Origin of the sequence: Sphingomonas sediminicola, assembly GCF_014489515.1 — a bacterium.
Lineage (GTDB): Bacteria > Pseudomonadota > Alphaproteobacteria > Sphingomonadales > Sphingomonadaceae > Sphingomicrobium > Sphingomicrobium sediminicola.
Genome location: NZ_CP060782.1, coordinates 2,175,755 through 2,230,916, shown reverse-complemented (window position 1 = coordinate 2,230,916; position 55,162 = coordinate 2,175,755). Strand labels below are relative to the sequence as shown.

Below are 55,162 nucleotides of genomic sequence, written 5' to 3'. Positions count from 1 at the left end.
GTACGGCGAGTGCCGCTTGAGCTCTTCCATATTGGCCGGATCCTCGATCATCCGATAGTTGAACGGCGTTTCGTCGGCCCATAGGGCGATCAGCACCTTTTGAGTGTAGCTGCTGAACGGGTGCCCGAAGAACTCCAGGCTCATGCGTCCTCCCGGGCCCATTTCTCGCGGCGCTCAAGCTCGGCCTCGCTCGGCTCCTTGGTCTCGAACGTGCCGGTCTTCACGTCGCCCGCCGGCTCGTAGATCGCCGTGACGACTCCCGTTCCGGAGACGAAGCTGTCGACAAGCTTCAGGCCACGCGGCTCCAGCGACCCGTCGAAGATGCTCTTTCCTTCCCCGAGTACGACGGGGAACGTCATCAGCACCAATCGGTCGATCAACCCCGCCGAGATGAGAGGCGTGTATAGCGTGCTGCTTCCCTGGATCAGAAGGTCCCGGCTTCCGCTGCGCTTGAGCTCTTCGACGGCCGCGGCCGTATCGCCGGATAGCTTGTGGCTATTCTCCCAGCTCAGCGGCTCTTCCGAATGGGTCAGCACATATTTGTTGATGCGCTGAAACCTGGCGCCGATCGGATTGTCCTGGTTGTACGGCCAGTAGGCCGAGAAGATGTCGTAAGTCCGCTTTGCCAGGAGCAGGTCGTACTCGGACCCAAGTATCTTCTCGAACGGACCCATGTCCTCGTCCCAGAAAGGCGCCGTCCAGCCTCCGAACCGGAAGCCTCCGGTCGGATCCTCTTCGGGTCCGCCCGGCGCCTGCATGATGCCGTCGAGCGAAAGGAAAACGGCGCCAGTCAGCTTACGCATCGACCTTGTCCCCGCGCAGGGCCGCCTCGATCTTTGCGACGTCGATCTTCTGCATCGTCATCATCGCCTCGAATGCGCGCTTGGCGGCCGCTCGATCGGGATTGTCCATCGCTTCGAGCAGAACACGCGGCGTGATCTGCCATGAGAAGCCCCACCTGTCCTTGCACCAGCCGCACTCGCTTTCCTTTCCGCCATTCTGGGTGATGGCGTTCCAGTAGCGGTCGGTCTCTTCCTGGTCCTCGGTCACGACCATGAAGCTGACCGCTTCATTGGCCTTGAAGTTGGGACCGCCGTTGAGGCCAACGAAGCTCTGGCCGAGAACAGTGAAATCGACGGTCAGCTCCTCGCCCTGCTCGCCGCCAGGGAAATCCGAGCTTGCCGAATGGGCCTTGCCGACATGAGTATCGGGAAAGACCGAGGCATAGAATTCGGCCGCCTTGCGCGCTTCGCCCTTGTCGAACCACAGGCAGGTGGTCAGCTTGTTACTGGCCATTTTCTCTCTCCTCAGGCCTTGCCCACGAGTGCGAATTCCGCGCCCTGCGGGTCGTTTCCGATGATGATGTGATCGCCACCCGGGACTTCGTGCGGTCCCATGGAGACAGTTCCGCCGCCGGCTTTCACCGCCTCGACCGCAGTCGAGATGGACGGGACGCGGAAGTAGTAGCGCCAGCCGCTGCTTCCGCCGGGCATGACGCCGCAGACCGCGCCGATCGTCGTCCCGTTGTGAGCGAAGAAGCGATATTCGCCGAGCTCGCCCATCGGCATGAAGTCGTCGCTCGTCCAGCCGAACAGCTCGTCGTAGAATTGGCGCGCGGCGGCCGGATCGGCCGTCGTCAGCTCGTTCCATCCGACACGCTGCTCAGCCGTCGCCGAAAAGACGTCGCTTTCGGCGTCGGGCTTATCGGCCGGCGGAATGGGCTTCATGACGTAGAAGGGATTGCCCTGCGGGTCAGCGACCATCGCAATCCGGCCCTGCGGAATATCGAAGGCGGGCATCAGCGCCTTGCCGCCCTTCGCCTCGATCTTCGAGACCGTCGGGTCGACGTCGTCGACCCCGATGTAGCCCAGCCAAATCGGCCGGGCGCCGTGCTGTCGCATCTCGTCCGTGAGGCCGAGTACTCCGCCGGCAAAGCCGCCGTCGCTCCGTCCGATCATTCGATAGTCCTGGTTGCCCGGGATGCTCTCGCTGATCTTCCAGCCGACCACGTTTCCGTAGAACGCCGTCGCGCCATCGGGATCGGTCGTCATTAGCTCGTACCAGACATTGCTTCCCTGCAGCGGCCGGGCGTGGTTGCCGTTTCGGATCTGGTGGGCGCGTCAGTCACTTCGGACATTGTCCGTCCCTTTCTTTGCGCTTTGACGCCGTTCAGGCGTTCTCGATTGTCCTGGCGGGCGTGCTGTCGAGGATCGGCTCGAAGCCGCCCCAGAACATACGTTGTCCGGAGAATGGCATGTCACCATCCGGCTTCATGCTCTCGTCAGCCATGATCTTGGCCCAGGCGTCGTCGCGAGCCTGCTTGTCCGGCCATTCGATGAAGCTGAAGACGACCGTTTCGCCGTCCTCGGCCTTCACCGCGCGGTAGAAGTCGGTGACCTTGCCATGATTCACGTCGTCGGCGATTGCCTCGACGACCCGGTTTGCGCCGTGCTCGCGGAAGACCTTCGCCATCTTGGAAGCGAGTTCGCGGTATGCTTCCTTCTTGCTCTCCGGCACCGGCACGACGAAGCCGTCCGTATATCCGCCTGTCGAGCCGCCTTCCTCGACGATCGCGTCGAAGCCGCCCATGATCATCCGCTTGCCGTCGAAGGGCATGGTCTCACCCATTTCCTTCATTCGCGGATCGCTCATCATCTTCTCATTGGCCGCGTCGCGGGCCGCCCGGTCGGGATATTCAAACCAGGAGAAGACGACCTTCTCATCGGGCTTGGCGTCGACGGCTTTTCGGAAGTCGGTCACCTTGCCTTCCGGAACGTCGCTGTCCCAAGCCTCGAAGTGACGCTGGACGCCGATCTCGTGGAACAGAGGAGCCGCGCCTGCCGCGTGCTTCCGATACTCCTCCCGCCTGCTCTCCGGGACTGGCAGCACGAATCCTTCGAAATAGGTCATTGTCCTCTCCTTCGGGTTCGGGAATTCAGGATATCCTGGTTCAGGCCGGCTGCGGCTCCGGCTGGTTCTTCGCAAAGACTTCGAGCTGGTCGGCGAGCGCGCGCTGGAAGGCGGGCCTCGCCTCGCCGCGAGCAACTAGTGCGGCGAGATTGGGGAATTGGTCGACTGTCTTTCCACCGCGGAGCTGCCGGAGCACGGTGACGAGCATCAGGTCGGCGATGGTGAAACGCCCCTCAAGCCATTCCTTGTCGCCTAGCGCATCGGACATGCATTTCAGTCGGCTGTTGAGACGTTCGAGAAACTTCGGGCGCGCCTCCTCCGTCCACGGTTCGCCCTTGTTGAAGACATTGATCATGAGCAGCGGGAAAATGGCCGGCTCGACGCTATTCAGTGAGGCGATGAGCCAGGCGATCGCGCGCATCCTTTGCGCGTGATCCGCCGGCAAAAGGCGCTCATCCTGCAAACCCAGGTGGATCAGGATCGCGCCGCTCTCGAACAGCTGAACCTCGTCGTCGCGGTATGCCGGGACCTGCCCGAAGGGCTGCTCGCAGAAATATTCGTCCGGCCGGGGCTTGGTGACGTCGAGCAGGCGAACCCGGTAGGGCCGATCGATCTCCTCGAGCGCCCAGCGGACCCGAAGGTCTCTGACCAGCCCTTGGGCAAAATCCGGTACCCAGCGATAGGCCGTCACTTCGGAAGATGCAGTCGAATCGACCGGCATGGCGTGCGCTCCTTACTCCACTATCAGCTATCAGCAGTGACGGATTCGACAGGATGTGCGCCCTGTTCGGCCATCTGTGGGTCCATCCACATCGGCTCCCAGTGATGCCCGTCCGGATCCTCGAAGCTGCGGCCGTACATCATTCCTCCCATGTCCTGCTTCGGGCCGGGATCGGCCCTTCCGCCATTGGCGGCAGCGACCTCGACGAGCTGGTCCACTTCGGCCGCGCTAGCGCACGACACGCAGAGGATGACTTGGCTGCTGCTGTGAGCGTCAGCAATCGGCTTGCTGGTGAACGTCGAATAGAAGGGCTTGGTCAGCAGCATGATGTGGATGGTGTCCGACAGAACCATCATCGCCGCAGCTTCGTTGGAGAACTTCGGCTCGTTCCGGGCGCCGATCGCTTCGTAGAAAAGCTTGGACCGTTCGAGGTCATCAACCGGCAGGTTCACGAAGATCAACCGCGCCATCTTTCTCTCCCTTGCGACTCGATTTCCTTGCCTTCTGGCCCGTGAAGTCATAAATTGCAACTGACTCGTTAGAAAAAGTAACTAAGTTGGCGAATTCAGAGGCAAAGAGACGGTACGACGATGCCTGCGGGCTGGCCCATGCGCTGGAGCTGATCGGCGAGCGTTGGGCGATGCTGATCCTTCGCGAGCTAACGTACGGTTCGAAGCGCTTCTCGGAATTGAGAGCGGATCTACCGGGAATCAGCGCCAATGTGCTGACACAGCGCCTGACCGAACTTGAAGAGCGCGGGCTCGTACGGAAGATGCGCCTGCCGCCTCCTGCGTCCGTGCAGGTCTATGAAGCGACGCCATGGGCGCTCGAAGTGGCTCCGGTGATCGGAAAGCTCGGCAAATGGGCGGCGCGCAGTCCGCTTCACGACCCGACGCTTCCGCTCAGCCACGCGGCGATCATGATGTCGCTTGAAACCATGATCGATGCGGACCGGGCGCAAGGCATGGAGGGCCTTTTCGGCTTCCGCTTCGGGGAGACGAGCTACTCCGCGAAGCTCTGCGGCGGCGAGCTGCATGTGGAGCGGCGACTGGATGCGCGGTGTGACGTGGTCATGACGACCACTCCAGAGGGCCTCGCGGCGGTGATCTACGGCGGAGCGCCCCTAGAGACGATCGGCGTCGAAGGGGACGTCGAACTGGCGCGGCGATTCGTCACGCTCTTCCCGCTTCCCGAGAAGGTCGACTAGCACCATCCATCTTATTGAGGCGCCAGCGCCCTTCCCGTAAGGGACTCCACGATGACCGAACTATCCAACGTGAAGCCCGAGAGCCGCGGCGAGACCGTAATGGCCGCACCCGACAAGATGGCGAAGATCCGCGACCTTTTCGGGATCGACAGCGACATGGAAGTGCCCGCGTTCAGCGAGGCCGACGAGCGCGTCCCCGATCTCGACCCTGCTTACGTCTTCGACCCGGACACGACGCTGGCGATCTGCGCCGGCTTCGCGAAGAACCGCCGCGTGATGGTCCAAGGCTATCACGGGACCGGCAAGTCCACCCACATCGAGCAGGTTGCGGCGAGGCTGAACTGGCCCCTGATCCGCATCAATCTCGACGCGCACATCAGCCGCATCGATCTCGTCGGCCGCGACGCGATCGTGCTCAAGGAAGGTCAGCAGGTTACCGAGTTTCGCGAAGGCCTGCTTCCGTGGGCGCTCCAGCACCCGGTTGCGCTCGTGTTCGACGAATATGATGCCGGCCGTCCGGACGTGATGTTCGTTATTCAGCGCGTGCTGGAGACCGAAGGCAAGCTGACCTTGCTCGATCAGAACCGGGTGATCCGCCCGAACCCGTTCTTCCGGCTGTTCGCCACCACCAACACCATCGGGCTCGGCGATACGACCGGCCTCTATCATGGCACCCAGGCGATCAATCAGGGCCAGATGGACCGCTGGAACATTGTCGCGACTCTCAACTACCTGCCGGCCGCGGTCGAGGCGCAGATCGTGCTCGCCAAGTCGGGCGAGTATGACAATCCGGATGGCAAGACGACCGTCGAGAAGATGATCAAGGTGGCGGACCTGTCGAGGCAGGGCTTCATCAACGGCGATATTTCGACCGTGATGAGCCCGCGGACGGTGATCAGCTGGGCGCAGAACAGCCTGATCTTCGGCGACGTCGGTTTCGCGTTCAGGGTGACATTCCTCAACAAGTGCGACGAAGCCGAGCGACCGCTGATCGCCGAATATTATCAGCGGGTCTTCGGCACGGACCTTCCCGAGAGCGTGGCCTCCAAGGCCAGCTGAACCCGAATGGCAGAGGCGATCGACCTGTTCCGGCGTGCCCTTGCTGGGGCGGCGCGGGCGATCGCTCGCGATCCGGATGTGGAGGTTGCCTTCGCGTCCGAAGCTGCGCCGCCATCAGGAAAGACCGCCCGCGTCCCGTCGCCTGGCCCCTCGATGCAGCCCAAGCTTGTCGCCGAGGCGCGCGGGGCTGCCGATTCGCTGGCGTTGCGGCTCCGCCATCACAACGACCGGCTTCATGCGTCCGCAGCGCCCGTCGACCCGGATGCGCGGGCGGTTTTCGATGCGCTGGAGACGGCACGCTTCGAGGCGCTCGGTGCGCGGACCATGTCCGGCGTTCGGAACAACCTTTCTGAACTGACCGAGGCTCGTGTTCGTGGCGACGCGATCCTTCGCGCCCGGAGCGCGGAGGAAGTGCCGCTTGCAACGGCGATCGGCCTCCTCGCCCGCCAACGCCTGACCGGCGATGCACCGCCTGCTTCCGCCAGGTCTGGCCTCGATCTCGTCGCGCCGTGGATCGAGGAGAAGGCCGGCGTCGAGCTCGATGCGCTTGCACTGACGCTCGACGACCAGGCCGCCTTCGCGAAGGTTGCCCGACGGCTGCTAGAGGACCTCGACCTGGCGGCAGCATCCGAGGAAAGCGAGCAGCCTCCGGAAGAAGGCGGAGAAGGCGAAGAGGGAGAGGAAGGCGGGCCCGAGCAGGGCGAGGACGAGAATGAGACGGGTCCCAGTGCTGGCGAGGCCGAGATGCGTGCCGAGCAGGTCGACCAAGAGGGCGACGCGGACACCTCGCCGCAGGAGATGGAGCTCGGCGACGACGATCTGGCCGATGGTGACGACACCGCCGAAAGCGCATTGTCCGCTCCGGCCCGTCGCAACTGGGACCTTTCCCCGGAAACAGACTACAAGCCTTTCACGACGCGCTTCGATGAGATGGTCGAGGCGGACGAGCTTTGCGACGAAGAAGAGCTGACCCGGCTCCGCGCCTATCTCGACCAGCAAATGGGCGGACTTCACAATGTTGTGACAAAGCTCGCAAACCGGCTGCAGCGGCGCCTGATGGCACAGCAGGCCCGAAGCTGGGACTTCGACCAAGAGGAGGGGTTGCTCGACGCTGCGCGGCTGGCACGCGTCGTCGTGAACCCGATGCATTCGCTCAGCTACAAGATCGAGCGCGACACGGAATTTCGTGACACGGTCGTCGGCGTCCTGATCGACAATAGCGGATCGATGCGCGGGCGCCCGATCGCCATCGCCGCAATTTGCGCCGACATCCTCACTCGGACGCTGGAGCGGGTCGGAGTCGCCAGCGAAGTGCTCGGCTTCACGACACGTGCGTGGAAGGGCGGGCAGAGCCGCGAGCTATGGCTCTCGGACGGCCGTCCGGCGAACCCGGGCCGCCTCAATGACCTCCGCCACATCGTCTATAAAAGGGCTGACGAGCCTTACCGCCATGCCAAGCGCAACCTCGGCCTTATGATGCGCGAGGGCCTGCTCAAGGAAAACATCGACGGCGAGGCGCTGCTCTGGGCACACAATCGGCTGATCGCGCGGCCGGAGGAGCGCCGAATCCTAATGGTGATTTCCGATGGCGCTCCGGTCGATGATTCGACTGCGTCGGCCAACGGCGGCGCCTATCTCGAGCGTCACCTTCGGCAGGTCATCGAATGGGTGGAGCGCAGGTCTACGGTCGAGCTGGTCGCGATTGGAATCGGGCACGACGTCACGCGCTATTACAGCCGTGCAGTGACGATCATGGATGCGGAGCAGCTTGGAGGGGCGATGATCGAGCAGCTCGCCCGATTGTTCGAAACGCCCTGACCGGACGAAGTTGGGCCCGGCGCACTACGCACACCGGGCCCCCCTCGTTACGCGACGCGAGGGATACAGTCGGCCGTGGCCGGCCTCTTTGGGCAACGAGGAAAAGGGGGAAACCTCGTCACTTGAGAGACTTATGCCCGATTCGTCCTTCACTGAAACTGAACGGAACTCGCAACATTCGTTCAGGAAATAGGCTTCCTATTGCGAGCCATTCTCAAGAAGCTATGGGCTAAACATGAGTCCGAAAATGATTCGCCTCCGCGGCCTCTGGTTCCAGATTCACAAATGGCTCGGCATCTCACTTGCCATCCTGATCATTCCGATCTCGCTGACCGGTGCGGCGCTGGTCTGGCACGACTGGATCGACCGGCAGCTCTACCCCGAGCGATATCCAGTCGCGGGATCGGCAGACCTGCCGCCCTCGGCTTATGCCGTCGGCGCCTTGAAGCTCGCGCAGCCTGGCGAGCAAATTTCCATGCTCACGTTTCCCCAAGAGAATGGCGCGGTCCAAATAACTTTGACGAAGCAGCCGGCAGGCGGGGGGAGGCCTTCGCGGGCGATTGTTTGGCTGGATCCGAAGTCCGCGCAACCGATCGAACGCGGAGGTCCTCGGGACGGCGCGCTGGGCCTGCTGCATGTGATCCACGGCACCTTCATGCTGGGACCCATCGGAAGGCAGATTGTCGGCTGGATCGGGGTTGCGATGCTACTGTCTTCGCTCACCGGCATCTGGTTATGGTGGCCGCTGAAGGGCAGCTTCGCGCGCGGACTACGCTGGCGGCGCCGGCCGGATTTCAATTCGAACCTGCATCACACGGGAGGCTTCTGGATCGCGCTCCCGCTCGCCGTGCTGTCAGCGACCGGAGTGTGGATTTCCTTCCCGGCGGTGTTCAACCCTCCGAACGGACCTCAATCAGGGCCGTCGCAGCCGCTGGCGGCACCGGCACAAAGTCCTGATGAAGCCGTCGCGGCAGCCCAACTGGTAGTGCCGGGCGAGGTCGCGTCGATTGCCTGGCCGACGGACAAGAAGGCCGCTTGGATCATATCTGTCAGAAGCGAGGGCAAGCCGGTCGAAGTGAGTGTGAAGGATTCGGACGCAGACGCATCCGTTGCGAATGCCACGCCCGAGACATTCGCGCGGACGATGCGCCGAATTCACGACGGCACCGGAATGCCGCTGCTGTGGCAGGTGGTCATCTTCTTGGGAGGGATCCTGCCGGCGGCCCTGGCGGTCACGGGGATATTGATGTGGCTGCGCATGCGCCGGCGGCGCAGAAAGCATCGGCGCAGCGCTGCGGCGTTTGCAGAGGAAGAAGCTCTGGCGAACTAGCAGCCCTGCTCGGGCTGCCGCAGGGTTAGGCCGCGGCCTGACCCTTCTTGGCGATCTCGCGCTTCAGCTTGCGGACCTTTGGCGACAGTTTGTCGTCGCTGGTCTTCAGCAGCCAGTTGTCGAGGCCGCCGACATGCTCGACCGAACGCAGGCCGTGCGTCGAAACGCGCAGCTTCACGCTCTGGCCAAGAGCATCGGAGATCAAGGTCACGTTCTGCAGGTTCGGCAGGAACGTCCGCTTGGTCTTGTTATTGGCGTGGGAAACATTGTGTCCCACCTGCCGGCCCTTGCCGGTCAGCTCGCAAACGCGCGACATGATGTTCAATCCTGATTCTTTGGGACGGGCCACCCACAAGAGGGGCCCGGAAAGCCGTGGCCCGATACCCTTAAGGGGAGACACGTCAACTCTTGCGAGGAAACCCGGACGCCAACAACTGCGTTGTGTCGGCAACGTAACAGAGGGAGCAGGGGATGCGCGCAGTTCTTCTCGTCTTGATCCTGGCGGTCGTCGCCTTGATCGTGCTGGTGGCCACGGGCCTCCTGGATATCAATCAAATTCGGCCCGCGAAGGCGCCGGAAGTGTCGGTGACCCAAAACGGAATCACCGCTACCGGCGGGCAAACGCCCGCTTTCGACGTTGAAACCGGAACCGTCAGTGTCGGGACGGACCAGAAGGACGTCTCCGTCCCGGTTCCGACCGTCCGGGTAAACGCGGCACAGGGCAATCAGACGCAGCCGGTAACCAACACCGCGCAATAATCGACGAATCGACAGGGCGGGCGGCGTGGATTAGCCGCTTCACGGTGAGTTTTCCGCTGCCCTTGCCGATGCGCCGCGCGCTCGACCTCGCCCGCGAGGCAGCCGAGGAAGGGGAGGTGCCCGTCGGAGCGGTCGTCACCAAGGACGGCGAGGTCATCGCCGAGGCGCGCAATGCGATGCGCGGAAGTCTCGACCCGACTGCGCATGCAGAGATCGTCGCCATCCGTTCTGCCGCCGAGAAGCTCGGCCAGTCGCGCCTCGACGGTTGTACGATCTGGGTGACACTGGAGCCTTGCGCGATGTGCGCTGGCGCGATGGCGCTTGCTCGCGTGGAAGCCGTCCGCTTTGGCGCTGACGACCCAAAGGGCGGCGGTGTGGTCCACGGCGCGCGCATATTCAGCCAGCCCACCTGTCACCATCGACCCGACGTGCTCGGCGGGATTGGCGAAGCCGAATCGGCGGAGCTGTTAAAGGCCTTCTTCGAAGAGCGTCGCTAAAGCCGAGCCGTTTCGTATGTGAATCGATGTTCGCTTGTGAACAAAAGCGCTGCTAGGCATTTAACGCAACGCCCATGAGCGATCCTTCCCCACTTCCCTGGTTCGATATCGTCATCATCCTCGCGCTGGTGCTGCTCAACGGCGTCCTGTCGATGAGCGAGCTCGCGATTGTCTCGTCGCGAGAGGCGCGACTGAAGGCGATGGCAAAGAGCGGGAGCAGCGGCGCCCAATGCGCACTCGACCTCGCCGCCAATCCCGGGCGCTTCCTGTCGACCGTGCAGATCGGGATCACTTTGGTCGGCATCCTTGCGGGCGCCTATTCGGGAGCGACTCTCGGCAAGCCTGTTGGCGAGCGAGTTGCGTTATTGGGGCTGTCACCCGAGACGGCCCAGACAATCGGTTTTGCGGTTGTGATCATTCTGACGACATTCGCTTCGGTTGTGATCGGCGAACTCGTGCCAAAGCAATTCGCCCTTCGTTCGCCTGAGCCGATCGCGGCGATTGTTGCCCGTCCGATGCTGTGGCTTTCGTGGCTCACCCGCCCGATCGTCTGGCTTCTCGACCGCACAAGCGCTTTGATCTTCAAGATGCTGGGTCTCAATCGTGAGTCCGAGAACACGGTGACTGCGGAAGAGCTTCACCTTGTGGTCGCGGAGGCGCAGACGGCCGGCGTGCTCGAGGAAAGCGAGCGGGCGATCATTTCCGGCATTGTTCGCTTGGCCGACCGCCCGGTTCGCGAGGTCATGACCCCTCGCACCGATGTCGACTGGGTCGACGTAGGTACATCTTCTGAGGATCTCCGCGCCGCGCTGAAGGACACTCCGCACAGCCGCATCCCTGTCGCGGACGGTTCAGTCGACAATATCGTTGGGGTGATTCAGACTCGCGACCTGCTCGAGGCGCTTCTCGACGGGCGAGAACTCAATTTGCGCGAACTTACTCGCTCGGCTCCTGTGATTCCCGACCTGATGGATGCGATGGACGCGTTAGTCGTGCTCCGGTCGGCCGATGTACCGCTCGCCTTAGTTCATGACGAATATGGGCATTTCGACGGGATCGTGACTCCGGGGAGCATTCTTGCCGCGCTTGCGGGAACCTTCGCTCACGATGTCGAGGAGGGTGAGGAGCCGGATCTGTTCGAGCGCGAGGATGGAAGCTGGTTGGTGTCGGGGGCAGCAAGCGCGGACTTGCTGTCCGATCGTCTTGGAGTGCACATGCCCCACGACCGCGATTATTCGACCGTCGCCGGCTTTGCCTTGTCGGTCCTCAAGCGGCTCCCGCAGACCGGCGAGACCTTCGCCCACGACGGCTGGAAGTTCGAAGTTGTCGACATGGACGGGCGGAAGATCGACAAATTGCTCGTTTCGCGCCCCAAGCGGCGCTCGCGCGAGCATGAGCCCGCGCAGGTCGAGCAGGACTAGAGCTTGCCGAAGCGGCTTTCGAAGCCGTCAGTGTCTCCACGCGCAAGATAGTCGGCCTGCTCGATGACACGGTCGCGTTGCAGTCGGCCGCGGAACGGCCCGAGCTGCCCGTCGAGCCGATCGAGCTCCTCCGGGGTTAGGCGCGAGAGCTGCTCGAAACGATTGTAACCGAGCGCGTGGAGCGCATCCGCGAACTTCGGGCCGACGCCCTTGATCCTGGTGAATTCATCGCGCGCTTCTCCGCCGGCCAGCGCCTGGTGAACCGGCGCTTTGATGATCTCTCCGGCAACGTCGCTCGTCGCCGCCGCGGCTTCACCTGCGAGCCCACGCCCTTCGGCCTCCGGCCTCGGATTCGACATGTGCGGACGCAGCGGCGTGGAATCGCCCAGCTGAATGCGCTGGCGAGGCCGCAGGAGCAACCACGCGACAATAAGAACGACAATCGCCGCGATGACGATCAGCCAGAGATTCCCACCAAAATCCATCACCATCTCCACTGCGCATTCGAGCGGCGCCGAAGCTCGAGCAGATACGCCAGCACCAGCCCAACGCCAAAGCTGACAAGCGCCGCAAGTTCCACCTCCAGCAACAATGGCAGCGTGAAATTCGGCGGCCGGTCGGCCCACCAGACATTGGCCACGCCCGGAACATCGTTGAGAATTCGTACCAGTTCGCTGCGCTGGAAATCGTCGGCCGGCCCGGAAAGGACGAGCGCCCGTCTGATCGGATTGCGGGGGACGACGGCGGTGACCGGTGCCATTTCCCAGTCGACGAGGACCTTGCGAGTAAAGCGCTCGGTTTGAGATGCAAAGCGCTCGCCCTTACCGACCGGAGCGTGCCAGATGGCTCCGAACGCGAGGACGAGGGCGGCCCCGCCGGCAAGCACGAGCACTCGCCGGCGCCTCCAGTTTATCGTCCTGAACTGGTTTGGCGCCCGCTTGCGGAAGGCGATTGCGCCGACGTTGACCCCTGCGACGACTGCCAGGGTCAGGACCGGCCAATAGAGATCCCAGAGAAGGTTCATTCGCTCACCGCCGGCTCGGCGCGCTCGAGCTCGCGCCACCCGATATCGCGACGGTGGAAGCCGTCAGCGAAGTCGATCTGGTCAACGGCGCGATACGCGCGCGCCCGGGCATTGGCGAACGTGTCAGCCACGGCGGTCACGGCCAGAACCCGCCCCCCCTTAGCGACCAATGTCTCTCCAGAACGCGCGGTCCCCGCGTGAAAGACGGTCACGCCGGGCACCTGCTCGGCAGCCTCGATTTCCCGGATGAGCCCGCCGCCCTTTGGCGTGCCCGGATATCCATGGGCGGCGACGATGACCGTCATCGCGTGGTTGTCCGACAGCTCCGGCCTCTGCTCGCCCAGTCGCCCGGTCGCGACGGCGTAAAGCAGCTCGGCGAAGTCGCCCTCGATGCGCGGCATGATGGCTTCGCATTCCGGATCGCCGAAACGGACATTGTATTCGATGAGCTTCGGACCTTCGCTCGTAAGCATCAGGCCGGCGTAGAGCACGCCTGAGAAAGGCGTGCCCGCCTCGGCAAGTGCCCGAACGGTGGGGCGGACAATCTCATCCATCGCTTGCTGCTCAAGCTCGGTGGTGAGGACTGGCGCCGGGCTGTAGGCGCCCATTCCGCCGGTGTTCGGTCCGGTATCGCCTTCGCCAACGCGCTTGTGATCTTGTGCCGACGCGAGCGGGACGGCGGTCTCGCCGTCGACCAGCGCAAACAGGCTCGCTTCCTCGCCCTCGAGAAACTCCTCAATGACCATTGGGCCGTCACCGGCGGCATCAATCGCGGCCTCCGCTTCCTGGCGGCTCATGGCGACGGTCACGCCCTTCCCGGCGGCGAGGCCGTCGGCCTTGATGACGACCGGAATTCCGAACTGTTTCAGCGCGTCGTGCGCCGCCGCCGCAGTTTCGATCCGAACATAGCCCGCCGTTGGAATCGCGTTCGCCGCGCAAAGGTCCTTGGTAAAGCCCTTCGAGCCTTCGAGCTGAGCTGCTGCTGCATTGGGACCGAACACGGCAAATCCCGCTTCGCGCAATGCATCTCCGACGCCGGCCACGAGCGGTGCTTCCGGACCAATGACGACGAGACCGATCGAGCGCTCCTTCGCAAGCGACGTCACCGCCGTCGGATCGCATGGGTCGATTGCGACGCATTCCGCCCACCGGGCAATGCCTGGATTTCCGGGTGCCGCAATAAGCTCGACGCAGCTGGGCGATTGCCTCAGCCGCCACGCGAGCGCATCTTCGCGTCCACCCGAACCCAGCAGCAGGATGTTCATGGATCTCCCCGAAGACAGCGGCAGCGGCCTGTTAGCCGAGGCCAAGGCCGGCGACAACGCGCCTGCGCTGTCGGTCACCGAGCTGTCGATGTCGCTGAAGCGTACGATCGAGACGTCCTACGGGCGCGTGCGGGTTCGCGGCGAGATCTCCGGGTTCAAGCGCCATGCGTCCGGCCACTGCTATTTTTCGCTGAAAGACGAGGGCGCGTGCATGGACGCAGTCGTCTGGCGGGGGAGCGCACAGGCGCTCGCGTTCCGGCCCGAGGACGGGGCGGAGGTGATCGCCACCGGCAAGCTCACTACCTACCCGGGGCGTTCAAAATACCAGATCGTCGTCGAGCGGATGGAGCTGGCGGGGAGGGGGCGCTCATGGCGCTCCTCGACAAGCGCAGACGCGCGCTTGCGGCCGAAGGGCTGTTCGACGTGGAGCGCAGGCGCAAGCTGCCCTTCCTTCCGCGCGTGATCGGCGTCGTGACGTCACCGACGGGAGCAGTGATTCGTGACATCCTTCACCGACTGGAGGACCGCTGCCCCACGCATGTCATCGTCTGGCCGGTTCCGGTGCAGGGCGAGGGTGCATCGGCGAAGGTGGCGCAGGCCATTCGTGGTTTCGGCGCGATCGAGACAGGCGGGCCGGTGCCGCGGCCGGATCTCCTGATCGTCGCACGCGGTGGAGGCTCGATCGAAGACCTTTGGGCCTTCAACGAGGAGGAGGTCGTCCGTGCTGCAGCTGAATCGCCGATCCCGCTGATTTCGGCCGTCGGTCACGAGACGGACACGACCCTGATCGACTTGGCTTCAGACAGGCGTGCGCCCACTCCCACTGCCGCCGCGGAGATCGCGGTGCCCGTTCGATCGGACCTGATGGCGCTTGTCGACGATCTGGGGCGGCGCTCGGCGTCCTGCCTGACTGTCCATGCACGGCGCGCGCGGGAGCGGCTCGACCTGACGGTGCATCGCTGGCCTAAGCCCGAAGCCCTGTTTGCACCCGTTAACCAGCGGGTCGATGATCTCGTCGGAAGGCTGCCCAGGGCGCTTGCCGCACGGGCCGCGCATGCTCGCGCGGACCTCAGCGCGGTCGCTCCTCGGCTGCGCAGCGAATTGCTCTCCGACCGGGTCTTGCGGGCGAGAGACCAACTGGCTTCCCTCTGGCGACTGGCCGAGCTCGCTCATCCCGACAGACCGCTCAAACGTGGATTTGCGCGCGTCACAGACCGGGCAGGCAAGACGCTGACCCATGCCGCAGATGCCATCGCGGCGCGCGAGCTGAAGCTGCACTTCGGCGACGGGACGGTCGACGCGACCGCTGGGGCGGCGCCAAGCCAGCCTGCTCGGGTTGAGCGCCCGCGCCGGGCACCCTATGTCGCACCCCAGCGGGGCCTGTTCGATGAGCCTGAGGAATAAGACATGCTGATGAGTGGAGCCGGACGCGCAGCGCGCCTTCACTATCTCCCCGGGACGTTTAGGGTCCTTTCGAACGGCGACCACGTCATCTGCGCCGTCACGGGCACACGGATTCCCTTGCATGAGCTTCGGTACTGGAGCGTGGAGCGGCAGGAAGCCTATGTCGATGCGGATGCGAGCGTCGAGGCCGAGAAGAAGGCCGCCGACCGCTAAGCGTCTGTCGTTGGTCGAAAATTCGTTGGCCGCAGCAACAAGATGAGTTTACAACACGCGTAATCGAGCTGCCGACTGAGCGCGCTCGAATGAATTGCATTCGATGGAGGCGACTATGCTTGTTCGCCTGTTTGCGTTGGTGATTGTCGCGGCGACCCCTGCTGTGGCGGCAACGCCGTCGGCCGGTCAACAGCAATCCAGCATGGCCAGCGACGCCAACGAGAAGATTTGCGAGAGCATTCCGGTGATCGGCAGCCGCCTCGCGAAGAAGCGGGTGTGCGCGACGCGCGCGGAGTGGGAAGAGCAGAGGCGGCAGGATCGCCAGGCAGTGGATCAAATCCAGAAGCAGATCGCTGGCCCGTGCAGCGTGGTCGCCAACAAGAATATCGGAGCGCCGTCATGCTGAGCCGTCTGGCCGTTGCGTTAGTCCTCGTAGCGTCGATGGTTTCGACGCCCGCGTTTGCGGAGAAGGATCAGGCACCTAATACTTCGACCGGTAATCCCAATGAGCGGATCTGCGAGAATATCGTCCTCACCGGCAGCCGCCTAGCGACCAAGAGGTTCTGCGGAACTCGGGCTGAATGGGCCGACCGCAAACGGGAGGATCGGGAAGCCCTGGAAAGCGCACAGAAGAGTCCCTGCGTCGTGACTCACACAGGAGCTGGCGGAAGGGCGGCCTGCTGAGGCGCCCTTGACCCTGATCCCCGGCTCGGTTCCAAGTCGGGACATGACTTCGGGGAGCATTCAGCAACATCTCGCGGAAGCCCAGCGCGCAATGCACGCGGGGCAAGTCGATAAAGCACGCCATCATCTCGATGCAGTCATCGAACTCGACCCAACGGAGCCGAATGCCCGGAATGCACTGGGGCTGTTCGCTTTGGACCAGGGGGACGCGCGAGCGGCGGCCGCTCATTTCGAAATTGCATGCGACCGGGACCCGAAGGCACAGCCGCTCTGGATGAACTTGGCGCGAGCGCATCGTGAGCTTGGGGATTCCGAGGCCGAGCGGGCGGCGCTCGAAAAAGTGCTCACGATCGACCAGCGGGACCTCTTGGCGCTGATCCGGCTGGCCGAGCTCCATGAGCGTCTGGGTGAAGAGGCTTTGGGCGCGAAGAGGTGGGGAGCCGTGGTCGCGCTCTCGTCCGGCATTCCCGACCGGTTGCCCGAACTCGAGCAGATCGTCGACCACGCGAAAGCCTTCGTACAAAAGCACCGGCAGCATCTCGCAAACGCGATCGATGCGAAGCTGGCTGACGACCTTTCAGGGGCGAGCACTCGGGACCGTCGGAGGTTGCAGGCTGCGGCGGATCACTGGCTGGGGAGGCGGGGCATCTACGCCAACCATTGCGAGGGGCTGCACTACCCGTTCTTGCCTGCCGACGAGTTCTTCGATCGAGGGCATTTCCCGTGGCTCGAACAGCTCGAGGCGGCCACGCCCGAAATCATCAAGGAACTGCAGGCAATCCTGGCAGAGCGCGATTCCGGCGTGGCGCCTTATATCTCGATGCCTCCCGGCGTTCCGCCGAACAAATGGTCGAGGCTCGACAAGTCGCTGGACTGGGGAGCCTTCCATCTCTGGAAGGAAGGCGTGCGCATGGACGACGCCTGCGCCCGCGCTCCGCGGACGACTGAATTGGTCGAGTCGCTGCCTTTATGCCGCATCGAGGGCCGCGCTCCCGCGGTATTTTTTTCGATCCTAAAGGCCGGCAGCCACATCCCCCCGCACACCGGCGTAACCAACGTGCGCAGCATCGTTCACCTGCCGCTGATCGTGCCCGAGGGCTGCGGTTTCCGGGTCGGCGGCGAAACGCGGGAGTGGCGTGTCGGCGAGGCGTTCGTCTTCGACGACACCATCGAGCATGAGGCCTGGAACCGCAGCGGTCATGACCGCGCGATCCTGATTATCGACACATGGAACCCGCATCTCAGCGAGCACGAGCGGGAAATGATCGTCCGTTTCTACGCGGCCGCCGACGAGCAGCGAGGCGTGTTGCTCTAAGCTATTCCGCCGCTTCCCGCACCGATTGCTCGGCCTGAACGAACACCAGCCCGCCATCGCCCTCGTCGACGCGTACCAGCGACCCGTCCTTGACCTCGCCCGCTAGAATTTTGTCCGCGAGCGGGTCCTGGAGGTACTTCTGGATCGCCCGCTTGAGCGGCCTGGCGCCGTAGACCGGGTCGTAGCCGACGCGGCCCAGCCAGGCGCGGGCGGCATCGGTCAGGTCGAGGCGGATCTTGCGGTCCTCAAGCAGCTTCTGAAGCCGCGCGACCTGGATATCGACGATTGGGCCCATGTGTCCCGCCGACAGGCGGTGGAAGAGGATGATCTCGTCGAGGCGGTTGAGGAATTCGGGACGGAAATGGGCGCGGACGACCTCCATCACCTGCGGCTCGACCTTTTCGGCTGGCTCGTCCTCGCCGAGAGAAGCGAGATATTGTGAGCCAAGGTTGGACGTCAGGATGATGATGGTGTTCGAGAAGTCGACCGTGCGGCCCTGGCCATCGGTCAGGCGACCGTCGTCGAGGACCTGCAACAGTACGTTGAAGACGTCTCCGTGCGCCTTCTCCACCTCGTCGAACAGGACGACCTGATAGGGGCGGCGGCGAACGGCTTCGGTCAGAACTCCGCCTTCCTCATATCCGACATAGCCTGGAGGAGCGCCGATCAGCCGTGCAACCGCGTGCTTCTCCATGAACTCGGACATGTCGATGCGGACCATCGCGTGCGCGTCGTCGAACAGGAATTCGGCGAGCGCCTTGGTCAGCTCGGTCTTGCCGACGCCGGTGGGGCCGAGGAACAGGAACGAGCCGAGCGGGCGGTTAGGGTCCTGAAGGCCGGCGCGTGAACGGCGGACTGCCGCGGACACAGCCTTGACCGCATCTTCCTGGCCAATGACCCGGGCGCCGATCAGCTTTTCCATCTGGAGCAGCTTCTCGCGCTCGCCCTCCATCATCCGCTCGACCGGAACGCCGGTCCAGCGACTGACGACGGAGGCGATGTCTTCCGCCGTAACTTCCTCACGGAGCATTGCGCCCTTCACGGCCGCCTGCGCTTCGGAGAGCTGCTTCTCCAATTCGGGGATGCGCCCGTACTGAAGCTCGCCAGCCTTCGCCAGGTCACCGTTGCGCTGCGCCTGCTCCAGCTCGATGCGGGCGGCGTCGAGCTGCTCCTTGATCTTCGCCTCGGCGCTGATCTTGTCCTTCTCGGCCTGCCAGCGCTGCGTAAGTTCGGATGACTGCTGCTCGAGGTTCGCGAGTTCCTCTTCGAGCTTCTTCAGCCGGTCCTTCGAGGCCGCATCCTGCTCCTTCTTCAGCGCTTCTCGCTCGATCTTGAGCTGGATGATGCGCCGGTCGAGGTTCTCGATTTCCTCGGGCTTGGATTCGACCTCCATGCGGATGCGGCTCGCGGCTTCGTCCATCAGGTCGATCGCCTTGTCAGGCAGAAAGCGGTCAGTGATGTAGCGGTTAGAAAGCGTCGCCGCGGCAACCAGGGCGCCATCGGTGATCCGCACGCCGTGGTGAAGCTCGTACTTCTCCTTGAGCCCGCGAAGGATCGAGATAGTGTCGGGAACGCTCGGCTCGCCGACGAACACCGGCTGGAAGCGCCTCTCCAGAGCAGCGTCCTTCTCGATATATTTGCGATATTCGTCGAGCGTCGTCGCACCGATGCAGTGAAGCTCGCCGCGTGCGAGCGACGGCTTCAGCAAATTGCCGGCGTCCATCGCGCCCTCGGCTTTGCCGGCACCGACGAGCGTGTGCATCTCGTCGATGAAGAGGATAATCTCGCCAGCGGCTTGCTTCACCTCGTCGAGGACGCCTTTGAGGCGTTCCTCGAACTCGCCGCGATATTTCGCGCCGGCGACCATGGCGCCGAGGTCTAAGGCAAGCAGGCGCTTGTCCTTGATGCCGTCGGGAACATCGCCGTTGGTGATGCGGAGTGCGAGCCCTTCGGCAATCGCGGTCTTGCCGACGCCCGGCTCGCCGATCAGCACCGGATTGTTCTTGGTACGGCGGGCGAGAACCTGGATTGTCCGGCGGATTTCCTCGTCTCGGCCGATCACCGGGTCGAGCTTGCCCTCGCGCGCAGCCTCAGTGAGATCGCGGGCATATTTCTTGAGCGCGTCGTAGCGATCCTCGGACGACTGCGTGTCCGCGGTTCGGCCGCCACGAAGCTTGTCGATAGCAGCATTGAGGTTCTGAGGAGTGAGTCCCGATTTCTGAAGTGCGGTCCCGACGTCGGTGCCCTTCGCTAGCGCCATGGCGAGCAGGATCCGCTCGACCGTCACGTAGCTGTCGCCTGCCTTCTGGGCGATCTGCTCTGCCTGGTCGAGGACGCGGATGGTGTCGCCGTCGAGCGCAGGCGCTTGCGTCGCGCCGCTTCCGGTAACGGCCGGAATCTTCGCGACCAGCGCATCGACTTCGCGCTTCGCCGCTTTGGGGTCTCCGCCAGCCGTTTGTATTAGGCCGGCAGCCATTCCCTGCTCGTCGTCGAGCAGCGCCTTCAGCAAATGCGCTGGCGCGATCCGCTGATGATGCTCGCGGACGGCGATCGTCTGGGCCGCCTGAAGAAAACCGCGTGCTCGATCAGTGAGTTTTTCGAGATCCATTAAACACCCCTCTGCCTTGGGGCCGATATGGTGTGGCCGTTAAACCACTCAAGGGACAGGATGCTAGGGCTGGGTGTCCGTTGAAACGGGCGTTGGTGCCAAAGGGTCTGTTCCGTGAGGCGCATAGACGACCTTTGCGCCGATCGTCGTCGCCGGTTCGGCGGTTGGCTGAGTCTGCGGACCCATCGTTACCGACGCCAGATCGCTCGGCTTGATGATCGCCGGGCAACTGGCAACGTTGGGATCAGCACCCCAGCGCCGGTACTTGGTCGTATCCACATGGAAGCGCAGGAAGGCGTAGAAGCCGAGCCCGACCGAATAATCCGTGCCGCGCCGGGCATGGACCGCGCACAGCTTCCGCATCAGCTCCTCGCGCGTCGTCTGCCGGAGCGGGACCATGTCGATCGCCGAATAATGCTTGTGCGCGCTCTCGGGAGCTCCACCCGCGCAGACGTTTAGATTTGGGTTGCGGTAAGCGGACACGGCCTCGACCGGGCCCACGGTTGGGACGACGTAATCCTTTATGTAGCGAAGCGTCTGAACGATGTGCGGCCACTCGGTCGTCGGCGGGACCTCGAACGGCGCTCCACCGCACCGCTGCCAGGACGTCGCCGTGCGCAGAATCTGCCAGGTCGGAAGGATGCCGGAAACACCCCATTCGGTCAGGTAGGCATTGAAGGACTTTACCGCCCCCGCATGCCTTGGTCCCGCCGCGTACCAGCTGCGGTAGCCGGGCTCGTCTTGGCCGATCGAGATGTAGTCGGCGGCGGGGTTCCAGCCGGCATGCATCGGCACCGGCACGGCATTCGAAGACGGAGGATAGACCGTCATCTGGGCAGCGGCCGGGGCCGCGACGAATAGCAAAAGGCTCACGATCCAACGCATTGCGCCCATGATACTCCTACCCGGCGGCTTGCAAAGCGCTGAATGCCAGCCCATCGTCGCAGCAATGGAGCGCCCGGTCGAAGTCGAGCTGCCGCACAAGCTGGGCCGGGAGGAAGCGCGGCGGCGTATCGCCGGCAACGTACACAGGCTTGAGGATCATATCCCGGGCGGCGCTGCGCAGGTGAGTTCCAAATGGGTGGGCGACCAGCTCAATCTCGACATCACGGCAATGGGGCAGAAAGTCGCCGCCTTGATCGATGTCGAAGAGACGAAGGTTCGCTGCCGGGTGATGCTTCCGGGTATGCTGGCGTTCTTTGCCGCGCCGATCGAGGCGGCCCTGAATATGAAGGGCCGCGATCTTCTACTGGAAGACAAGAGCAAGAAGGACTGATTGCTGCATGCGCCATTTCGCGGTCGTCGGCTCCGGCCCAGCGGGCTTTTACACTGCGGAGGCTTTGAGCAAGACGTACGGGGACAAGGCAAGGATCAACATCCTCGACCGCTATCCCGTTCCGTACGGCCTGATCCGGTTCGGAGTTGCGCCTGATCACCAGTCGCTGAAGGCCGTGTCCAAGCGCTACGACAAGGTGGCGGACGAGCCCGGCGTCGACTTCATAGGTAATGTGACGGTCGGCCGCGATGTATCGGTCGAGGAACTGCTCGAACTCTACGACGCCGTGATCCTCGCGATCGGGGCGCCGCATGATCGCAAGCTCGGCATTCCCGGCGAAGATCTTGCTGGCGTCGTCGGCTCTGCCGAATTTGTCGGCTGGTACAACGGTCATCCCGAGTTTGCCGACCTCGATCCACCGCTGGGCGGCACGCATGCGGCGGTTATCGGCAACGGCAATGTCGCGCTCGATTGCGCGCGGATCCTGTCGAAGACCCCGCATGAGTTCGAAGGGTCGGACATCGTCGGCACGCGCTGGAGGCGCTCGACGGATCGGCGATCCGCACGGTTACAATCCTCGGCCGGCGCGGACCGCACCAGATCGCGATGACCCCGAAGGAACTCGGCGAGCTTGGCCACCTGGAAGAGGCGTCGCCGGTCGTGGACGCCGCCGACTTCCCGCCCATGGAGGCCGACGATGCGCTCGAGCCGGGGCACCGCAAGTCGATCACGATCCTGCGGGAGTTCGCGGGAACGCCGGCTGACCCGGCCAAGCCGAAGCGGATGGTCTTCGATTTCTTCGCCAAGCCGCTGCGGATCGAGGGTAACGGCAAGGCAGAGCGGATCATCGTCGAGCGCACCGAGCTCGACGAGAATGGCGCGGCGAGGGGCACTGGCGAGACCTATGAAGTGCCCGCGTCGTTGGTGATCACTGCGATCGGATATTCGACGCCGCAGATGGCAGGCGTCCCCTACGACGAGCGTGGCGGAAAATTTCGCAACGAAGGCGGGATCATTGGTGACCGGCTGTATGCGGTCGGCTGGGCTCGTCGGGGCCCGACCGGGACGATCGGGACCAACCGCCCCGACGGTTACGAAGTTGCGGAGCAGGTTGCGACGGCCATGCCGGCGGCCGCCAACAGCGACCGCGCGGGCGCGGAAGGCCTCAAGCGGCTGCTCAACGAACGCGGAATCATGCCGACCGACTATGACGATTGGCGGAAAATTGAGGAAACCGAGGTGGGACAGGCCCGGCCGGGAAGTCCGCGCGAGAAGTTCGTCCGGGTCGAAGATTGGCTGTCTGCCCTCGGCCGGTGATTGCCGGGTTGCGCTTGCCGATTCCCCCATCTATCTAGCCGCGGCCTTGGCTCCCGCCGCGACCGCCGGTCGCAACTCAAAGCGGGTTCCGGTCGGGGAGTAGCTCAGCCTGGTAGAGCACTGTCTTCGGGAGGCAGGGGCCGGAGGTTCGAATCCTCTCTCCCCGACCATTCACCGCTGACGCGGATCGATGATCTCCGCGTTGATCCCGGAGATCGTAGTGCACCCCGTTAGCGCCATTGCGACGCGCATTTCTGCTTCGATCAGCTTGAGCACGTGCGTTACGCCGGCTTCGCCACGGCTCGCCAGCGCGTAAGCCCACGCTCGTCCGATTAGGACGAAGTCGGCACCGAGCGCGATCATCCGGACGACATCGAGGCCTGAGCGAACGCCTCCGTCGACGAGGATCGGGAGTTTGCCGTCGACGGCCTCGGCGATCGAGGGCAGGGCGCGAGCGGTCGACGATGCTCCGTCGAGCTGACGGCCTCCGTGATTCGAGACGACGATGCCGTCGACACCGTTGGTCACGGCTGCCCGGGCTACGTCAGGCTCGAGTATGCCCTTGATGATCAAGGGTCCGTCCCAATTTGCGCGGACCCAGTCGACGTCGTCCCAGGTAATCGATGGGTCGAAATTAGCGCCGATCCAGCCGAAATAATCTTCGAGGCCGGTGTCCTTGCCGAGGACTGGTTCGAGATTGCCGAGGCTGTGCGGCCGCCCTTGCAACCCCACATCCCAAGCCCAGCGGGGACGAGTAAGCGCCTGAATGGCGCGCCGCATCCGCGTGCCTCCCGAAAGCCCCGACCGGTGATCCCGGTAGCGACTACCAGAGACAGGAAGGTCGACGGTCAGCAGCAGGGCGCCGCACTTCGCTTCACCAGCCTGCGCGAGCCGGTCGCGGACAAAGCCTCGATCCTTGATGATGTAGAGCTGGAGCCAGAAGGGCGATTGAAGCTCGCCGGCGATCTCCCGAACGGGGCAGACGCTCAGCGACGATAATGTGAATGGAACGCCAGCCGCGCGGGCTGCTCGCGCTGCCTGCACCTCTCCTCGGCGGGCATACATTCCGGCAAGCCCGATCGGGCAAAGGCCAACCGGCAAGGACCATTTCTGGCCGAATAGTTCGGTCGTCAGATCTATCTTCGAAACGTCACGTAGAACGCGTTGGCGGAGTGTAACGTCGCGCAGATCCCGCATGTTCGCGGCGAGAGTCACTTCGTCGTAAGAACCGCCGTCAAGATATTCGAACAGGAAGTGCGGAAGGCGAGCTCGCGCAAGCTCGCGATAGTCGTCGACGTTAGCCGCCTTCCGCATTCAGCCTTCAGGTCGCGAACTTGGGATCGAGGCGATACGCTTTCCGTTTGAGCGCCGGCCATGCCAACAAGTTCGCCGCAAGCGGTAGCCCGACCGCACCCTGCTGCGCCGTGATTTCCGGAGCACCCTGTGGCGGTCTGTTGATCTGGTCGCCGGCCGAGAGGGCCATGATCTGCGCCTGGCAGGCCCGCTCCAAATAGTAGAGGCGGATGAAGCACTCGCCGACGTTCTTGCCGACCGCGAGCGTGCCGTGGTTGCGCAGGATCATCGCATTCTTCGTGCCCAGGTCCGCGACCAGCCGGTCGCGCTCGTCGAGGTCGACTGCGACGCCTTCATAATCGTGGAACGACACTTCACCGCGGATCAGCATCGCCGTCTGTGTCAGCGGAAGGAGACCTTCCTGATGGGCGGATACCGCCTGCCCCGCAGGCGTGTGGAGGTGCATCACGGCGTGTGCATCTTCTCGCGCCATGTGGATCGCCGAGTGGATGGTGAAGCCTGCGGGATTGGTGATGAACGGCGTCGGCTCGACCGGATTGCCGTTGACGTCGACCTTCACGAGCGACGAGGCCGTCACTTCCTCGAACATCAGTTGGTAGGGATTGAGCAGGAAGTGATGTTCCGGCCCCGGGATGCGCGCCGAAAGGTGGGTGAAGATGAGGTCGTCCCAACCGTAGTGGGCTACCAAGCGATAGGCTGCGGCGAGGTCTTCGCGGATCGCCCATTCTTCGTCGCTGACTTTGCCCCGGAGCGACGGGATTTCGACCGACTCCATCGGCTTCGTGTCGTTCATTCCGCGATTGATCGAGTCCACGCGGTTCATTGTGGCACCTCCTGCCGGTCCGGATGGGCGGCCGCGAAAGCCTCCAGCCGGTTCGCGTTCTCATCGGCTCGCACCAGCGTCGGGTAGCCGTCAAGCGGAACGTTGAAGCGGCGAGCGTTGAAAAGCTGCGGAACCAGGCAGACGTCGGCCGCGGTCGGCGCATCGCCGAAGAGGAACGTCCCAGCTCTCGGCGCGGCGAAAGTTTCCAACGCCGGCAAGCCCTCGCTGATCCAGTGCGCGTACCACGCATCGACCTCTTCCTGGGAATGGCCGAGCTCGTTCTTCAGATATTTGAGAACCCGAAGGTTGTTCAATGGATGGATGTCGCAAGCGACCATCATCGCCATGGCCACCACATGCGCCCGCTCGGCGGCAGGCGTAGGGATCAGGGCGGAGTGGGAAACCGCAAGTCGAGGTAGTTGATGATCGCCAGGCTCTGGACCAGCCGGTGACCGTCGATCTCGAGCATCGGAACGAACCCCTGCGGGTTCAGTGCGCGATACTCATCGGACTGCTGTTGGCCCTCGAGCAGGTTCACCGGCCGGCGCTCGTATTCGACGCCTTTGATGTTCAGCGCGATCCTGACGCGATAGGAGGCGGAAGATCGGTAGTAATCGTGAAGGATGGCTTGCGGCATGGCTGCCGATTAGCCGTTCGCACCGACGCCGTCATGCGACAAGTTCCGCGCCCTGCGCGTTTATCGCTCCATGCCGTCGACCGTCATCCGCCGTTTTCTTTATGCTCCCGGGTCCCGCGAGCTCACGGTCGAGTTCGTGAGAGGCCGCCGGTACATTTACTCGGACGTTCCCCAGAGGACGTGCAGGCATTTCGTGGCGCCTTTTCAAAGGGCGCACACTTCAATCGCCACTTCCGCGAACGATTTCCCTGCCGGGAGCTTGCTCCCGCGGACGGGGACGAGCCTAGCTGTTCTCGCCGCCCTCTTCGGTCTGAAAGATGCTTTCGACCGCATCGATCCGCGCCGAGAGGCGAACGGTTTCGCCTTCGACGTCCGCGACCAGCCCCGCCGGGATGAAGTGGTGATGACCTTCATGCGAGCCGGCACCGCTGCTGTCACGGGTAAGCTTGATCCGGTCGCCCTCGATCTTGTCGACCTTTCCGAGCGGCGTGCCCTCGGCATCAATAACCTGCATATGCTCGCGGACTTGATCCAGGCTGCTCATCCCCGTCTCCTCTTTGCTTGTGCTCGAACTGCAGGACGTAAGGCGCTCATAGCGCAAAGGTTCCGTGCCGGACATCGGAACCGCAGTCCGCGAGCTTCGTTCGTTTCGCCATAACAACAGAGTAACAGGGAGTAATGCCATGGCCGACGATCGTGACGAAGTGGAACGCACGACCGTAATCGAGACTGACGGCGGTGGCGGCGGAGGAGGCGTCCTCGCCGTGGTCCTGCTGATAATCGTCGTATTGGTCCTGCTCTTCCTTTTCCGTGATCAGCTGGGCTTCGGGAGCAAGACCGAGGTAAAGGTCCCCGACCAGATCAACGTCAACGTCAACTAGGTCGACCAAAACGCGCGGTAGGCGAGTCCCGCGCGGCTCGGGCGCAGTTCCAACAGGGGCTGCGCCCGTTTGAACTTGTCGCTTCCAAGTTCTAACGCGGCCCGATGCAGGGTACGGATCTCCGCTACATGAGCGGCTTTGGCGGCCATTTCGAAAGCGAAGCTGTCGAGGGCGCACTCCCGAAGGGCCGGAACAGCCCGCAGCGGCCGGCCTTCGGCCTGTACGCCGAACAATTGTCCGGGAGCGCCTTCACGGCACCTCGTCACGAGAACCTGCGGAGTTGGCTCTACCGCCTGCGACCGACGGCGGACCATCGTCCGTTCGTGCGTTATGAAGGCGCGAAGCTGTTTGCGCCGGGACGGTGAAGCAGCCGCTCGCGCCCAATCGCTTGCGCTGGAACCCTCCCGGCGACCTTCCTTCCGGCGCCGATTTCGTCGACGGCATGGTGACCATGCTCGCAAACCGCGATCCGTCGGATCTCGAAGGCGTAGCGGTGCACCTCTACCGGGCCCAGCGGAACATGGAGAGCCGCGTCTTCATCAACGCGGACGGCGAGCTGCTGATCATCCCGCAGGAAGGCCCGATCGAGCTGCAGACCGAGCTCGGCCGAATCGAAGCGGGTCCGGGCGACATTGCGCTGATTCCGAGAGGCGTGAGGTTCCGCGTCAGGCTGCTGGACGGCGAGGCGCGCGGATATGTCGCCGAGAACCACGGCCTTCCTTTTCGCCTTCCTGACCTTGGCCCGATCGGCGCAAACGGCCTCGCCAATCCGCGCGATTTCGAGGTGCCGGTCGCATCCTACGAGGACCGCGACGAACCGACCGAGGTCATCCAGAAATATCTGGGCAGCCTGTGGACGACGACGCTCGATCATTCGCCGCTCGACGTGGTCGGCTGGCATGGGAATTACGTTCCGTGCCGCTACGACCTGAACCGCTTCAACACGATCGGTACCGTCAGCTACGACCACCCTGATCCGTCGATCTTCACGGTGCTGACCAGCCCGAGCAACGTGCCGGGCAGGGCGAACGCGGATTTCGTGATCTTTCCGCCGCGCTGGATGGTCGCCGAGGACACGTTCCGGCCGCCCTGGTTCCACCGCAACGTGATGAGCGAGGCAATGGGGCTGATCTACGGTGAATATGACGCGAAGGCAGAGGGCTTCGCACCCGGGGGTCTGTCGTTGCACAACCTGATGAGCGGGCACGGTCCCGATGTCGAAAGCTGGAAGAAAGCGAGCGAGGCCGAGCTGAAGCCGGCCAAGATCGAAAGCACGCTCGCCTTCATGGTCGAGACTTGCTGGCCGTACCGGCCGACACAGTTCGCGCTCGACCGAGCGCAGCCCGATTATGACGAAGCCTGGCGGGCTTCCCAAAGGCGAAGTTGCGGTAATGACATTGGACCAGACGCACGATCCGAAGCTCGCCAGCTGGGTTGAGGGCGCTGAGCCCGGCAGCGACTTTCCGATCCAGAGCCTACCGATCGGAATCTTCTCGGAGGCGAAGGGTCTTCGGCGGCCCGGGGTCGCGATCGGCGATTATATTCTCGACCTCACTGCATCAGCCGACCTTCTCGATGAGGAGTGGCGCGAGGATTTGTCGCAGCCGATCCTCAACGCCTGGTTGTCGCGCGGTCCGGAAGCGCATCGCGCGTTGCGCCAGCGCTTGTCCGAAATCCTGAGCGACGAACGCTATCGCGACGATGTCGAGATAAACCTGATCGGCCAGAGCGAAGTGCGGATGCACCTGCCCTGCCTGATCGGCGATTACACCGACTTCTACGTCGGGATTCACCACGCGACGAACGTCGGGAAGCAGTTCCGGCCGGACAATCCGCTGCTTCCGAACTACAAATATGTGCCGATCGGCTATCATGGCCGTGCAAGCTCGGTACGGGCATCGGGCGAGCCGGTGGTCCGGCCCAGAGGCCAACGCAAGCCTCCGGAGGCCGATGCTCCGGAATATGGGCCAAGCCGGCGTCTCGATTACGAGCTGGAGCTCGGCATCTGGATTGGGCGGGGAACGACCTCGGCCAGCCGATTCCGATCGGCGAAGCCGGTCAGCACATCGCGGGATATTGCCTGCTCAACGACTGGTCCGCGCGCGATCTGCAGGCGTGGGAATATCAGCCGCTCGGGCCCTTCCTCGCCAAGAACTTCCTGACCAGTATTTCGCCGTGGATCGTCAGTGCCGACGCGCTTGCGCCGTTCCGCACGCCGATGCCGCCGCGGCCGGAAGGCGATCCCGACCCGCTACCTTATTTGAGCAATGATGCCGACCGTCAGAGCGGGGGCTGAGCATTCAGCTCGAGGTTACGCTTTCCACCGAGAAGATGCGGCAGCAGCGCCAGGCGCCTCATGTGCTGTCGCGCGGCCGGGCGGATTCGGCGATGTACTGGAGCGCGGCGCAGATCGTGACCCACCATTCGTCGAACGGCTGCAACCTCCAGCCGGGTGACCTGATCGGCACAGGGACGCTGTCGAATGACAGCGATCAAGGTCTGGGCTCGCTGCTCGAGATCAGCCGCGGCGGGAAGCAGCCGATCGAGCTGCAATCCGGCGAGAAGCGTAGCTTCCTTGAAGATGGCGATGAGGTGACGCTACGCGCCTGGTGTGAGCGTGAGGGCGCAGTGCGGATCGGGCTCGGCGAGTGCGTAGGACGAGTGGTCTCCGCATATTAGCCTGTAACTTTTTTGGGTGATGGCGCGAATCTGAGTTCAGATGACTGAACTTACGAACATCAATAGGCGGGCCTTCATCGGCGTCGCCGGAGCCGCCGGAGCGGCGCTGACTTTCTTGTCCGTTGGACGAGCCAATGGCGCGAGCAGGAGCTTCGAATTCGCGCTAAGCGACAGTGACTGGCGAAAACGTCTCGGACCCGAGCGCTATCGCATCCTGCGCGAGGCTGGAACGGAGCGGCCCTATTCCAGCCCGCTCAACAAGGAGCATCGACGCGGGACCTTCGCTTGCGCCGGATGCGGCCTACCTTTGTTCAGTTCGGCGACGAAGTTCGACAGCGGCACTGGCTGGCCAAGTTTCTTCCGTCCCTTGCCGAATGCAATATTGACGAGAGCCGATCACAGCCTGTTCATGGAGCGAACCGAGGTGCTGTGCCGCCGTTGCGGCGGGCATTTGGGCCATGTGTTTGACGATGGCCCAAGGCCGACCGGTCTTCGCTATTGCATGAACGGGCTCGCCCTGAAGTTCGTCCCCGCTTAGCGCTCGTTGTCCCAGATCATCGAGATGATCTTCCAGCCTTCCTCGGGTGGCGGAAGAGCTGGATAGAGTTGATTCCGCGACGCTCGGGCTCGGCATCGTCGAGCGACGTCCGCGCCTCGTAATTGCTCCAGACGTGAGCCATGTTGCCGAACACATCGATCCGGCGAGCCGTCTCGATCTCGTAGAAGTTGTTGGTCGTGAAAAAGGGCGTCGTGTTCTCCGCATAGTCGTCGAGGCCCATCATCTTCATTTCCGGACGCCCCTGCTCGTCGACCCAGGTACGGACCTGCCTCGCTTCCGGCAGGAAGCTGTTCCGCTGTCGCGACCAGTCGCGAGGGCCCGCGGGACCGGAAATCATCGCGTACATTTCGTCGATAACTGCGCCGATTTGCTCTTCGTCGCTCATGCCTTCTCCTCACTCACGCGGGTCATCGCCAGCGCAGCCAGCGCCATGACAGCGGCTGCAAAGGCCATGGTGTAGATCGGCTCGTCCGGGAAGAACGCCTTCATGATCGAGCCCATCACTGTTGCGACCAGCAACTGGGGCACGACGATGAAGACGTTGAACAGCCCCATGTAGATGCCGAGCTTCTTCTGCGGCAGGTTCGAAGCCAAGATGGCGTAGGGCATTGCCAAGATCGACGCCCAGGCGATGCCGACACCGACTTCTGCGATCAACAGCTGGTTGGCATTCTTGAACAGGAAGAAGCTCGCGTAGCCGAGCGCGCCGCAAAGCAGCCCGATGATGTGCGTCTTGACCTTGCCAATTCGACGCGCGAGGAATGGCAGGATCGTCAGCGCTGCGATTGCGGCAACGCCGTTGTAGGTCGCAAAGAGTACGCCAACCCAATTGCCGCCTTCCTGGTAGGCGGCGCTATTCGCGTCGGCCGAGCTGAAGAAATATTGCGCGACTACCGGCGTGGTGTTGATCCACATGATGAACAGGGCCGACCAGCTGAAGAATTGCGCCAGCGCGAGCTTCTTCATCAGCGGCGGCATGCCCGAAAAGTCACCGACGATGCTTGACAGCATGTTCGAAGATCGGCCGCCCTCGCCATCTGGATTCCGACGATCGATGCCAAGCCATAGGCGATCAGCAGGCCGCCGAGCAGATAGACTTCTTTCTCAAGACCGAAGGCGTCGGTGCCGGCAACAATGGCGGCGCCAGCCGCGATCCAGACGATGCTGGTAGTGAGCGTTCGCGCAGCGAGTGCACGGATGGTTACGGTCCCGTCATGCGCGATTTCACCGTCATCGAACGCGCTCACCTCTTCAGGCGAATATTCGCGGGTGGTGACGATCGTCCACATCACCGCCGCGAACAGTGCGACGCCACCGGCCCAGAAGCTGTAGCGAACGGTATCGGGGATCTGGCCAGCCCCGGCCTCATTCGCGACGCCCCAATGTTCGAGCAGGTACGGGAAGATCGAGCCAACCACGGCGCCTGCGCCGATAAACGCGGTTTGGACCGCATAGCCCGCAGTGTGTTGGTCGCGCGGCAACATGTCGCCGACAAAAGCGCGAAATGGCTCCATCGAAATGTTGAGGCTGGCGTCCAGCACCCACAGCAGCAAGGCGGCCATCAGCAGCACTTGCGATAGCGGCATGAGCAGTAGCGAAAGAGCGGCGAGTATGGCGCCCGTCAGGAAGTAAGGACGCCGCCGCCCAAGCCGGCCTAGCCAGGTCTTGTCGGACATGTGCCCGATGATCGGCTGGACAAGCAGCCCGGTCAGCGGGGCGGCGACCCACAAGGCCGGAAGATCGTCCAGGCTCGACCCCAACGACTGAAATATCCGCGACATGTTCGCGTTCTGGAGCGCGAAGCCGATCTGGATGCCGAAGAAACCGAAGGAAATATTCCAGAGCCCGGCGAGACTCTGCCGGGGTTTTTCGCTCACAGGCATGCTCTCTCCCTCATGCGCTCGCGCACAAGCTGGCAGAACAATCGGCGTTGGACAATTCGCCCGGTCAGGCGGGCCGGCTCGAGTCCCGGATCACCAGCTTGACCGGCAGCAGTTGGTTGCGTGCGGTCCCGAACTCGACGGCCTCCACGGCTGCTTCCACCAGTCTCTCACCGGCTTTGCGGGAGTCCTGGCGCACGGTGCTCAAGGGCGGGCTCGAAAGGCTTGCAGCGGGAATATCGTCGAAGCCGACGATCGCGACCTCCTCCGGTATCGCCCGGCCGAGTTTCTGAAGCGCGTGCATCGCGCCGATCGCAGCGACATCGCTGGCGGCGAACACTGCATCAAATTCCACGTTGCGTCGGCGGAGCTCATCGACGGCATCGCGCCCCGCCTGTTCGCTCGGCTCGGCATCGACGCAGAGGCTGTCGTCCGGCTCGATGCCTGCAGCCTTTAGCGCCCGGCAATAGCCGCGCCAGCGGTCGTGGAATTCCTGGAAGCCGGGGCGGACAGTGCCGATGAAGGCGACCTTCCGGCGTCCGCTCTGCAAGAGATGCTCCGTCGCATCGAAGCCGCCCTGCTCGTTGTCCGAGCCGACCGTTGCTCCAAGCTGGGATCCGCCAGTGGATCCCCAGCGGACGAAATGCGTGCCGCGATCGACCAGCCGATGAAGTAGGGGCTCTGACTGGAAGTAGTCGCCATAGCCAAGGAGAATGAGCCCGTCCGCCTTGTGCGTGTCGGCATAATCGACGTGCCAGTCGGACGAGAGCTGCTGGAACGAAATGAGCAGGTCGTACCCCGTGTCCGCGCACTTGCGGACCATCGCGCCGAGCATCGACAGATAGAACGGGTTGATGAGGTTATCGTCGGCCGTCGCTTCCTCAAAGAGCAGAGCGAGGGTCCTTGAGCGGCTGCGCCGGAGTCCCGACGCATTCTTGTCGACCTTGTAATTGAGCTGTTCTGCGGCGGCGAGGACGCGTGCGCGGGTTTCGGCGCTGACCGACGGGCTATTGTTGAGGGCGCGCGAGACCGTCGGCTGCGACACGCCGGCAAGCGCTGCGATGTCGAATGAGGTCGGCCGCCTCTGCATCTTCTCCCTCGGAGCAGATTAGGCGGGCTGAATACGTATGTATAGGCGCGGACCCCGTTCCGCAGGCTGAAACCTCTGATATCCCTCATCTTCGGGAGAGGGCTTCATGCCCAACAGGAAGTCGTCGCGGCGAAACGCCGTGAATCAGGGGAACGAAATCGATGATCATCACGTCTTCGCGCCTGCGTCTGGCCGCCGCGGCGAGCCCGCTTGCGCTCGCATTGAGCTTCGTGGCCGCAACGCCCGCAAGCGCGCAAACCGAAACGACTGAGCCGGCAGACACAACGGCCGCAGCGGCGCAGGAAACGACCGATCAAGCGGCGGCTCAGGAGCCTGCCAGCGAGGACAAGGCGATTGTCGTCACGGGCTTCCGCGCCGCTCTCGCCAGCGCCACATCCACGAAGAAGCGGACCGACCAGGTCGTCGAAGCGGTCACCGCGGAAGATATCGGCAAGCTTCCGGACAATGGCATCGGCGAATCGATTGCTCGCCTTCCGGGCATTTCGGCGCAGCGTGCACAGGGCCGCGCCAACATCATCTCCATCCGTGGCTTTGGTCCGGACTTCTCCGTGACGACGCTGAATGGCCGTGAACAGACCACGACGAATGACTCGCGCGCGGTCGAGTTCGACCAGTTCCCGTCTGAAATCCTGAACCAGGTCGTCGTCTACAAGACCCCGGCGGCAAATCTGACCAGCCAGGGCCTCGTCGGCACGATCGACCTTCGCACGATCCGCCCGCTCGATGCCGGCAAGCGCATCATCGCGGTGGGAGCGCGCGGGAGCTACGTCGACCAGAAGCTGCAGCCTGATTCTCACGACCTGGGCTATCGCGTGTACGGCACCTACGTCGACCAGTTCGGCAACGGCGATGTCGGCATCGCCTTGTCGGCGTCCTACACGAACGAGCCCTATCAGACGAAGGACTGGAATTCCTGGGGCTATTCCAACCTGAGCTCGACCGATTCCAGCCAGATCTTCAACGGAACGAAGATGTGGGTCGAATCCAGCGACCTCAAGCGCCTCGGAATCAACGGTACCATCCAGGCTCGTCTGAGCGACAATATTTCCACGACCGTCGATGCCTTCTATTCGAACTTCAAGGATCACGTGAACCAGCGCGGGTTCGAGTTTCCGGCGTTCGGCAATTTCCCGCTGACCAACGTCACCACCGAGGACGGCCTCGTTACCGGCGGCACTTTCAACAACGTTTTCGGCATCGTCGAGAACTATGCGAACGATCGCGACGCCGACCTCTATTCCGTCGGCTGGAACCTCGCGTTCGACAGCCACAGCGGATGGAGAGGATTCGCCGACCTCAGCTGGTCGCGCACCGATCGCAGCGATCGGTTCCTCCAGACGACAGTCGGTACTGGCCGCGGGCGCAGCGGAGCCTCCGACAACATCGATTTCAGCTGGACTGACGAAGGTCCTGTCTTCAGCCCGAACCTCGATTATTCGGACCCGAACATGATTATGCTCACAGACGTCCAGGGTTGGGGCTGGTTCAACGGGCCGATCAATCAGGCAGGCTACGACAACCTTCGCAAGACCCGAGACGACCTCAAGCAGGCTCATTTCGAGATCGAACGCGAGCTCGACTCCTTCCTGAGTTCAGTGAAGCTCGGCGTGAGCTATACTGATCGCAGCAAGAAGCTTCGTGCGGTCGAGGCCTATCTGACCCCGGCGGGCGGCGTGGACGAGATCGCCGTTCCATCGGATCTAATCCTCGATCCCGTGGAACTGGATCGCGGCATCGGGCCGATCCTGACCTACGATCCGCGCGACCTGATCGACGCCGGAGTGCTCGACGTGGTGCCGGCTCCCTGGGGCGACCAGAAGGCCTACAAGGTCAGCGAAAAGCTGTGGACGCCGTACGTCATGGGCGTGATCAATGCGCAGCTCGGAAGCACGGAACTGACCGGCAACGTTGGTGTGCAGTTCGTTCACACGGACCAGAGCTCGACAGGCCTGGTCGGGGCGAGCGGCGTGTCAGGACTCATCTCGAGCACGAAGAGCCGAAAGTATTGGGAAGTCCTTCCCAGCCTGAACCTGTCGTTCCGGATGCCGAACGACTTCATCATCCGGTTCGCTGCATCCAAGCAGCACATCCGTCCTCGGATGCCGGACATGGCCAACAACTTCAATTATTTCACCGATCTATCCCTTGGCGGTATCATCCGGGGTGACGGCGGCAATCCCGACCTGAAGCCGTATGCGGCGACGGGCGTCGACCTGAACTTCGAGAAGTATTTCGGGTCGAAGGCTACATCGCGCTCCAGACTTTCTACAAGCACATGGACCGCTACATCGCGAGCGGGTTCACCGCGTTCGACTACAGCGGCTATCCGCCTCCAACCAACCTTCCGCCGGTCAGCACAGACGGCATTCTGTTCGGGCAGGTCAATACCAAGGGCGGTTACATCTACGGCGCCGAGTTGGCCGGCACCCTTCCTTTCGACGTGTTCTCCGACGCGCTAGCAGGTTTCGGCCTGACGGGCGGTATTGGATACACGAAGACCAAGGTGAAGGACTTCAACGGGAATTACAGTTCGATCCCGGGCTATTCGAAGTGGGTCGGCAACCTGACCGCCTTCTATGAGAATAGCGGATTCAATCTCCGCGGCAGCATGCGCTACCGGTCGGAATATCTGGGCGATTTCGCGCTCTACAGCGGGGGCCTCGACCGGCAGGTGGTGCAGTCGGAAACCATCTTCGACGCACAAGTCGGATATGATTTCCCGACGTCGTCGATGCTTCGCGGGCTGTCGCTCTACGTGCAGGGTCAGAACCTTACCGACGAGCCTTCGAAGACGCTTCCGCAAGGTGCGAGCAACGACCTCCAGTTCCTGAAGTACCAGACTTACGGACGCCGCTTCCTTGCGGGCTTCACGTACAAGTTCGGTGCAGAGGCTCCGCCGCCGCCGCCACCTCCGGCGCCTCCGCCACCACCGCCGCCGGCCCCGCCGCCGACGCAGACCTGCGCGGATGGATCGGTGATCCTGGCGACCGACGCTTGCCCGGTTCCGCCGCCTCCGCCTCCGCCGCCGCCACCGGCGCCCGAACGCGGCTGATCTTGAGCGAACCCGGTGGCGCTTGAAGCGTCGCCGGGTCCGCGCGATGAAAGAGTGACATGAGTGAAACGGGTCAGCGCCGGATCGTCGTCGTAGGCGGCGGCACAGCCGGATGGATGGCCGCGGCCACGCTGTCTCGTTTCCTCGGAAACACTTCGATCATTCTGGTTGAATCCGATGCGATCGGCATTGTCGGCGTCGGCGAAGCGACGATCCCGCAAATACACTTGTTCATAGGTGGACTGGGCCTCCACGAAGCGGACATCGTTCGCGAGACGAAGGCTACCTACAAGCTCGGGATCGAGTTCGACGGCTGGTTGGAGCCCGGCCATCGCTACATGCATGCGTTCGGAATCGTCGGCCGCGCGGTCGGCGTTATCCCGTTCCGCCAGCTTTGGCACAGCGCGCGTTCCCACGGCCTCGCCGAGGAATTTGGCCACTATTATTTCAACGAGGTCGCCGCTCGCATGGGCCGGATGGCCATCCCTGAGGGGCCGGCGAATTCAGCGCTCGGACTGGTTCACGCCTATCATTTCGATGCGTCGCTCTTCGCGGCCTTCCTCCGCCGGTACGCCGAGGAGCGCGGGGTCACTCGCATCGAGGGCAAGATCGACAGCGTCGAACGCGATGAGCAGGGCGGTGATGTTGCTGCCCTTTTGCTCGACGGCGGGCGCCGGATCGAAGGTGACTTCTTCCTGGATTGCACCGGGTTCCGTTCACTGCTGCTCGGACAGACGCTCGGCATTGGTTTCCGCGACTGGTCGAATTATCTTCCGTGCGACCGGGCGCTCGCCGTTCCGTGTGCGAGAAGCGAAAACTTCCGCCCGTTCACGCAGTCGATTGCGCGCAAGGCGGGCTGGCAATGGCGCATCCCTCTTCAGCACCGGACCGGCAACGGCCACGTCTATTGCAGCAGTCAGATTTCGGACGACGAAGCGGCGTCGATCCTTCTCGAGCATCTCGACGGGGATGCGCTCGACGATCCGCGGCCGCTTCGGTTTACCGCTGGCATGCGCGAGCAGGTCTGGTCGCACAATGTCGTCGCGCTAGGCCTTTCGGCGGGCTTCATGGAGCCACTGGAATCCACGAGCATTCACCTGATCCAGTCCTCGATCGCCCGATTGCTAACATTCCTTCCGAAGGCTTCCGCCGGTCCCGCGGTCCGCGAAAAGTTCAACCGCCAAACGGCGACCGAGTGGGAGCAGATCCGCGACTTCCTGATCCTCCACTACAAAGCCAACCGGCGTATTGGGGAGCCGTTCTGGGATCAGTGCCGCGACATGCCGATCCCTGCCACGCTGGCCGAGAAGATCGCGCTCTTCGAAGAGGCCGCAATCATCGTGCGCGAGGACAACGAGCTTTTCACTGAGGAAGGCTGGGGCAAGTCATGATCGGGCAGGGCCTGGAGCCGCGCTCGTTCTCGCCATTGGCCGCCGCTCTCCCACGTGACGAAATGGCGGCGTATCTCGCCAAGCTCGCGGCCACTTATCGCAGCGCTGCAGCTGCATTGCCGACGCACGCCGAATTCGTCGATTCAATGCTCGCGAAGTCCGCACGACGTAAAGAGGTACACGCCTGATGCCGCTAATGATTGCGCTTGCTGCGATGGCCGCTGCGGCGCCCGCAGCCGATTACCGTGCGCGTCTTCCCGAAGACGAGGTCATCTACTTCCTGCTGCCAGATCGCTTCGAGAACGGCGATGCGTCCAACGACAGGGGTGGATTGAAGGGTGACCGTCTCGCCACCGGTTTCGACCCGACGAGCAAGGGCTTTTTCCATGGCGGCGATCTTAGGGGGCTGACCAAACGGCTGGATTACATCCAGGGAATGGGCGCTACCGCAGTCTGGTTGTCGCCAATTTTCAAGAACAAGCCTGTGCAGGGCAACAAGGGGCAGGAAAGTGCCGGCTATCACGGCTATTGGGTGACGGACTTTACCCGCGTCGATCCCCATCTCGGCACCGACGCCGACTTCAAGGCTTTCGTCGATGCTGCGCACGCGCGCGGCATGAAGGTTTACATGGACATCATCGCCAATCACACGGCGGACGTCCTTTATCCGAGGGAGTGCGAAGGAAAGGGCGAGTGCCCGTACCGCAGCATCGCTGACTATCCGTACCAGCGGCGCGGCGGCGTCAGCGGCGCGGCGATCAACCCCGACTTCGACGGGCGCGATTTCTCGAAGCTGATCGACCCCAATTACGCCTACACCATCACGGTCAAGCCGGTGGAGAAGGCCATCAAGGTCCCGGCCTGGCTCAACGAACCGATCTACTATCACAATCGGGGCGACACGACGTTCAAGGGCGAGTCCAGCCAGATGGGCGACTTCGTCGGGCTGGACGATTTGTTCACCGAACATCCGCGCGTCGTGCAAGGGATGATCGACATCTACGGATCGTGGATTGATCGGTTCGGCGTCGACGGCTTCCGGATTGATACCGCGCAGCATGTGAACCCGGAATTCTGGGCGCAATTCGCACCGGCAATAATGGCGAGGGCTCGCTCCAAAGGCATTCCGAATTTCCATATCTTCGGCGAGGTCGCGACCAGCGAAATGGACCCGGCGCACACGGCCGTGAATACGCGCGTCGACAAATTGCCGAGCGTCTTGGACTTTCCATTCGCGCGCGCCGTGATTGACGTCGTCGCGGGTAAGGCCGGCACCGACGAGCTCGCGAAGCTGTTCCGCGCCGACGCCCTGTACGAGGGTGGCACCGAGGCTGCGCTGCGCCTACCCACATTTCTCGGCAATCATGACGCCGGCCGTTTCCCTGCGCTCCTCAAGATGTTCGGGCTTCAGGCGGACAACGAAGAGCTGCTCAAGCGCGACCTGCTGGGTCACGCGATGCTTCTGACCCTGCGTGGCGTACCGACCATCTATTCGGGCGATGAGCAGGGTTTCGTCGGCAAAGGCGGCGACCAGGATGCACGGCAGGACATGTTCGCTTCTCGGGTCGCCACCTACATCGAGGACAAATTGCTCGGGACGAACGCGACGACCGCGCAGTCGAACTTCGACACCAACCACCCGATCTACCGCGAGATCGCGAAGCTCGCCCATATTCGGACGAGCAATCCGGCGCTGACTCGTGGCCGCCAAGTCGTGCGCTTCGCGTCGGAGAAGCCGGGTCTGTTCGCAGTGTCGCGCTTCGACCCAGCGGACGGCCATGAGGTGCTGCTGGTCTTCAACACGTCGACGCAGCCGATCGAGCAGAACGTCCGCGTGGAGACCGCGTCTTCGAAATTCACGACGCTCGCTGGTGCATGCCCTGCCACTTCTGTTGCGCCGGGAAGCGTACAAATCATGCTTCCGCCACTCGGCTATGCGGTGTGCGATGCTCGCTGACGAGGCGCGTATGCAAAGCGCTGCCGCTACTTCGACTGCGTGGTGGCGCGGCGCGGCGATCTATCAAATCTACCCGCGCAGTTTTTCGGATTCGAACGGTGACGGGATCGGCGATCTGCCCGGCATCACCGAGAAGCTCGATTACGTCCGGGATCTCGGCGTCGACGGCATCTGGTTGTCGCCCTTCTTCACCTCACCGATGCGCGACTTCGGTTACGATGTCGCCGATTATTGCGGTGTCGATCCGGTGTTCGGGACACTCCGTGACTTCGATATGTTGGTCGAGCGTGCGCACTCGCTTGGGCTGAAGGTCATCATCGATCAGGTCTATTCGCACAGTTCCGACCAGCATCCCTGGTTCCAGGAAAGCCGGTCGAACCGCGATAATCCAAAGGCGGACTGGTACGTGTGGGCGGACGCAAAGCCGGACGGCTCTCCTCCGAACAACTGGCAATCCGTTTTCGGCGGGCCTTCGTGGACCTGGGACGCGCGGCGCGGGCAATATTATCTGCACAATTTCCTGCCCGAGCAGCCCGACCTCAACGTGCACAATTGCGCGGTGCAGGATGCGTTGCTTGACGTTGCGCGCTTCTGGCTCGATCGCGGTGTCGACGGCTTTCGCATCGATGCGATCAACTTCGCGATGCACGACCCGGAGCTGCGAGATAATCCGCCTGCTCCAAACGGCGGCAAGCGCACGCGTCCGTTCGATTTCCAGCAGCATCTCTACAACCAGTCGCATCCCGACATCGCGAAATTTCTCGAGCGGTTGCGGGCGGTCACGAACGAGTATGGCGACCGCTTCACCCTTGCCGAAGTCGGTGGCGATCATGCGCTTGGAGAGATGCGCGCGTTCACCGAAGGCAATTCACGGCTGAACAGCGCCTACGGCTTCGATTTCCTTTATGCGGAGAGGCTGACACCGCAGCTCGTAGCGCGCGTCGCGAAGGATTGGCCGAATGACGCGGGCTGGCCGACCTGGGCGTTCGAGAATCACGACGCGCCCCGGGCGATTTCTCGCTGGGCCGACGAAGACCATCGCGACCAATTCGCGCGCGTGAAGATGTTGCTTCTCGCGACACTGCGGGGGTCGATCATTCTCTATCAGGGCGAAGAGCTGGGGCTGCCCCAGGTCGATGTGCCATACGAGCGGCTGCAGGATCCTGAAGCGATCGCGAACTGGCCGCAAACGCTAAGCCGCGATGGCGCTCGCACCCCCATGCCCTGGAAATGTGATGCGCCAGAGCTTGGCTTTTCGCAGTCGGGGCCTTGGCTTCCCGTGGGTGAGAGCCACGCCGCGCTCGCGGTCGATCAGCAGGAATCAGACTGCGGGTCTCTGCTGCAGTTCACACGCGAAGCCTTGAGGCTCCGCAACAAGCACATTGCGCTGCGCCAAGGATCGATGGAGATCGTGGAGTCAGAAGGCGACGTGCTGGTCTTCGACCGGATTGCAGGATCAGAGCGATTGCGGTGCACGTTCAACCTCTCGGATCGACCGGCGACCTATGGTGTGGCGGTAGGCAAAGCCTTCTTCAGCACGGGCAGCCTCGACGGCGGGAAGGTCGGACCTTACTCGGCAGTGATCGAGGAGATCACATGACCCTGCTTCGCATGCTTGCCGCCTTCGTCCTGTGCCTCGTTGCCGTCCCTGCCGCTGCTCAGGACGTGGCGCAGGCGGCTGCCGGATCGCGTGCCGTCGCGGGAGTCGATTCTCCTTCGGGAACGATCCATGTCGACGTGACGCTCAATCCGGAAGGCCGCGTCGGTTACAAGGTGTCGCGGCTCGGCAAGCCGGTCATCACCGAAAGCCGCCTCGGTTTCCTGTTCACCGACGCCCCGAGATGCTGCGCAATTTCGCCTTTGCTGGGCAGTCGACCCGTGGCTTCGACGAGGCCTGGGAACAGCCATGGGGCGAGTATCGAAGTGTCCGCAACCACTACAATGAGCTGACCGTCAGGTTCGACGAGAAGAATTGGGACAAAAGGCGGATGACCGTCGTGTTCCGCGTCTACGACGACGGCGTCGGCTTCCGTTACGAGCTTCCGCAGCAGACGAAGCTTGGACATGCGAACATCGCGGATGAACTCACCGAGTTTGCGATCGCCGAGCCGGGGGAGGCCTGGTGGGACCCCGCGTTCGAATGGAACCGCGAGGAGTATGTCTACAACCGCACGCCGATTGAGCAGGTCGGGACTGCTCAGACTCCGCTGACCGTTCGCACCGTGAGCGGGCTTCACCTGTCGTTCCATGAAGCGGCGCTGGTCGACTATTCAGGAATGAACCTTCGCCGCGTCGGCGGGCGGACCTTTAAGGCGGTTTTGACGCCGTCTTCCAACGGCCCGAAGGTCAGCCGCGATACGCCATTCGCGACTCCTTGGCGCGTGATCATGATCGCTCCCGATGCGCCGTCGCTCTACCGCTCCGCACAGATCATCCTGAACCTCAATGAGGCCAACAAGCTCGGCGATGTGAGTTGGGTGAAGCCGATGAAATATGTCGGCATCTGGTGGGACATGCACCTTGACCGGAAAACGTGGAATTCCGGCCCGAAGCATGGAGCGACCACCGAATACACCAAACGCATGATCGATTTCGCCGCGAAGAACGGATTCGGCGGCGTGCTGGTCGAAGGCTGGAACAAGGGCTGGGATGGCGACTGGTTCGGACGCGGGTTCGAGTTCAGCTTCACCGAGCCCTACCCGGACTTCGATATCGCCGAAGTGACGCGCTACGCACGCTCGAAGGGAGTCGTGCTGATCGGGCACCACGAAACAGCCGGGAACATAGCCAACTACGAGAAGCAGCTCGGGCCAGCGCTCGATCTTTATCAGCGTCTCGGAGTGCCTGCCGTGAAGACCGGCTATGTCGCTGACGCCGGCGGCATCCAGGCCGAAGGCGCGGACGGCAAGATCCACTTCGAATGGCACGAAGGCCAGGTGATGGTGAACCACCATCTGAAGGTCGTCACCGAGGCGGCCAGGCGGCACATCGCCGTCAATCCGCACGAGCCGGTGAAGGACACGGGCCTCCGCCGCACCTATCCGAACTGGGTCTCCCGCGAGGGCCAGCGTGGTATGGAATACAACGCCTGGGGCGAGCCCAAGAACCCGCCCGAACATGAGGCGAATCTCGTCTTTACGAGGCTGATCTCGGGACCAATGGATTTCACGCCTGGCGTCCTTAGCCTGACCGGCAAGAACAACACGCAGATCCTGTCCACGCTTGCGAAGCAGCTGGCGCTCTACGTGGTCATCTACTCGCCAATCCAAATGGCGCCGGACCTGATCGAGAATTACGAGGCCAATCCGCAGACGTTCAAGTTCATCAAGGACGTCGCGGTCGACTGGGACGAAACGCGCATGCTCGCCGGCGAAGTCGGCGACATGGCAGTCTTCGCGCGCAAGGCTCGGGGTTCGGACCAGTGGTTCGTCGGCGCAGTAGGCGACGAGCAGGAGCGCCGCTTCGACGTCGCGCTCGATTTCCTGAAGCCGGGCCAGCGTTATCGCGCGGAGATCTACCGCGACGGCGATGACGCCGACTATCGTACCAATCCGCGCTCGATCGTGATCGAGCAGAAGGTGGTAACGGCGAGGGCCAGACTTGCGATGCGCATCGCTCCGGGCGGCGGAGCAGCAGTACGTTTCGTCCCGATCCGCTGATGTTCCGACTATTCCTGGCAGTGCTGCTTTTGCTCGTCGCCGAACCCGCGACGGCAAAGGTTGACGCCGGAACGCTGGTCGATCTGGGCGTGGTTCATTCGAAATATTCGGACCCGCGTCACGTAACGGTATGGCTTCCGAGCACCTACAAGCCAAGGGGCCCGCGCCACGCCGTCCTTTACATGCACGACGGCCAGAACCTGTTCGATCCGGAAACCGGATATGGCGGCATGGAGTGGAAGGTCGACGAGACGCTCGACCGCCTGATCCGTGAAAGGAAAGTTCGGCCGACGATCGTCGTCGCCATCTGGAACACGCCGAAGAGGCTTCGCGAATATGTGCCGTCCAAGGCCTTCGGGCATTTGCCGCCGCAATACATGGATCGGGTCCGCCGCCTTTACGGCGGTGATCCGCTGTCCGACGGCTATCTCAAGTTCATCGTCAGCGAGCTCAAACCCAGGATCGACAAGCGCTTTCGAGTGAAAACGGACCGCGCCAACACCGCGATCATGGGGTCGTCGATGGGCGCGCTCATCTCGCTCTATGCGGTCGACGAATATCCGCAGGTCTTCGGCGGCGCGGGCATGGTCTCGACGCACTGGCCGTTGTTCCTTCCAGCTGACGGCGGGAAGTCGATTACCGATCAGGAATATGAAGTCGTCTCGTCCGCGTTCGAGCGATATCTCGCGCCCGCGCTACCGAACCCGAAGACGCACCAGCTCTACTTCGATCACGGCAGCGAAACGCTGGATGCAATCTATGCGCGCTACCAGAGAAGGATTGACACAATCGTCGCCCATCGCGGATATCGTCAGGGTGTAAATTGGATAAGCCGCAACTTCCCCGGTCAGGCGCACAACGAGATCAACTGGGCTTCACGGCTCGAAATCCCCCTGCGCTTCCTGCTGCCGCCGGAAAAATCCGTTCGGTCAAAATGATGCAGGCGTTGCGGCCGGTGCGAACGATTGTCACCTTGCGCGCGTGAGCGAGCGAAAGGCAACGATCGATGACGTCGCAAGGGCGGCAGGGGTCGCGCGCGTTACCGTTTCGCGGGTCCTGAACAACGAGCAAAACGTTCGGCCCCAGACGCGCGAGAAAGTGCGGCAGGCGGTCGAGGCGCTTGGCTATTCGGTCAATCAACAGGCGCGCGCACTGGCCAGCGGAGCGGGCCGAACGATTCTGCTCATCCACTCGCACGACCTCGAGCGGGAGCCGAACAGCTATTATCATTCGGGCCTTGAGCTAGGAGCGCTGCGCGCCTGCTCCGCGCTCGGTTACGATCTGGTCACGCGCGCGGTCGATCCGGACCGGGAGGACCGCAACCACCTGCTGTCCTCGATCATCGAGCGGGAGCGGCCGGCGGGGATTGTGCTGCCGCCGCCGCTGTCGGACGACGTTGACCTCCTCCTGGCAATGAAGAAGGCGGGGGTGCGCGTCGCCGCGGTATCAGCGGGGGAACAGGGGCGGGCGGTCGTTTCGTCTGCGGGTATCGACGAGCGCGCCGGCGGCCACGCGCTGGGCACCTATCTCACTTCGCTGGGACATCGACGGATCGGCTTCATCAAGGGTCCGGAAGATCATTTGGCCGCATCGCTCCGCTACGACGGATTCCTCGACGCGCTGGCTGAGGCAGGCATTAAAGCAGAGCCGTGGACCGCCTCGGGCGACTTCACCTTCAAGTCGGGCGTGGAGGCGGCAGAACATCTGCTTCGTGAACGCAAAGGGATCACCGCGCTCGCCTGCGCCAACGACGACATGGCCGCCGGAGCAATGCTCGCATTGCATCGCGCCGGAGCGGCGATTCCCAAAGACATTTCGGTCACGGGCTTCGACGATACGCCAATGTCGGAAATCGTGTGGCCGCCGCTCACCACGATCAGGCAACCGATCAAGGACATCGCCGAGCGCGCCGTTCACATGTTGATCGAGCGGGCTCTTGACGATGCCGCCTGTTACGAGGCGCTCCCTCACGAACTCATCATTCGGGAGTCCACTGCGGCTCCGGCGCAACACTCGGAAGCTTGACTCCCGCGATCCTTTGACGCACCAAAATGGAAGCGCTTCCATTGGGAGAATGGGGGCGTCGGCTTGTGCGTACATCGCGGGCAAGCCTGTACAGGGGAGAGAATCATTGATCAGTTCGACGCTGAAGGCCCGCCGCGCATTTCTACTGGCCGGCACTTCGCTCTTGCTCGCCGTTTCGTCGGAAGCTTTCGCGCAGGACACGACGCAACCGCCGACTGATCAGCCGCAGCCAGGGGACACGGCGCCGACGCCAGGCAATCCCGAGCCGACCGATCAGTCCTCGGACCAGGCGATCATCGTCACCGGCATTCGCCGCGGTATCGCGTCGTCGATCGATACCAAGCGCCGTGAGCAAGGGATCGTCGAAGCGGTTTCGGCCGAAGATATCGGCAAGCTCCCCGACATTTCCATCGCCGAATCGATCGCACGTCTCCCCGGCCTCGCCGCTCAGCGCGTCAACGGCCGTGCGCAGGTCATTTCGATTCGCGGCCTTGCGCCTGACTTCACGACGACGTTGCTCAACGGACGCCAGCAGGCGAGCTCGGGCGACAACCGAGCGGTCGAATTCGACCAATATCCGTCTGAGCTCCTGGCAAGCGTCGTCATCTACAAGACGCCCGATGCGAACATTGCCGGCTTCGGTCTTTCCGGCACGGCGGACCTTCGCACTGTCCGTCCGCTCAATTTCAAAGAACGGACCGTGGCGGTCAACGTTCGCGGCGAGCTCAACGGCGGCGGCAAGCTCAACGATGACGTCAAGAACTGGGGCGGTCGCGCGTCGGTCAGCTACATCGACAAGATCACTCCGGAGTTCGGGATCGCGCTCGGCGTCGCCTATCTCGATTCACCGTCGAGCAACCGCCACACCAAGGCCTACAATTACGAGACCTTCTGCTGCGGCATCGAGGCGAACATCTCGCCGGCGGATGCCCAGGACGCGACGTTCCTGACGGGGCAGGAGGTCTTCGCCTACTCACGTAACAACAAGCGCCTTGCGGCGATCGGCATCGCCGAGTGGGAGCCGAGCGATCGGGTCCACACGATCCTCGACCTTTACTATTCGCGCTTCAAGCAGCGCGAGACGATGCGCGGTGCGCAATGGTTCTCGAACGTCTGGGCGGACTCGCAAACGTTCACCGGTGTCACCACGCAAGACGTCGGCGGGACCGAGCTCGCCGTTACGGGCACCGCGAACGGCGTCGCTCCTCAGCTTCGCAACGACTACAATAAGCGTGACGACTGGTTGTTCGCTGCTGGCCTGAACAATGAATTCAAGTTCAGCGACCAGCTCTCACTGATCACTGACCTCAGCTATTCCCGTAACCGGCGCGTAGAGACGGTGACGGAGACCTACGCTGGCTACGGCTGCTGCGTCACCGCGGCCGACCAGAACGCAAACCGCGTATTCGATTCCATCAGTTGGGACATCACCGGCGACGCCTTCCCGCAGTACAGCACCGGCCTGGACTACGCCGATGCGAGCCAGGTCTCACTCGGCGATCGCGCTCCATGGGGCGGCTGGGGTCATGACGGCCTGTTCAAGTCGCCGCACGTCAAGGAGCAGATCTACGCTGCGGACGCCGGCCTTCGCTACCAGCCGATGAACAGCGTCATCGAGGCGATCGATCTAGGCGTCAACTTCACCCGCCGCGACAAGAAGAAGCGCGTCGACGAGTGGGACCTTATGCTGAAGAACGATCGTCTCCAGACGCTTGTCGACAGTGGTGATCTGGTCGACCCGACCTCGCTCGATTTCGCAGGGCTTGGCAATGTGCTTAGCGTTGATCTGCCGAGCGCCCTCGACCGCTATTACGACTTTGTCGAGCTCGAGGATGCGAACCACTTCGACAAGGCGTGGCGGATCAAGGAAGATGTGACCACGTTCAAGGTTCGCCTGCAGTTCGCATCTGGCGACCTCCACGGCAACATGGGCTTCCAGGTTGTCAACCAGAAGCAGGAGTCGACTGGCTCGCGGATCAACTTCATCGATTCGCCTGCCACGATTGAGATGGTGAAAGAGGGCACCAGCTACTGGGACTTCCTGCCCAGCCTGAACGCCTATTACGATATCGGCGGAGGTCATCGGATCCGCTTCGCGGCGTCGAAGGTGCTCGCGCGTCCGCGCATGGACGATATGCGTGCCAACCTGACGCCAGGCTTCAACAGCAGCGTTTGCGGCGGGAGCCCGCCGTGCGTTCCTGGCCAGACGGTCAATCCATGGTCGGCAAGCGGAGGCAATCCGGATCTGCAGCCATGGCGGGCTTGGGCAGCCGACTTAGCCTACGAATGGTATATCGGACCGGCGAGCTACATCTCGGTCGCTGCATTCTACAAGAAGCTCGACAACTACATCTTCACTCGCGTGATGCCGTTCGATTTCACAGGCTTCCCGCTTCCATCGACGGCGGCAAACATTCCCGCGGGAGTGATCGTCAGCCCGATCGGGACGGTCACCATGCCGGACAATGGTCCGGGCGGAGACCTGCAGGGCGTCGAAGTCAGCGGAGCGCTGGAGCTCAAGCGGCTCACGTCGCTACTGGACGGCTTCGGCGTGATTGGCAGCTGGTCGAAGACCACCTCGAACCTCAATCCGACCGACAATTCCGGCGAGAAGGTTCGAATTCCGGGCTTGTCAGGCACGGTCTTCAACATGAGCGGCTATTACGAGAAGTACGGCTTCCAGGCTCGCCTGAGCTATCGTTACCGCTCGCCGTACAAGGGTGAAGTGGTGCAGCTGTTCACCAACCGCGGCTTCACGCAGATCCTTGCGGACAAGCAGGTCGATGCGCAGATCGGCTACACGTTCCCGGATACGAGCTCGCTCAAGGGTCTAGGAGCGCTCCTCCAGGTCTATAACTTGACGAACTCGCCGTACCGGACACGCATTGGTCTGGACCAGGGCGGGCCGACAACTGCGGATGGAGGCACGTTCATCGAGACGTATGAGAAGTACGGCCGCCAGTACCTGCTAGGCTTCAACTACAAGTTCTAAGGTAATCATGTCTGCTTTTTCGAAGGTCCGGAAGCACCGGCGTACGCTCCTTCTTGGCCTTTCGGCATCGCTGCTTGCGGCTTGCCAGACTGCGCAGACTGCTCAGTCGATCTGGCCGGCCGCAGCGGTTCCGCCGGCCACTGCGGCGGATGCGGCGATTGATGCGCGGGTGCGGTCGATCGTTGCCGGCATGACTCTCGAGCAGAAGATCGGGCAGATGACTCAGCCGGACATCCGCTCGATCAAGCCGGACGAGGTTCGCCAGTATTACATCGGCTCGATCCTGAACGGCGGCGGCGCGTGGCCGGCCATGAACATGCATTCGAGCGTGGACGACTGGCTGAAGCTGTCGGACGAATTCTACAAGGCGTCGATGTCGACCGACATGACGGTGAAGATCCCCGTGATATGGGGCACCGACGCCGTTCACGGTCACAACAACATCTACGGAGCGACGCTCTTCCCGCACAACATCGGGCTTGGCGCGGCGCACGATCCCCAACTGCTGGAGCGCATCGGCCGCGCAACCGCCGAGCAGGTGCGCGCGACCGGAATCACCTGGGCCTTCGCCCCGACGCTGGCGGTCGTCCAGAACCCGCGCTGGGGCGGACCTATGAAAGCTACAGCTCGGATCCCGAGCTCGTCCGCAGCTATGCCGGAGCGATGGTCCGGGGTCTTCAGGGTCGGCTGGGCAGCCCCACTTCCGTCCTCGCTACGGCGAAGCACTGGCTGGGCGACGGCGGCACTCTCCACGGCGTGGACCAAGGTGAAACCCGCACGAGCGAAGCCGACCTCTATCGGACTCACTCCGCGGGCTATTACGGTGCGCTGGCGGCCGACGTTCAGACGGTCATGGTCAGCTATTCCAGCTTCACCGACACCGCGTCCGGACAGCAGTGGGGCAAGATGCACGGTAACGCGCATCTCGTCGGAGATGTGCTCAAGCAGCGCCTCGGATTCCACGGCCTCGTCGTCAGCGACTGGAACGGCATCGAGCAGGTCCCGGGCTGCACCAAATGGCACTGCCCCCAGGCGATCAATGCCGGCATCGACCTGATCATGGTCCCGGACGACTGGAAGCAGTTCATCCCTGCGACGGTGGAGGACGTGAAAGCCGGCCGTATTCCGATGAGCCGCATCGACGATGCCGTCTCGCGGATCATCCGAGTGAAGCTCAAGTCCGGGCTGTTCGACGCTTCGCCGGCGACGGGTCCGCATCCCGATGCGTCGGTGATGAGCTCTCCGGCGGCCCGCGAACTTGCGCGCGAGGCGGTGCGCAAGTCGCTCGTCCTACTGAAGAACGATGGTGGCGTTCTTCCGTTCAAGCGGAGCGGCAAGATCCTCGTTGTTGGCGCCGGTGCGGACAGCTTGCCGATGCAGTCCGGCGGCTGGTCGCTGACCTGGCAGGGCGACAATACCAAGACCTCCGAATATCCGAACGCCGAGACCTTGCTGGCCTCGATGCGCAAGTCGCTGGGCGCCGATCGCGTCGATTACAGCGCCGATGGCACCGGGGTCGATGTCAGCAAATACAGCGGCGTCGTCATGGTCGCTGCCGAGCAGCCCTATGCCGAGATGAAGGGTGACATCACCTTCCCCGCGCCGCTTCGGCACAGCGCTCGCTATCCCCAGGATCTGCAGGCACTCGATCGGGTCAGCGGAAAGGGCGTTCCGGTCGTGACCGTGCTCTATTCCGGACGGCCGGTTGCAGCGAACGATCTTATCAACCGGTCGGACGCCTTCGTTGCAGCCTGGCTTCCCGGAACCGAGGGCCAGGGCATTGTCGACCTTCTGTTCGCCGGAGCGGACGACCGGCCGGCTTACGACTTCGCAGGCAGGCTTTCGTTCGACTGGCCGGCGGGCGACTGCCTACCGCAGCAAGGCGGATACCAGTTCCGCCGCGGCTACGGCCTGTCGCTGGGCGGTGGCTCGCGTCTCGGTCGCCTCCCCGAAGCGCCGGTCACAATGGCCTGCCCAGCCGAAAGCCGGTAATCACAGACAGCCATGCACAAGATTCTCATCGTGGGCGGTGGCTCGGCTGGCTGGATGACCGCCGCGCTGTTCGGGAAGCTGTTCCAAGGGCTCTACGACGTCGAGCTGGTTGAAAGCGAAGCGATCGGCATCGTCGGCGTCGGCGAAGCGACCATTCCGGCGATCAAGAAATATAATGAGCTGGTGCAGCTCGACGAAGTCGAGTTCATGCAGCGCACCCAGGCCACCTTCAAACTCGGCGTTCAGTTCGTCGATTGGTGGAAGAAGGGCCACAGCTACATCCACGGTTTCGGGGTAATCGGCCAGGACTGGGAGTGGCTTCGCTGCCATCACTACTGGTTGCGGGCCAACCAAAAGGGGCGCGCGCGCGACTTCGCCGATTATTCGATCAACACTGCTGCCGCATTGCAGAACAAGTTCATGCATGCCCGGTCCGATATGGGCGACTCGCCGATCGGCCATATTGCCTACGCCTACCATTTCGATGCGTCCCTATACGGTCGCTACTTGCGTGGCCTTGCCGAACAGCACGGCGTCAGGCGAACGGAAGGCAAGATCATCGATGTCGGCATGCACGAGAACGGCGACATCGCGAGTGTCACACTCGAGGACGGCCGCAAGATCGAGGCGGATTTCTTCATCGACTGCTCCGGGTTCCGTGGGCTCCTGATCGAGCAGAAGCTGGAGACCGGATACGAGGAGTGGACGCACTGGCTGCCGTGCGATCGCGCGATCGCGGTGCCATGTGAGCGGACCGGTCCGCTCGTTCCCCTGACCCGCGCGACGGCGCGCGAAGCTGGTTGGCAATGGCGCATCGGTCTTCAGCACCGAACCGGCAATGGTCACGTCTATTCGAGCCGTTACATCGATGACGATGCCGCTGAGGCAGTGCTTCTTGCCAATCTTGATGGCGAACAGGCCGGAAATCCGAACCGGATCCGGTTCACACCGGGCAAGCGCCGGAAAATGTGGAACCGCAATTGCGTCGCGATCGGGCTCGCTGCTGGTTTCCTGGAGCCGATTGAATCGACCAGTCTTCATCTGGTGCAATCAGCCGCGATCCGGCTCGTTCGGCTGTTCCCGGACGGACATACCGACGAGGCGAACAGGGACGAGTTCAATCGGCAGTCCGACTTCGAATGGGAGCGGGTCCGCGACTTCATCATCCTCCATTATTGGGCAAACCAACGGGATGATTCCGACCTGTGGCGCCATTGCCGGACGATGGAGCTTCCGGCGACGCTCCAGCGCAAGATTGACCTGTGGCGCTCCAACGGTCGCATTTTCCGCGAGGACGAAGAGCTGTTCAGCGAGGAAAGCTGGATTCAGGTCTTCCTCGGCCAAGGGGTTGTTCCGAGGTCCCACGACCCCCTCGTCGGATCAAGAGCGATCCGCAGATCGAGCAATTCCTGGGCAATATCGCTTCGACGATCGATCGTTGCGTTCAGGTGATGCCCGATCATGCCGAATATGTTCGGAAATACTGCCAGGCGGAACCGGTCGCGTGATGCGGGTCGCTTTGGCGCTGAGCCTGGCACTTGCTGGATGCACTACGCTTTCGCAGCCGTCATCGACCGCCGCTGGCATGTGGCTGACCACCGCCGACGAGACGCAGAAGCTCGCTCCTCAGGCTGACCAGCAATCGGCGGGAGCAACCGCTGGCGACGAAGCGATAACGATCGACTCGTCGAAGCACTTCCAGAGGATGCACGGCTTCGGTGCGGCCATGACCGACGCTACCGCGCAATTGTTCAGCGGCCTGCCCGAGGACAAGCGCAAGGCGATCATGGAAGAGCTGTTCGGCCGTGGTCCGAACGGGCTCGGTTTCTCGTTCACGCGGCTGACGGTTGGAGCGTCGGATTTCTCGCCGGACCATTACAGCTACGACGATACGCCTGGAAATACGCCCGACCCGGCGCTGCGGCATTTCACTATCGATTATGCGCGGCGTTACGTCCTCCCGCGCACACGCGAGGCGCTGGCGATCAATCCCGACCTCAAGGTGATGATCAGCCCGTGGAGCGCTCCCGCGTGGATGAAGACCACGAAGAGCCTAATCAAGGGCCAGCTCGAACCGCAATATTACCCGGCATTCGCGACTTACCTTGCGCGAACGGTCGAGGAGTTCGGGCGCGAGGGCGTTCCGGTGTCGATGCTAACGATCCAGAATGAGCCGGATTTCGAGCCTGCCGATTATCCGGGATGCGTGTGAATCCGCCGGAACGCGCCGCGATCATCGGCAAGCACGTCGGACCGGTCTTCCGTTCACGCGGTCTCGAGACCGAGATCCTCGATTACGATCACAACTGGGACAATCCGGAGATGCCGTGGGCGGTGCTCTCCGACCCGGACGCGCGCAAATACATCTCGGGCGTCGCGTGGCACTGTTACGAGGGTGACGTCTCGGCGCAGTCGCAGGTCCACGACGCTTTCCCCGACAAGGACACATGGTTCACCGAATGCTCGGGCGGCGAATGGGCCCCAAAATTCGGCGAGGCCCTCGGCTGGTTCACAAGCAAGCTCATCATCGGCGCAGCCAACCACTGGTCGCGCGGCACCCTGCTTTGGAACCTTGCGCTCGACCCGAAGTACGGGCCGCACAAGGGCGGTTGCGGCGACTGTCGGGGTGTCGTGACGATCGATCCCGCAACCGGGGCAATTACGCGAAACGTCGAATATTACGCGCTTGGCCACGCGAGCCGGTTCGTCCTTCCCGGGCTTATCGCGTCTCGACGGTCAGCCGCAGCGATGGGTTGAGGGCGCGGCCTTCCTCAATCGCGACGGAAGCCGCGTAGCCATTCTGTATCGCAAGTCGGGCGAGGGTCCCGTGAGCCTTGCGCTCGATGGCGAACGCTACTCGGTCGCCATGCCTGCCGGCTCCGTCGCAACATTGCGCTGGGGAGCGCGAAGCGGCCGCCAGTGACTGCGGCCGATCAGGATCGGAGAAGCACGCTTCTCGCCTTTGCGGCAGTCACGACGCTATTCTTCGCCTGGGGTTCATCACCTCGAATAACGACCCGCTGATCGTCGCGCTAAGGGCCGCGTTCAGCCTCAACTACACCGAAGCTCTTTTCACGCAGATCGTCTTTTTCCTCGCCTTTGGTCTGCTGTCGCTCCCTGCTGCCTGGGTCACCAGTCGTGTCGGGCCTGTCGACATGATCCTTGGATCTCTCTCCGTCATGGTCTGCGGCTGCCTGCTCGTAGTGCTCAGCACGAATCTCGCTGCCTTCGTGCCCATACTGATTGCGTTGTTCGTGCTTGCAGCCGGCTACACCGCACTGCAGGTCGCCGCAAACCCGCTCGCGGCCGGACTTGGCTCCCCGCAGTATAGCCATTTCCGGCTCAATTTTGCCCAGGCCTTCAACTCGCTGGGAGTTGTGATCGGCGTCCATTTCGGTTCGCTGGTGATGCTCGGAGACCCTGCAGGTACGGTCGGCTCGGACTTCATTCTGGAAGCTGGTCGGCGGAACCAGTTGCTGGCAGCGGTTGACCGGGCGTTCCTGATCATGGCTGCCCTGCTCGGCACGTTGCTTCTCTTTCTTGCGGTTTCGCGAAGCTTCCTGGTGCGAGCAGCTCCCAGAGCGCTTCCGTCACCCACTGGTATGTTCGAGGCCCTTCGATCCCGCTGGGCAATTTTCGGAGCGGCGGCAATCGGGCTCTATGTCGGTGCTGAGGTATCCATCGGCAGTATCATGATCAATTTCCTCAACCAGCCGGACGTGCTCGGAATTTCGTTCGAGGATGCTGGCGGATACCTGGCCAATTTCTACTGGGCGGTGCGCTGTGCGGGCGGATCGCAGGGACCTTGCTACTCACGCGGGTCCGCGCGGCCGGCCTCCTAGCGACATGCGGGATCATAGCCGCGCTGCTATGCGTGGTCGTCCTCGTCTCCGAGCGTGAAATATCCGGCTATGCGGCGCTCGCAATCGGCTTCTTCAACTCGATTATGTTCCCGACGATCTTCTCCCTCACGCTCGAGCGCTCTGGAGTTTCCAGCAGCGCGACCTCCGGCTTGCTTTGTCTCGCCATTCTGGGCGGGCCCTGCTTCCCATAGCGGTTGGCGCGATCGCCGACATCTTTGGTTTGAGCGCGTCCTTCATCGTTCCGCTCGGCGCCTATGCGTTCATCGCGATTTTCGCGGTTGCGGCTCGCGACGGCCGGAACGCGTTATCGCCGCAGCCGGAAATCGGCGCCTCGCCCATTCCATAAGTGGAGTAGCTCATGCCGTTTGCTTCCCTTCTGATGATGATGGCCGCAGCGCAGTCGCAGTTCACTGTGACCAATGCGTCGTACGGAGGGCCGGTCAAGCGTCCCGCCGATGCCAGGCTGGTCTGGCAGGACGAGTTCGACGGCGACCGGCTCGACACCGCGAAATGGGCCTACGACACGGCCCGTAACAAGCAGGGATGGCACAACGGGGAGCTGCAATATTACTCGGCTGGCCGCCTGGAAAACATCGGTGTGGCGAACGGCGTCCTGAGGTTTGAAGCACGCCGCGAAACGCTGGACCCCACGAAATATCCGGATTGGGGCGGCCAGAATTACACGTCGGCGAGGATCTATTCGAAGGGCGCCGGCTGGACATACGGCTTCTACGAAATTCGCGCGAAGCTGCCTTGTGCGCGCGGCACCTGGCCCGCGATCTGGATGCTTCCGGTCGATCTCAAGAAATGGCCCGACGACGGCGAGATCGACATCATGGAGCAGGTCGGGGCGGAGCCGAACCTGATCTACGCTTCGCTCCACACATTGTTGTTCAACCACGTGAAGAAGACGCAGCGCAGCGCGCAAAAACTCGTTTCGACCAGCTGCGATGAATTTCACGTCTACCAGCTTGACTGGCGACCGGATTCCATCGCCATCGGCGTCGATGGTCAGGGCATTCTCCGCGTCCTCAACGACCAGCCGGGCGGCAAAGGCGCCTGGCCGTTCGATACGCCGTACAAGTTGATCCTCAACCTTGCGATGGGCGGCGACTGGGCTGGCCAGAAGGGCATGGACGACGCGGCTCTGCCGCAGCGGATGGAAGTGGATTACGTCCGCGTCTGGCAGGTTCGGGCAGGCGAAAGAGGCTAAGCCGCCAAGAAGGTGGTATTTCGAACGTAAGGATGCTGCTCGCAATTCCGCCTTCCGAGCCTCCCGCAGAGGCAATCGTGGTCACCGGAAAGGCACTTCCCGACCCGGTGGCCGAGACGGCTTACCAGGTTGAAATCATCGGTTCCCGGCGTCTTAGCAATGCTCCGGCGCACGAGCTGGATGAGATATTGAAGCAGGTCGCCGGCTTGCAGCTATTCCGGCGGTCCGATTCCACGAGCGGGCATCCCACGAGCCAGGGGTCACCTTGCGCGTGCTCGGTGGGAACGCGTCCAGCCGCGCGCTTCT

The 55,162-nt window shown here is 62.9% G+C and carries 52 protein-coding genes, 1 tRNA gene and 8 pseudogenes (2 of these 61 cut by a window edge); 40 read left to right on the top strand and 21 right to left on the bottom strand.

Translation table 11 applies throughout. From position 1 onward, the window contains the following. The 7 genes and pseudogenes from H9L14_RS16170 to H9L14_RS11980 all read right to left on the bottom strand — a co-directional run. Window positions 1-144, bottom strand: a pseudogene (locus tag H9L14_RS16170) (glutathione S-transferase N-terminal domain-containing protein); its annotated part reaches 27 nt to the left of the window's first position; the annotation flags it as partial. Next, a complete protein-coding gene (locus H9L14_RS12005; protein ID WP_187708275.1) occupies window positions 141-803 on the bottom strand; it encodes a dihydrofolate reductase family protein in 663 nt (220 codons plus the stop codon). The gene H9L14_RS12005 and the pseudogene H9L14_RS16170, both read right to left, overlap by 4 nt. Then, window positions 796-1,296 carry a VOC family protein gene (locus tag H9L14_RS12000; RefSeq protein WP_187708274.1) on the bottom strand — a complete coding sequence of 167 codons (501 nt, stop codon included), beginning with the start codon at window positions 1,294-1,296 and terminating at the stop codon, window positions 796-798. The genes H9L14_RS12005 and H9L14_RS12000 overlap by 8 nt, the downstream gene beginning before the upstream one ends. An 11-nt stretch (window positions 1,297-1,307) precedes the next feature. Beyond that, the gene (locus tag H9L14_RS11995) at window positions 1,308-2,051 is read right to left on the bottom strand and encodes a VOC family protein (RefSeq protein ID WP_187708273.1); all 744 of its coding nucleotides are present in this window, start codon (window positions 2,049-2,051) and stop codon (window positions 1,308-1,310) included. Window positions 2,052-2,169: 118 nt separating this feature from the next. Next, window positions 2,170-2,910 (bottom strand): DUF1428 domain-containing protein, encoded by a 741-nt coding sequence (locus H9L14_RS17505; protein ID WP_187708272.1) that lies wholly within the window; start codon window positions 2,908-2,910, stop codon window positions 2,170-2,172. Window positions 2,911-2,950: 40 nt separating this feature from the next. Next, on the bottom strand, window positions 2,951-3,631 hold the full coding sequence (locus H9L14_RS11985) for a glutathione S-transferase family protein (RefSeq protein ID WP_187708271.1): 681 nt from the start codon (window positions 3,629-3,631) through the stop codon (window positions 2,951-2,953). Between the two features lie 23 nt (window positions 3,632-3,654). Next, on the bottom strand, window positions 3,655-4,101 hold the full coding sequence (locus H9L14_RS11980; protein WP_187708270.1) for a VOC family protein: 447 nt from the start codon (window positions 4,099-4,101) through the stop codon (window positions 3,655-3,657). A gap of 86 nt (window positions 4,102-4,187) precedes the next feature. On the opposite strand from H9L14_RS11980, the gene H9L14_RS11975 reads away from it, so the two are divergent. From H9L14_RS11975 to H9L14_RS11960, 4 genes are all read left to right on the top strand, one after another. Beyond that, window positions 4,188-4,838 (top strand): winged helix-turn-helix transcriptional regulator, encoded by a 651-nt coding sequence (locus H9L14_RS11975; RefSeq protein WP_246444161.1) that lies wholly within the window; start codon window positions 4,188-4,190, stop codon window positions 4,836-4,838. A 51-nt stretch (window positions 4,839-4,889) separates the two neighbouring features. Further along, window positions 4,890-5,897 (top strand): cobaltochelatase subunit CobS, encoded by a 1,008-nt coding sequence (gene cobS / locus H9L14_RS11970; RefSeq protein WP_187708269.1) that lies wholly within the window; start codon window positions 4,890-4,892, stop codon window positions 5,895-5,897. 6 nt (window positions 5,898-5,903) lie between these two features. Further along, a complete protein-coding gene (cobT, locus tag H9L14_RS11965) occupies window positions 5,904-7,715 on the top strand; it encodes a cobaltochelatase subunit CobT (protein ID WP_187708268.1) in 1,812 nt (603 codons plus the stop codon). A 247-nt stretch (window positions 7,716-7,962) separates the two neighbouring features. Then, a complete protein-coding gene (locus tag H9L14_RS11960; protein ID WP_187708267.1) occupies window positions 7,963-9,045 on the top strand; it encodes a PepSY-associated TM helix domain-containing protein in 1,083 nt (360 codons plus the stop codon). A 25-nt stretch (window positions 9,046-9,070) separates the two neighbouring features. Here H9L14_RS11960 and rpmB read toward each other — a convergent pair whose 3' ends face one another. Beyond that, on the bottom strand, window positions 9,071-9,361 hold the full coding sequence (gene rpmB / locus H9L14_RS11955) for a 50S ribosomal protein L28 (protein ID WP_187709968.1): 291 nt from the start codon (window positions 9,359-9,361) through the stop codon (window positions 9,071-9,073). Window positions 9,362-9,516: 155 nt separating this feature from the next. Between rpmB and H9L14_RS11950 the strand changes: the two genes are divergently transcribed. The 3 genes from H9L14_RS11950 (at window position 9,517) to H9L14_RS11940 (ending at window position 11,722) form a co-directional block, all read left to right on the top strand. After that, complete coding sequence (locus tag H9L14_RS11950) at window positions 9,517-9,804, top strand: hypothetical protein (RefSeq protein WP_187708266.1); 288 nt, start codon at window positions 9,517-9,519, stop codon at window positions 9,802-9,804. Window positions 9,805-9,872: 68 nt separating this feature from the next. Continuing rightward, window positions 9,873-10,301 carry a nucleoside deaminase gene (locus H9L14_RS11945; protein ID WP_187709967.1) on the top strand — a complete coding sequence of 143 codons (429 nt, stop codon included), beginning with the start codon at window positions 9,873-9,875 and terminating at the stop codon, window positions 10,299-10,301. Between the two features lie 74 nt (window positions 10,302-10,375). Further along, window positions 10,376-11,722 (top strand): hemolysin family protein, encoded by a 1,347-nt coding sequence (locus H9L14_RS11940; RefSeq protein ID WP_187708265.1) that lies wholly within the window; start codon window positions 10,376-10,378, stop codon window positions 11,720-11,722. On the opposite strand, the gene H9L14_RS11935 is transcribed toward H9L14_RS11940, so the two are convergent. From H9L14_RS11935 to purD, 3 genes are read right to left on the bottom strand one after another with little or no spacing between them, the layout of a single operon-like run. Further along, a complete protein-coding gene (locus tag H9L14_RS11935) occupies window positions 11,719-12,207 on the bottom strand; it encodes a hypothetical protein (protein WP_187708264.1) in 489 nt (162 codons plus the stop codon). The two genes, H9L14_RS11940 and H9L14_RS11935, sit on opposite strands and share 4 nt — an antisense overlap. Then, complete coding sequence (locus H9L14_RS11930; protein WP_187708263.1) at window positions 12,207-12,746, bottom strand: hypothetical protein; 540 nt, start codon at window positions 12,744-12,746, stop codon at window positions 12,207-12,209. The genes H9L14_RS11935 and H9L14_RS11930 overlap by 1 nt, the downstream gene beginning before the upstream one ends. Next, entirely contained in the window at window positions 12,743-14,011 is a 1,269-nt protein-coding gene (gene purD / locus H9L14_RS11925) for a phosphoribosylamine--glycine ligase (RefSeq protein WP_187708262.1), read from the bottom strand. The genes H9L14_RS11930 and purD overlap by 4 nt, the downstream gene beginning before the upstream one ends. Between purD and xseA the strand changes: the two are divergent. The 4 genes and pseudogenes from xseA (at window position 14,004) to H9L14_RS11905 (ending at window position 17,627) form a co-directional block, all read left to right on the top strand. Further along, window positions 14,004-15,415 (top strand): annotated as a pseudogene (gene xseA / locus H9L14_RS11920) (exodeoxyribonuclease VII large subunit). The gene purD and the pseudogene xseA sit on opposite strands and share 8 nt — an antisense overlap. Before the next feature lie 3 nt (window positions 15,416-15,418). Beyond that, a complete protein-coding gene (locus tag H9L14_RS11915) occupies window positions 15,419-15,628 on the top strand; it encodes a DUF2093 domain-containing protein (RefSeq protein WP_187708261.1) in 210 nt (69 codons plus the stop codon). Between the two features lie 115 nt (window positions 15,629-15,743). Next, window positions 15,744-16,034 carry a hypothetical protein gene (locus H9L14_RS11910; protein WP_246444159.1) on the top strand — a complete coding sequence of 97 codons (291 nt, stop codon included), beginning with the start codon at window positions 15,744-15,746 and terminating at the stop codon, window positions 16,032-16,034. A 321-nt stretch (window positions 16,035-16,355) separates the two neighbouring features. Beyond that, window positions 16,356-17,627: an aspartyl/asparaginyl beta-hydroxylase domain-containing protein gene (locus H9L14_RS11905; protein ID WP_187708259.1), complete on the top strand. Its 1,272-nt coding sequence runs from the start codon at window positions 16,356-16,358 to the stop codon at window positions 17,625-17,627. A 1-nt stretch (window position 17,628) separates the two neighbouring features. Here the strand turns inward: H9L14_RS11905 and clpB are convergent, their stop codons facing one another. Continuing rightward, entirely contained in the window at window positions 17,629-20,235 is a 2,607-nt protein-coding gene (gene clpB / locus H9L14_RS11900) for an ATP-dependent chaperone ClpB (protein ID WP_187708258.1), read from the bottom strand. A 63-nt stretch (window positions 20,236-20,298) separates the two neighbouring features. After that, a complete protein-coding gene (locus H9L14_RS11895) occupies window positions 20,299-21,120 on the bottom strand; it encodes a D-Ala-D-Ala carboxypeptidase family metallohydrolase (protein ID WP_187708257.1) in 822 nt (273 codons plus the stop codon). Window positions 21,121-21,184: 64 nt separating this feature from the next. On the opposite strand from H9L14_RS11895, the gene H9L14_RS11890 reads away from it, so the two are divergent. The 3 genes and pseudogenes from H9L14_RS11890 (at window position 21,185) to H9L14_RS11880 (ending at window position 22,998) form a co-directional block, all read left to right on the top strand. Further along, the gene (locus tag H9L14_RS11890; protein WP_187708256.1) at window positions 21,185-21,511 is read left to right on the top strand and encodes a polyhydroxyalkanoic acid system family protein; all 327 of its coding nucleotides are present in this window, start codon (window positions 21,185-21,187) and stop codon (window positions 21,509-21,511) included. 7 nt (window positions 21,512-21,518) lie between these two features. Continuing rightward, window positions 21,519-22,828: pseudogene (locus H9L14_RS11885) on the top strand (FAD-dependent oxidoreductase). A 93-nt stretch (window positions 22,829-22,921) separates the two neighbouring features. Then, window positions 22,922-22,998, top strand: a tRNA-Pro gene (locus H9L14_RS11880). Between the two features lies 1 nt (window position 22,999). Here the strand turns inward: H9L14_RS11880 and lldD are convergent. Genes lldD through H9L14_RS17120 form a run of 4 tightly spaced genes read right to left on the bottom strand, consistent with a single transcriptional unit; the run spans window position 23,000 to window position 25,602 of the window. Next, the gene (lldD, locus tag H9L14_RS11875; RefSeq protein WP_187708255.1) at window positions 23,000-24,142 is read right to left on the bottom strand and encodes an FMN-dependent L-lactate dehydrogenase LldD; all 1,143 of its coding nucleotides are present in this window, start codon (window positions 24,140-24,142) and stop codon (window positions 23,000-23,002) included. A gap of 7 nt (window positions 24,143-24,149) precedes the next feature. After that, window positions 24,150-24,917, bottom strand: a complete 768-nt coding sequence (locus H9L14_RS11870; protein WP_187709966.1) for a class II aldolase/adducin family protein — start codon at window positions 24,915-24,917, stop codon at window positions 24,150-24,152. Between the two features lie 44 nt (window positions 24,918-24,961). After that, window positions 24,962-25,312, bottom strand: coding sequence for a glutathione S-transferase C-terminal domain-containing protein (locus H9L14_RS17125; protein WP_343070264.1), 351 nt, complete (start codon window positions 25,310-25,312; stop codon window positions 24,962-24,964). Window positions 25,313-25,350: 38 nt separating this feature from the next. Continuing rightward, window positions 25,351-25,602, bottom strand: a complete 252-nt coding sequence (locus tag H9L14_RS17120) for a glutathione S-transferase N-terminal domain-containing protein (RefSeq protein WP_343070191.1) — start codon at window positions 25,600-25,602, stop codon at window positions 25,351-25,353. A 70-nt stretch (window positions 25,603-25,672) separates the two neighbouring features. Between H9L14_RS17120 and H9L14_RS17500 the strand changes: the two are divergent. Continuing rightward, window positions 25,673-25,786, top strand: a pseudogene (locus H9L14_RS17500) (KTSC domain-containing protein); the annotation flags it as partial. Between the two features lie 99 nt (window positions 25,787-25,885). Here H9L14_RS17500 and H9L14_RS11855 read toward each other — a convergent pair. Beyond that, a complete protein-coding gene (locus H9L14_RS11855; RefSeq protein ID WP_187708254.1) occupies window positions 25,886-26,146 on the bottom strand; it encodes a DUF2171 domain-containing protein in 261 nt (86 codons plus the stop codon). A gap of 139 nt (window positions 26,147-26,285) precedes the next feature. Here H9L14_RS11855 and H9L14_RS11850 point away from each other — a divergent pair, with 139 nt between their 5' ends. The 4 genes and pseudogenes from H9L14_RS11850 (at window position 26,286) to msrB (ending at window position 29,700) form a co-directional block, all read left to right on the top strand. After that, window positions 26,286-26,483: a hypothetical protein gene (locus H9L14_RS11850; RefSeq protein ID WP_187708253.1), complete on the top strand. Its 198-nt coding sequence runs from the start codon at window positions 26,286-26,288 to the stop codon at window positions 26,481-26,483. A 104-nt stretch (window positions 26,484-26,587) separates the two neighbouring features. Continuing rightward, a pseudogene (gene hmgA / locus H9L14_RS11845) lies at window positions 26,588-27,875 on the top strand (homogentisate 1,2-dioxygenase). Continuing rightward, window positions 27,875-29,162: pseudogene (gene fahA, locus H9L14_RS11840) on the top strand (fumarylacetoacetase). Before hmgA ends, fahA begins: the two co-directional pseudogenes overlap by 1 nt. A 40-nt stretch (window positions 29,163-29,202) precedes the next feature. Further along, the gene (gene msrB, locus H9L14_RS11835) at window positions 29,203-29,700 is read left to right on the top strand and encodes a peptide-methionine (R)-S-oxide reductase MsrB (protein ID WP_187708252.1); all 498 of its coding nucleotides are present in this window, start codon (window positions 29,203-29,205) and stop codon (window positions 29,698-29,700) included. A 16-nt stretch (window positions 29,701-29,716) separates the two neighbouring features. On the opposite strand, the gene H9L14_RS11830 is transcribed toward msrB, so the two are convergent. The 3 genes and pseudogenes from H9L14_RS11830 to H9L14_RS11820 form a co-directional block, all read right to left on the bottom strand. Beyond that, a complete protein-coding gene (locus H9L14_RS11830; RefSeq protein WP_187708251.1) occupies window positions 29,717-30,106 on the bottom strand; it encodes a hypothetical protein in 390 nt (129 codons plus the stop codon). Then, window positions 30,103-31,604: pseudogene (locus tag H9L14_RS11825) on the bottom strand (MFS transporter). Before H9L14_RS11825 ends, H9L14_RS11830 begins: the two are co-directional and overlap by 4 nt. A gap of 64 nt (window positions 31,605-31,668) precedes the next feature. Next, window positions 31,669-32,691 carry a LacI family DNA-binding transcriptional regulator gene (locus H9L14_RS11820; RefSeq protein WP_187708250.1) on the bottom strand — a complete coding sequence of 341 codons (1,023 nt, stop codon included), beginning with the start codon at window positions 32,689-32,691 and terminating at the stop codon, window positions 31,669-31,671. A 161-nt stretch (window positions 32,692-32,852) separates the two neighbouring features. Here H9L14_RS11820 and H9L14_RS11815 point away from each other — a divergent pair, with 161 nt between their 5' ends. From H9L14_RS11815 to H9L14_RS11740, 21 genes and pseudogenes are all read left to right on the top strand, one after another. After that, complete coding sequence (locus H9L14_RS11815; protein WP_246444156.1) at window positions 32,853-35,171, top strand: TonB-dependent receptor; 2,319 nt, start codon at window positions 32,853-32,855, stop codon at window positions 35,169-35,171. Beyond that, window positions 35,153-35,764, top strand: a complete 612-nt coding sequence (locus H9L14_RS16155) for a hypothetical protein (protein WP_246444153.1) — start codon at window positions 35,153-35,155, stop codon at window positions 35,762-35,764. The genes H9L14_RS11815 and H9L14_RS16155 overlap by 19 nt, the downstream gene beginning before the upstream one ends. Window positions 35,765-35,823: 59 nt before the next feature. After that, the gene (locus tag H9L14_RS11810) at window positions 35,824-37,155 is read left to right on the top strand and encodes a tryptophan halogenase family protein (protein ID WP_343070190.1); all 1,332 of its coding nucleotides are present in this window, start codon (window positions 35,824-35,826) and stop codon (window positions 37,153-37,155) included. Further along, window positions 37,152-37,343 carry a hypothetical protein gene (locus H9L14_RS17115; protein WP_343070189.1) on the top strand — a complete coding sequence of 64 codons (192 nt, stop codon included), beginning with the start codon at window positions 37,152-37,154 and terminating at the stop codon, window positions 37,341-37,343. The genes H9L14_RS11810 and H9L14_RS17115 overlap by 4 nt, the downstream gene beginning before the upstream one ends. Next, window positions 37,343-39,112: an alpha-amylase family glycosyl hydrolase gene (locus H9L14_RS11805; RefSeq protein ID WP_187708249.1), complete on the top strand. Its 1,770-nt coding sequence runs from the start codon at window positions 37,343-37,345 to the stop codon at window positions 39,110-39,112. Before H9L14_RS17115 ends, H9L14_RS11805 begins: the two co-directional genes overlap by 1 nt. A gap of 10 nt (window positions 39,113-39,122) precedes the next feature. Further along, a complete protein-coding gene (locus H9L14_RS11800; protein ID WP_187708248.1) occupies window positions 39,123-40,712 on the top strand; it encodes an alpha-amylase family glycosyl hydrolase in 1,590 nt (529 codons plus the stop codon). Then, window positions 40,709-41,062, top strand: coding sequence for a glycoside hydrolase family 97 N-terminal domain-containing protein (locus H9L14_RS16150; protein WP_246444151.1), 354 nt, complete (start codon window positions 40,709-40,711; stop codon window positions 41,060-41,062). Before H9L14_RS11800 ends, H9L14_RS16150 begins: the two co-directional genes overlap by 4 nt. Further along, a complete protein-coding gene (locus H9L14_RS11795; RefSeq protein ID WP_246444149.1) occupies window positions 40,954-42,771 on the top strand; it encodes a glycoside hydrolase family 97 protein in 1,818 nt (605 codons plus the stop codon). The genes H9L14_RS16150 and H9L14_RS11795 overlap by 109 nt, the downstream gene beginning before the upstream one ends. Next, complete coding sequence (locus tag H9L14_RS11790) at window positions 42,771-43,709, top strand: alpha/beta hydrolase (RefSeq protein WP_187708247.1); 939 nt, start codon at window positions 42,771-42,773, stop codon at window positions 43,707-43,709. Before H9L14_RS11795 ends, H9L14_RS11790 begins: the two co-directional genes overlap by 1 nt. Window positions 43,710-43,752: 43 nt before the next feature. Continuing rightward, window positions 43,753-44,796 (top strand): LacI family DNA-binding transcriptional regulator, encoded by a 1,044-nt coding sequence (locus H9L14_RS11785; protein ID WP_187708246.1) that lies wholly within the window; start codon window positions 43,753-43,755, stop codon window positions 44,794-44,796. A gap of 106 nt (window positions 44,797-44,902) precedes the next feature. Next, window positions 44,903-47,788, top strand: coding sequence for a TonB-dependent receptor (locus tag H9L14_RS11780; RefSeq protein WP_222949828.1), 2,886 nt, complete (start codon window positions 44,903-44,905; stop codon window positions 47,786-47,788). Between the two features lie 7 nt (window positions 47,789-47,795). Then, window positions 47,796-48,898 (top strand): annotated as a pseudogene (locus tag H9L14_RS17495) (glycoside hydrolase family 3 protein); the annotation flags it as partial. 18 nt (window positions 48,899-48,916) lie between these two features. Further along, window positions 48,917-49,780, top strand: coding sequence for a glycoside hydrolase family 3 protein (locus H9L14_RS17490; protein WP_425506911.1), 864 nt, complete (start codon window positions 48,917-48,919; stop codon window positions 49,778-49,780). 12 nt (window positions 49,781-49,792) lie between these two features. Next, window positions 49,793-51,232 carry a tryptophan halogenase family protein gene (locus H9L14_RS11770; protein ID WP_246444147.1) on the top strand — a complete coding sequence of 480 codons (1,440 nt, stop codon included), beginning with the start codon at window positions 49,793-49,795 and terminating at the stop codon, window positions 51,230-51,232. 55 nt (window positions 51,233-51,287) lie between these two features. Continuing rightward, window positions 51,288-51,992 carry a glycoside hydrolase family 30 protein gene (locus H9L14_RS16745; protein ID WP_281389461.1) on the top strand — a complete coding sequence of 235 codons (705 nt, stop codon included), beginning with the start codon at window positions 51,288-51,290 and terminating at the stop codon, window positions 51,990-51,992. Then, window positions 51,983-52,537: a glycoside hydrolase family 30 protein gene (locus H9L14_RS16740; protein WP_187708243.1), complete on the top strand. Its 555-nt coding sequence runs from the start codon at window positions 51,983-51,985 to the stop codon at window positions 52,535-52,537. The genes H9L14_RS16745 and H9L14_RS16740 overlap by 10 nt, the downstream gene beginning before the upstream one ends. Next, a complete protein-coding gene (locus H9L14_RS17485) occupies window positions 52,467-52,703 on the top strand; it encodes a glycoside hydrolase family 30 beta sandwich domain-containing protein (RefSeq protein ID WP_187708242.1) in 237 nt (78 codons plus the stop codon). The genes H9L14_RS16740 and H9L14_RS17485 overlap by 71 nt, the downstream gene beginning before the upstream one ends. Then, entirely contained in the window at window positions 52,624-53,622 is a 999-nt protein-coding gene (locus H9L14_RS11750; RefSeq protein ID WP_187708241.1) for an MFS transporter, read from the top strand. The genes H9L14_RS17485 and H9L14_RS11750 overlap by 80 nt, the downstream gene beginning before the upstream one ends. Before the next feature lie 241 nt (window positions 53,623-53,863). Next, window positions 53,864-53,989, top strand: coding sequence for a hypothetical protein (locus H9L14_RS16735; protein ID WP_281389384.1), 126 nt, complete (start codon window positions 53,864-53,866; stop codon window positions 53,987-53,989). A 12-nt stretch (window positions 53,990-54,001) separates the two neighbouring features. Further along, window positions 54,002-54,856 carry a glycoside hydrolase family 16 protein gene (locus H9L14_RS11745; protein ID WP_222949826.1) on the top strand — a complete coding sequence of 285 codons (855 nt, stop codon included), beginning with the start codon at window positions 54,002-54,004 and terminating at the stop codon, window positions 54,854-54,856. Between the two features lie 265 nt (window positions 54,857-55,121). Further along, on the top strand, window positions 55,122-55,162 hold the 5' portion of the coding sequence (locus H9L14_RS11740; protein WP_246444145.1) for a TonB-dependent receptor. 493 nt of this gene lie beyond the right edge of the window; the window shows 41 of its 534 coding nt (coding positions 1-41); its start codon is at window positions 55,122-55,124; its stop codon lies off the right edge, out of view.

What these genes read in the sequence shown, in the direction of transcription:
- clpB (WP_187708258.1), bottom strand. Translation starts at nt 20,235, where the DNA reads ATGGATCTCGAAAAACTCACTGATCGAGCACGCGGTTTTCTTCAGGCG.
- cobS (WP_187708269.1), top strand. Translation starts at nt 4,890, where the DNA reads ATGACCGAACTATCCAACGTGAAGCCCGAGAGCCGCGGCGAGACCGTA.
- H9L14_RS11745 (WP_222949826.1), top strand. Translation starts at nt 54,002, where the DNA reads ATGCCGTTTGCTTCCCTTCTGATGATGATGGCCGCAGCGCAGTCGCAG.
- purD (WP_187708262.1), bottom strand. Translation starts at nt 14,011, where the DNA reads ATGAACATCCTGCTGCTGGGTTCGGGTGGACGCGAAGATGCGCTCGCG.
- H9L14_RS11905 (WP_187708259.1), top strand. Translation starts at nt 16,356, where the DNA reads ATGACTTCGGGGAGCATTCAGCAACATCTCGCGGAAGCCCAGCGCGCA.
- H9L14_RS11890 (WP_187708256.1), top strand. Translation starts at nt 21,185, where the DNA reads ATGGAGCGCCCGGTCGAAGTCGAGCTGCCGCACAAGCTGGGCCGGGAG.
- msrB (WP_187708252.1), top strand. Translation starts at nt 29,203, where the DNA reads ATGACTGAACTTACGAACATCAATAGGCGGGCCTTCATCGGCGTCGCC.
- H9L14_RS11915 (WP_187708261.1), top strand. Translation starts at nt 15,419, where the DNA reads ATGCTGATGAGTGGAGCCGGACGCGCAGCGCGCCTTCACTATCTCCCC.
- H9L14_RS11830 (WP_187708251.1), bottom strand. Translation starts at nt 30,106, where the DNA reads ATGAGCGACGAAGAGCAAATCGGCGCAGTTATCGACGAAATGTACGCG.
- H9L14_RS11790 (WP_187708247.1), top strand. Translation starts at nt 42,771, where the DNA reads ATGTTCCGACTATTCCTGGCAGTGCTGCTTTTGCTCGTCGCCGAACCC.
- H9L14_RS16745 (WP_281389461.1), top strand. Translation starts at nt 51,288, where the DNA reads ATGCGGGTCGCTTTGGCGCTGAGCCTGGCACTTGCTGGATGCACTACG.
- H9L14_RS17115 (WP_343070189.1), top strand. Translation starts at nt 37,152, where the DNA reads ATGATCGGGCAGGGCCTGGAGCCGCGCTCGTTCTCGCCATTGGCCGCC.
- H9L14_RS11980 (WP_187708270.1), bottom strand. Translation starts at nt 4,101, where the DNA reads ATGGCGCGGTTGATCTTCGTGAACCTGCCGGTTGATGACCTCGAACGG.
- H9L14_RS11940 (WP_187708265.1), top strand. Translation starts at nt 10,376, where the DNA reads ATGAGCGATCCTTCCCCACTTCCCTGGTTCGATATCGTCATCATCCTC.
- H9L14_RS17505 (WP_187708272.1), bottom strand. Translation starts at nt 2,910, where the DNA reads ATGACCTATTTCGAAGGATTCGTGCTGCCAGTCCCGGAGAGCAGGCGG.
- H9L14_RS11850 (WP_187708253.1), top strand. Translation starts at nt 26,286, where the DNA reads ATGGCCGACGATCGTGACGAAGTGGAACGCACGACCGTAATCGAGACT.
- H9L14_RS11985 (WP_187708271.1), bottom strand. Translation starts at nt 3,631, where the DNA reads ATGCCGGTCGATTCGACTGCATCTTCCGAAGTGACGGCCTATCGCTGG.
- H9L14_RS12000 (WP_187708274.1), bottom strand. Translation starts at nt 1,296, where the DNA reads ATGGCCAGTAACAAGCTGACCACCTGCCTGTGGTTCGACAAGGGCGAA.
- H9L14_RS11930 (WP_187708263.1), bottom strand. Translation starts at nt 12,746, where the DNA reads ATGAACCTTCTCTGGGATCTCTATTGGCCGGTCCTGACCCTGGCAGTC.
- H9L14_RS11800 (WP_187708248.1), top strand. Translation starts at nt 39,123, where the DNA reads ATGCAAAGCGCTGCCGCTACTTCGACTGCGTGGTGGCGCGGCGCGGCG.
- H9L14_RS11960 (WP_187708267.1), top strand. Translation starts at nt 7,963, where the DNA reads ATGATTCGCCTCCGCGGCCTCTGGTTCCAGATTCACAAATGGCTCGGC.
- H9L14_RS11820 (WP_187708250.1), bottom strand. Translation starts at nt 32,691, where the DNA reads ATGCAGAGGCGGCCGACCTCATTCGACATCGCAGCGCTTGCCGGCGTG.
- H9L14_RS11950 (WP_187708266.1), top strand. Translation starts at nt 9,517, where the DNA reads ATGCGCGCAGTTCTTCTCGTCTTGATCCTGGCGGTCGTCGCCTTGATC.
- lldD (WP_187708255.1), bottom strand. Translation starts at nt 24,142, where the DNA reads ATGCGGAAGGCGGCTAACGTCGACGACTATCGCGAGCTTGCGCGAGCT.
- H9L14_RS11935 (WP_187708264.1), bottom strand. Translation starts at nt 12,207, where the DNA reads ATGGATTTTGGTGGGAATCTCTGGCTGATCGTCATCGCGGCGATTGTC.
- H9L14_RS11795 (WP_246444149.1), top strand. Translation starts at nt 40,954, where the DNA reads ATGCTGCGCAATTTCGCCTTTGCTGGGCAGTCGACCCGTGGCTTCGAC.
- H9L14_RS12005 (WP_187708275.1), bottom strand. Translation starts at nt 803, where the DNA reads ATGCGTAAGCTGACTGGCGCCGTTTTCCTTTCGCTCGACGGCATCATG.
- H9L14_RS11750 (WP_187708241.1), top strand. Translation starts at nt 52,624, where the DNA reads ATGGCGAACGCTACTCGGTCGCCATGCCTGCCGGCTCCGTCGCAACAT.
- H9L14_RS11810 (WP_343070190.1), top strand. Translation starts at nt 35,824, where the DNA reads ATGAGTGAAACGGGTCAGCGCCGGATCGTCGTCGTAGGCGGCGGCACA.
- H9L14_RS11910 (WP_246444159.1), top strand. Translation starts at nt 15,744, where the DNA reads ATGCTTGTTCGCCTGTTTGCGTTGGTGATTGTCGCGGCGACCCCTGCT.
- H9L14_RS16740 (WP_187708243.1), top strand. Translation starts at nt 51,983, where the DNA reads ATGCGTGTGAATCCGCCGGAACGCGCCGCGATCATCGGCAAGCACGTC.
- H9L14_RS11995 (WP_187708273.1), bottom strand. Translation starts at nt 2,051, where the DNA reads ATGACGACCGATCCCGATGGCGCGACGGCGTTCTACGGAAACGTGGTC.
- H9L14_RS11815 (WP_246444156.1), top strand. Translation starts at nt 32,853, where the DNA reads ATGATCATCACGTCTTCGCGCCTGCGTCTGGCCGCCGCGGCGAGCCCG.
- H9L14_RS11855 (WP_187708254.1), bottom strand. Translation starts at nt 26,146, where the DNA reads ATGAGCAGCCTGGATCAAGTCCGCGAGCATATGCAGGTTATTGATGCC.
- H9L14_RS16150 (WP_246444151.1), top strand. Translation starts at nt 40,709, where the DNA reads ATGACCCTGCTTCGCATGCTTGCCGCCTTCGTCCTGTGCCTCGTTGCC.
- H9L14_RS17490 (WP_425506911.1), top strand. Translation starts at nt 48,917, where the DNA reads ATGAGCCGCATCGACGATGCCGTCTCGCGGATCATCCGAGTGAAGCTC.
- H9L14_RS17125 (WP_343070264.1), bottom strand. Translation starts at nt 25,312, where the DNA reads ATGGCGATGATGGTCGCTTGCGACATCCATCCATTGAACAACCTTCGG.
- H9L14_RS11945 (WP_187709967.1), top strand. Translation starts at nt 9,873, where the DNA reads ATGCGCCGCGCGCTCGACCTCGCCCGCGAGGCAGCCGAGGAAGGGGAG.
- cobT (WP_187708268.1), top strand. Translation starts at nt 5,904, where the DNA reads ATGGCAGAGGCGATCGACCTGTTCCGGCGTGCCCTTGCTGGGGCGGCG.
- H9L14_RS11895 (WP_187708257.1), bottom strand. Translation starts at nt 21,120, where the DNA reads ATGCGTTGGATCGTGAGCCTTTTGCTATTCGTCGCGGCCCCGGCCGCT.
- H9L14_RS11805 (WP_187708249.1), top strand. Translation starts at nt 37,343, where the DNA reads ATGCCGCTAATGATTGCGCTTGCTGCGATGGCCGCTGCGGCGCCCGCA.
- H9L14_RS11770 (WP_246444147.1), top strand. Translation starts at nt 49,793, where the DNA reads ATGCACAAGATTCTCATCGTGGGCGGTGGCTCGGCTGGCTGGATGACC.
- H9L14_RS17120 (WP_343070191.1), bottom strand. Translation starts at nt 25,602, where the DNA reads ATGCCGCAAGCCATCCTTCACGATTACTACCGATCTTCCGCCTCCTAT.
- H9L14_RS11870 (WP_187709966.1), bottom strand. Translation starts at nt 24,917, where the DNA reads ATGGAGTCGGTCGAAATCCCGTCGCTCCGGGGCAAAGTCAGCGACGAA.
- rpmB (WP_187709968.1), bottom strand. Translation starts at nt 9,361, where the DNA reads ATGTCGCGCGTTTGCGAGCTGACCGGCAAGGGCCGGCAGGTGGGACAC.